This is a genomic window from Petropleomorpha daqingensis (assembly GCF_013408985.1).
Taxonomy (GTDB): Bacteria; Actinomycetota; Actinomycetes; order Mycobacteriales; family Geodermatophilaceae; genus Petropleomorpha; species Petropleomorpha daqingensis.
In genome coordinates this window covers 3,376,419-3,434,089 of record NZ_JACBZT010000001.1, presented here as the reverse complement: position 1 = coordinate 3,434,089, position 57,671 = coordinate 3,376,419, and the positions used below count along the sequence as shown (strand labels likewise).

Genomic DNA, 57,671 nt, shown 5'->3' with positions numbered 1-57,671 from the left:
GCAGCCGGCCGAGCAGCGTGAGGGCGGCGCCGAGGTAACTGTGTGCGCCCCACGTGCGCAGCAGCCGGACCTCCTCCTCGGCGAGCTGCACGGCCTCCTCGGTGCGACCCAGGCCGTGGAGGGCGAGCGCCCCGGTGGCCCGCCACCCGTTCCAGGCCGGGTTGGGGATCGGCACCGGAGCCGGCAGCGCGACCACCGCCCCCAGCGCCTCCTCGAAGCGGCCCTCCGCGACCAGCAGCCGGGCCAGCGCGTGCTGCAGCAGTCGGGCCCCGTCGCCCGCGGCCGGCTCAGCCGCGGCGGCGTCGGCCGCCCGCCGGGCCGCCGCGAGGTCGCCGCGGTCGAGGTGGCAGCCGATCTCGAACGCCCGGCAGTAGGGGTTGCCGAGCGCCGCGTGACCCCAGATCTGGGCCTGGTCGTACGCCATGCGCAGCAGGCCGAGCGCCTCGTCGAGGTCACCGCGCCGCCAGTGCCACATGCCCTGCCACAGGTTGGAGGAGTGCACGGCGAACACCGAGCCGCGGGCGTGGGCGGCCGCGCGGGAGCGGGCCCAGAAGTCGCCGAGGTCGTCGTCGGCGAGCATGCGGACCACCGCGGCGACCACCCAGAACAGCCCGTAGTCGACGGTGAAGAGCCGGTCGCCGGCCAGGGCGAATCGGGCCAGCTCGACCGCCCGCGCCCGGTCGACCCCGGCCATCGTGGTCTCCAGGGCCAGGGCCGCGGCGAGCATCTGGGCTCCGGTGCCGTCGCCGCTGGGCTCGGGCGGCGGCTGGGTGCGCCAGATCGCCGGGTCGAGCCCGTGCATGAACCCGGTCTGCCGCTCCAGCGCGGCCAGCGCCTGCCGGTGGTCGTCCAGCTCGGGAGGCAGCGCCAGGCGGGCCTCGCGGGCGAACGCCGTCGCGACCCCCAGCGGTCCGGCGAACACCTGCGTCCGGCTGATGACGACGGCCAGTTCGGCCCGCACGAGCGGGTCCTCGTGCTGGGCGTAGGCCTGCAGCAGGTGCTCGACCCCTTCGGCGCCCTCGACCAGCGACTCGAGCAGCCCCAGGTCGGTGAGCAGGTCGCGGCGCACGCCGGCGTCGTCCGGCGGCTCGTCCAGCGCCCGGCGCAGCAGGGTGACGGCCGTGTCGGAGGAGCCGCGCTCGGCGGCGGTGGCCGCGGCCCGCCGCAGCAGCGCGACGGTCGCGTCGTCCCCGCGCCGGGGAGCCAGGAGCAGGTGCGCGGCCCGCTGCTCGTCGGGGGCGCCCACCGCCTGCAGCACCGCCGCGGCGCGCTCGTGCAGCAGCGCCCGTTCGGGGGCGGGCAGCTCGCGGTAGACCGCGTCGCGGACCAGGGGGTGGGCGAAGGCGAGCGGCCACTCGTCCTTGACGATCTCGGCGCGGGCGAGGGCGGCCAGCGCGGCGGCGGTGTCGACGTCCGACCGCCCGGCCAGCGCGGCCACGGCGGGCAGCGGCGCACCGTCGCCCAGCACCGCGGCGGCCCGGGCGACCGGCAGCACGTCGGGCAACCGGCGCAGCCGGAGGGTGACCATGCTCGAGACCGCCCGCGAGCCGACGGCCACCACCCGGTCGGCGTGGGCGGCGTCCGGCCGCACGCGGTCGGCCTCGAGCCCGCGCAGCAGCTGGCGCAGCAGCAGCGGGTTGCCCGACGTCGTGCGATGGCAGGCGCGCGCGAACAGCGGCGACACCGGCTCGCCGAGCCGGCGGCCGACCATGTCCGCGGTCGCCGCGGCCGACAGCGGTCCCGGGGTGACGACGACGGCCGCGGGCTCGAGCTCCAGCTCGGCCAGCAGCTCCTCGTCCTCGTGCTGCTCGCCGGTGCGCACGGTGGCCACGAGCAGGACCGGCACGCCGTCGAGGCGCCGGGCGAGGTAGGCCAGCCAGCGCAGCGAGGCGGTGTCGCACCACTGCAGGTCGTCGACGGCGAGCAGCACCGGGCCCTCGGCGCTCACGTTGACCGCCAGCCAGTACAGGCCGTGGAGGATCGCGAACGACCCGTCGCCCTCACCGGCGGTGAGGTCGAAGACGCCGCGCGCGGCGGCCGCGGCGCCGGCCAGCAGCTCGGTGCGGCGGCCGGGGTCGAGCAGCTCGGGCTCGAACAGCTGCCGGACGACGCTGTACCCGAAGGCCTTCTCCAGCTGGCTGCCGCGCGCGCTGAGCACGCGCACCGACCTCTGCGCGGCCATCCGGCGGGATTCGGTGAGCAGCCGGGTCTTGCCGATCCCGGCCGGGCCCTCGACCAGCAGCAGGCCGCCCTCGCCGTCGGCGAGCGCGTCCAGCGCCGTCCGGATGGCGGCCACCTCACGGTCCCGGTCGGTCAGGTCGTCGCGCGGCGGAGCGGCCGGTGCGGGCTGCGGGGCAGGGGCGGCGGCCCGCGACGGCGGGATGCGCAGGGCCGGCGACTGGCTGAGCACCTGCGACTCCAGCTCGCGCAGCGCGGGCCCGGGGTCGACGCCGAGCTCGTCGGCGAGCGTCGTCCTTGCCCGGCGCAGCGCGGCGAGGGCGTCGGCCTGCCGGCCGGCCCGGTACAGCGCCAGGGCGAGCAGCCGCCAGCGCTCCTCGCGCAGGGGTTCCTCGCCGACCATCGACTCGAGGTCCGGCACGAGCATCGCCGCCTCGCCCAGCTCGAGGCGGGCGGCGAGCAGCCGTTCGCGCGCGGCGGCGCGCAGCTCGCTGAGCCGGCCGATCTCGGCCTCGGCCCACGGCTCCTCGGCGTAGTCGGCCAGCGCCGGGCCCCGCCAGAGGTGCAGCGCGTCGGCCAGCAGCTCGGCCACCCGCGCCGGGTGCTCGGCCGCCGCGGCCTGCGCGAGCAGGTCCTCGAACCGCCAGGCGTCCACCGCCTCGCGCGGCAGCCGGACGGCGTAGCCGGGGCCCTCGCGCACGATGACCGCCGAGCGGGTCCGGGCGGCGCTGCCGGGCTCGAGCCGCCGGCGCAGGTGCGACACGTAGGACTGCAGCGCGCCGGTGGTGTCGACAGGCGGCCGCCCGCCCCACACCGACTCGATGATCCGGTCGGCCGGCACGATCTCGCCGCGGGCGAGCAGCAGCACGGCGAGGACGGCGCGCTGCCGCGGACCGCCCAGGTCGAGGGGTTCCCCGGAACAGGTGGCCGCGAGCTCGCCGAGGAGGCTCACCCGCAGCCGAGAGTCGTCCACGCACCCCTCCTCGTCGGCCGAAAGGTAGACGAGAACGCCCCCGACGGGCAGGGGTCAGCCGAATGGGCAGTTGCGGTCGCCGCGCCCGGCGGGTCGGCGCGTGTCGTCGACACCAACTGCTCACTCGGCTCGGCGGGGGCCTTTCAGCAGCACCAGAGCGGCGACCGCGGCCAGCCCCGCGGCGATCGCGGCGCCGGCGAAGACGGTGTGCAGCTGGGTGAGCACCGCGGCGTCGGTGGCCCGGTCGTAGGCGGGGCAGTCGGCCGGGGTCTGCGGGCAGAGCGTGACCGGCGAGCCGATCGCCGCCACCGCCTGGTCGAACCGGCGCAGCGCCACCGCGGTGAGCAGCGACAGCCCGACCAGCATGCCCACGGTGCGCGCGACGACGGCCAGCGCGCTGGCGCTGCCGTGCACCTCGGAGCCGGTGACCGCGAGCAGGACGGCGTTCACCGGCGCGATGGCCAGCCCGAACCCGAGCCCGGCCGCGAGCAGCACGAGGTAGGAGGCGGCGCCGTCCAGCGACCGCTCCCCCCACTGGGTCATCACGGCCAGCGCCAGCGCGGTGAGCGCCATGCCGCCGGCGGCCACCAGCCGCGGCGGGACCCGCCGGCACAGCCAGCCGCCGGCGACCGCGCCCACCGGCACCGCGATGAGCAGCCGGACCAGCACGAGGGCCGCGCCGAACTGGTCGCCGGGGGTGGTCGTGGCGCGGGCGAACAGCGGGACGTCGACCAGCGCGGCGACGAGCGCGACCCCGACCAGCAGGTTGACCAGGAGCGCGCCCCACGCACCGGTGGGCCTCAGCGCGCGCACCGGCAGGACCGGGTCGGCCGTGCGCCGCTCGTGCACCACGAACGCGATCGCCGCGACGGCGGCGATCGGCAGCAGCACGGGGCCGAGGGCGACCACCTGGGTGGCCGGGTCGGCGGCGGCGAACGCCCAGACCAGGCAGCCGAGCGCGACCACGACCAGCAGCGAGCCGAGCACGTCGACCTCGCCGGCCAGCCTCCTCAGCCCGCGCAGCGGCAGCACGGCGCGCTCGGGCGCGGCCAGGCTGCGCAGCACCAGGGCCGCCCCGGCCACGACCACGACGAGGACCAGCGGGGTGCTGGCCGGGACGGCGTCGACCAGCGGGACGTAGAGCAGGCCGAGCGTGACGTCCTCGGCGAGCGCCGCGGGCGCGGCCAGCTGCAGCGCCAGCGCGATCCCGGCGACGGCGAGGAGCACCAGCCCGATCAGGTCCGGCCGGCGGGCGTGGCCGGCGATCAGCGCTCCCACGGCCAGGCCGAGGCCGAGCAGCAGGTTCAGCCAGAAGATGGCCCGCCAGTCGGCGACGGCGAGCACCGCGGCGCCGGCCAGCGGCCCGAGGACGGCGCCGGCCTCCTGCACGGCGCCGACCACGCCGAGCGGCAGCGCCCGTCGCTCGGGCGGCCAGCGGTCGGCGACCAGGGCCAGCGTGGCGGGGACCAGCCCGCCCGCGCCGATGCCCTGCAGGCAGCGGCCGGCCACGGCGGGGCCGAGGCCGACGGCGGTCGCGGTGAGCAGCGAGCCGAGGGCGAACAGCAGCAGGCAGCCGACCAGCACCGGCAGCCGGCCGCGCAGATCGGCCAGCCGGCCGAGCAGCGGCAGCGTGGCGGTGTAGCCGAGCAGGAAGCCGCCGATGATCGGGGTCGCCCGCTGCAGCTGGTCGATGCCGACGCCGATGCCGGTGAGGATGTCCGGCAGGGCCAGGACGACGACGTAGGTGTCGGCGGCGGTGACCAGGACCGCCAGCGTGGCCAGGACGACGGCCGCGAACCCGGGCCGTGCCGTGGCCGCGGCCTCCCGCTCAGCCGGTGGGCGGTGCGGTGATCGAGACATCTGCGCCGAACTCGCTGAGCTCGAGGGTGTAGGTCCCGTCGTCCTCGGCGGTGAAGAACGGGCCGGTCAGCTCGGCGCGCCGCAGCTCGCCGCTGTCGGTGGCGATCAGGAACGAGGCCTTGACGGTCTGGCTCGGGTCCTGGCTGGTGAGCAGGTCGGCGACGAGCTGGCCGGGCAGGTCGGCGGTCACCTCCTGGACGACCTCGCCGTCCACCCGCTTCTCGTCGCCGTTCTTCGCGTTCTCCGCCTTGGCCAGCAGCTGGGAGATGCCGGTGTCGGGGTCGAGCAGCGCGCCCGGGTCACCGAAGCCGAACTGGGCGGGGTCGATGACGCTGTAGGTCGGCAGGAACGGCAGCTGCGCGTAGACGGTGCCGCCGACCGAGACGACCTCGAGGTCGGCGGTCGTGCCGCTGGTCTGCACCTTCAGCGTGCCCTGGAACGACGCGGGGCGTTCGATGTCGCCGGTGCCGCCGACCAGCAGTGTGCCGGTGCTGGGGGCGCCGTCGCTGGTGAGCACGAAGTGCGCGCTCTCGGCCGCGTCGAGGGTCTTCTTGGCCTTGGCGAGCAGATCGGTGGCCGAGGTGCCGGAATCCCCGCCGCCGCTGCACCCGGCGAGGAGGACGACGGCGAGCAGCGACACCACGGCCCGACGCAGCTGCATGGTCCTCCTCCCCGTCCGGGCGGACAGTAGCGCGCCGGGAAGGTCAGGCGCGGGCGCCGGTCCGTGCGGCGATCCGCTGCGCCAGCTTCGGCTGGTCCTTGGCCGGGAGGAGGTGCAGGACCGGCACCAGCTCCGGCAGGCGGGCCTGCTCGGTGGTCACGATCCGGAAGCCCTCCCCCACGGTGAGGCCGTGGTCGGGGCGGGAGACCACCACGACGACGTCGCCGGCGCCGACCGTGCCGGTCTCGAGCACGCGCAGGTACGCGCCGGTCGCCCCGTGCACGGTGAACCGCTTGATCAGCTGCGGCACGGCCCAGAAGCGCTCGAACGTGGCGCACGGGATGCGCCAGGCGGTCACCTCGAACAGCACCGTCCCGACCTGCCAGCGCTCACCGAGGACGGCGTTGACCAGGTCCACACCGCTGGTGCGGAGGTTCTCGCCGAAGGAGCCGGCGGGCAGGTCGCGGCCGAGCTCGCGCTCCCACCAGTCGGCGTCCTCCTGCGCGTAGGCGTAGACGGCCTGGCCCTCGCCGCCGTGGTGCCGCTTCTCGACCTGCACGTCGCCGTCCAGACCCAGAGCGTGGACGGCGACCCGGCCGGGCACCGGCCGCTTGTCGATGCCGCTGCGGCGGCTGGGCAGCCGGAAGGTGGGGTCCCCCGAGACGCAGACCGCGTCGACCCGGCCGGTCACTTCTTGGCGGGCTCGGAGTTGGACAGCGCGGCGACGAAGGCCTCCTGCGGGACCTCGACCCGGCCGACCATCTTCATCCGCTTCTTGCCCTCCTTCTGCTTCTCCAGCAGCTTGCGCTTGCGGGTGATGTCACCGCCGTAGCACTTCGCGAGGACGTCCTTGCGGATCGCGCGGATCGTCTCGCGGGCGATCACCCGGGAGCCGACGGCGGCCTGGATCGGCACCTCGAACTGCTGGCGCGGGATGAGCTCGCGCAGCTTGCCGGCCATCATCACGCCGTAGCTGTAGGCCTTGTCCTTGTGCACGATCGCGCTGAACGCGTCGACCGGCTCGCCCTGCAGCAGGATGTCGACCTTGACCAGCTGGGACTCCTGCTCGCCGGACTCGTGGTAGTCGAGGCTGGCGTAGCCGCGGGTGCGCGACTTCAGGGCGTCGAAGAAGTCGAAGATGATCTCGCCGAGCGGCAGCGTGTAGCGCAGCTCGACGCGGGACTCCGAGAGGTAGTCCATGCCCTTGAGCGAACCGCGGCGGCTCTGGCAGAGCTCCATGATCGTGCCGGTGTAGTCGCTCGGGGCGATGATCGTGGCGTCGACGATCGGCTCGAAGACCTTGTCGATCTTGCCGCTGGGCCAGTCGCTCGGGTTGGTGACGGTGTGCTCGGTGCCGTCCTCCATGATCACCCGGTAGACGACGTTGGGCGCCGTCGAGATCAGGCTCAGCCCGCTCTCGCGCTCCAGTCGTTCGCGGACGATCTCCAGGTGCAGCAGGCCGAGGAAGCCGACGCGGAAGCCGAAGCCGAGGGCGGCGCTCGTCTCCGGCTCGTAGACGAGGGCGGCGTCGTTGAGCAGCAGCTTGTCCAGCGCCTCGCGCAGCAGCGGGTACTCGCTGCCGTCGATCGGGTAGAGGCCGGAGTAGACCATCGGCTTGGGGTCGCTGTACCCGCCGATCGGCTCGGTGGCCGGATGGCTCTGCAGGGTGACGGTGTCGCCGACCCGGGACTGGCGGACGTCCTTCACGCCGGTGATGAAGTAGCCGACCTCGCCGACGCCGAGGCTGTCGACCGGCTTGGGCTCCGGGGAGATGACACCGATCTCGAGCAGCTCGTGGGTGGCGCCGGTGGACATCATCTTGATCCGGTCGCGGGCGGAGATGCGGCCGTCGACGACGCGGACGTAGGTGATGACGCCGCGGTAGATGTCGTAGACCGAGTCGAAGATCATCGCCCGCGCGGGCCCCTGCGCCTCACCGGTCGGGGCCGGGATCTCGGCGACGATCCGGTCGAGCAGCTCGGGCACGCCCTCGCCGGTCTTGCCGCTGACCCGCAGGACGTCGTCGGGGCCGCAGCCGATGATGTGCGCGATCTCCGCGGCGTACTTCTCCGGCTGCGCCGCCGGCAGGTCGATCTTGTTGAGCACCGGGATGATGTGCAGGTCGTTCTCGAGGGCCAGGTAGAGGTTGGCCAGCGTCTGCGCCTCGATGCCCTGGGCGGCGTCGACGAGCAGGACGGCGCCCTCGCAGGCGGCCAGGCTGCGGCTCACCTCGTAGGTGAAGTCGACGTGCCCCGGGGTGTCGATCATGTCGAGGACGTACTCGGTGTCCCCGACCTTCCAGGGCAGCCGCACGTTCTGCGCCTTGATGGTGATGCCGCGCTCGCGCTCGATGTCCATGCGGTCGAGGTACTGGGCGCGCATCTGCCGTGCCTCGATGATCCCGGTGACCTCGAGCATCCGGTCGGCCAGCGTCGACTTGCCGTGGTCGATGTGGGCGATGATGCAGAAGTTCCGGATCCGGGTCGGATCGGTGGCAGCGGGAGTCGTCACAGTGCTGCCATGGTCCCACGCCCACGGGCTCGCCCGTGGGACGGCGTCGACCCGTGGTGCCTGTGACAGCATCCGGTCCGTGGGAGCGGCACGCGCCGCCGGCCGGTGGCTGGTCGGCCACCCCGTTGCGCTGACCTCGCTCTGGGCGCTGGCCTGCGCGCTGGCGGTCGAGGCGGCGCCGGTGGTGGGCGGGGACCTCGCGGCCCAGTCCTGGTGGCGGTCATGGGCGACGTCCGGCGTCCCCCCGGTCGACCTGGGCTGGTACGGCGGGGTGCCGGTCGTGTCGTACAGCTTTGCCGGGCCCTGGATCGCCGGGCTGCTCGGGCTGCCGCTCATGGGCGTGCTGGGGACCGTCCTCGGCGCGGCCGCGACGACCGCGCTGCTCGCGCGGCTGCGACCGTCGCCGGGCCGGCTCGTCGTCGTCGGGCTGGTCGCTGGGCTCACCTGGGCGGCCGACGAGTGGAGCGGGCGGACGACGTTCGGGCTCGGCGCGGCACTGGGCTGCCTGGCGCTCGTGCTCGTCTCCCGCTCCCGCCCGGCCGGTGCTCTGCTGGCCGTGCTCGCGGGGGCGGTGAGCCCGGTGGCGGCGGTGTTCCTGCTGCTGGCCGCGGGGGCATGGATCGCCGGGACGGCGCGTCGGGCCTCGGTGTTCTCAGCCCCGGCCGGGGCGTGGTGGATCGCCGGCGGCGCGCTGGTCCCGGTCGCCGCGGCGCGGCTGCTCGGGGCGGTGAGCGGGCCGCAGCCGTTCAGCGCCCACCAGATGCTCGCCGCGGTGGCGGCGGCCGCCCTGACCGGCCTGCTGATCGCCCCGGTCACCCCGCAGCACCGCGTCCTGCGGGTGGGTGCGGCGCTGACCGTGCTGCTGCTGGTGGGGACGTGGCTGGTGCACGACCCCGTCGGGTCCAACTCCACCCGGCTGGTGCTGCTGTTCGCCGCCCCCGCCCTGGTGGCCGCCGCTCGGACGGTGGCGCCGGTGACCGCGCTGGCCGCGATCGCGGTCGTGGTGCTGCTGCCCCCGGTGGTCGGCACCGATCTCGTGCCGCGCGACCCGGCGCCCGAACAGGTGCGGGCAACGGCCCTGGTGCACGAGCTCACCCGCTACGGACCCGTCGGCCGGATCGAGGTCGTGCCCCTGCACGACCACGAGGAGAGCGTGGCGGTGGCGCGCGCGGTGCCGCTGGCCCGCGGTTGGCTGCGCCAGCTGGACACGTCCCGGGCGGCGCTGTTCTACGGCGGGTCGCCGTCTCGTGCCGCGTACCTGCGATGGCTGCGGGACAGCGGTGTCTCCTACGTCGCCCTGCCGACCGGGCAGGTCGACTGGGAGGCGCACGGGGAGGCGAGGCTGCTGCACCGCGGGGTGCCGGGGCTGCAGCAGGTCTGGTCCGACCGGTGGTGGCGGGTGTTCCGCGTCACGGACGGCGGGCTGGTGCGCGGGGATGCCCGGCTGGTGACCAGCGACCGCTCGCACGTCGTGCTGGACGTGCGCCGGCCGGGGTCCGTGCAGGTGGCGGTCTGGTGGTCGCGCTGGACCTCGGTGTCCGGCCCGGGCGGCTGCGTGGAGCCGGGCTCCCGCCGGGGCTGGACGACCCTGGCCGTCACCCGCCCGGGTCGCTACGTGTTGAGCAGCTCGTGGGAGCCGGCGGGACGCTGCACCTGAGTCCCGCGTTGGGCTGCGGCCGCAGACGCTGGTATCTTTGCAGGCCGGTCCGCGTGCGCACGTGCGCCCGGACGATGGACAGCAAGCATTCCCCTTCCAGACACCGAGGCTCACGCGTGGCGAACATCAAGTCCCAGATCAAGCGGAACAAGACCAACGAGCGGCGGCGGCAGCGCAACGTCGCGGTCAAGTCCGCCCTGAAGACGGCCGTCCGGCGCTTCCGCACCGCTGCCGACGCCGGGGACGCGGAGGCCGCGGCCTCGGCGCTGCAGGTGGCCAGCAAGCAGCTGGACAAGGCCGCCAGCAAGGGCATCATCCACAAGAACCAGGCCGCCAACCGCAAGTCGGGCATGGCCAAGCAGTTCGCCGGCCTGCAGGGCTGACGTTCCTCGCTTCCGAGAGCCCTCGTCCCGCACGGGACGGGGGCTCTCGTGCGTCTCGGCGACCGTGTGCCGCAGCTACCGGCTGCGGCTACCGGCCCCGGACGGCGCGGTCGCGGCGGGTCTCCGTGCGGATCTCGACGATCCGGCGGACGGCGCGCTCCAGGGCGTAGTCGGCGCTGGCCGCGGCGCCCTTGACGTCGGCGTTGAGGTCGGCGGCAACACGGATGGCCTGCTGCAGGCCATCGATGCTCCAGCCGCGTGACTGGGCCTGCGCCTTCTTGACCTTCCACGGCGGCATCTTCAGCGCGCGGGCCAGGTCGCCGGGGTTGCTGCTGGACAGGCTGGCCACCCGCGCCGCGGTACGCACACCGTCGGCGATCGCGTCGGCGATGAGCACGTGCGCGACGCCGCGCTCCAGGGCCCAGCGCAGCATCTCCACCGCGCCCTGACGGTCGCCGACCAGCACCTTCTCGGCCACGGTGAACCCGCTCACCTCGGCCTGGCCGCGGTGGAACCGGGCCACCGCGTCGGCGTCGATGGTGCCGCCGAAGTCGGAGACGAGCTGGCTGGCCGCCGAGGAGAGCTGGCGCAGGTCGTTGCCGACCGCATCGACGAGCGCGGCGAGCGCGTCGGGGGTGATCCGGCCGCCGAAGGTGCGGACCTCGTTGCGCACGAACGCGACCCGGTCGCCGGGCGAGGTGATCTTCGGGCAGTCGTCGACGGCGGCGCCGGCGGCGGTGAAAGCCTTGAGCAGCGCCTCGTTGCGCTTGCCGCCGAAGTGCACGATCACCAGCGTCAGGTCGGGATCGGGGTCCTTGGCGTACCCGACGAGGGCGTCGACCAGGGCGGTGGCGGCCTCGTGCACGCCGCTGACCAGGACCAGCCGGTGACCGCCGAACAGCGAGGGCGCGAGCACGTCGGCCAGCTGACCCACCGGGAGGCCGGCGGCGGCGAGCTCGTGCTCCTCGGCGTCGGGGTGGCGCTCGAGCACCCCGGCGCGGACGGCGGAGACCGCGCGGGCGCGCAGCAGCTCCTCCTCCCCCACCACGACCCGGAGCCGCGAGGTCGGTGCCGGAGGTGCTGCTGCCACGCCTGCATCGTGTCACGCGCCTGCGACGTTCCCGGGCGGCAACGCCCCAGTCCCGGGCACTGCCGACGACGGCGAGGTCGCCGTCCCGGTCGGTGCGCTCGATGCGCATGCCGTCCTGCCCGAGCAGCCGCAACGCGTAGGCGGTCGGGTGGCCGTAGTCGTTGTCGGCACCGACCGAGACCAGCGCCACCCGGGCTCCGGTGGCGGCCAGGAAGTCGGGGTCGACGTCGGCGCTGCCGTGGTGCGGCACCTTGAGCACGTCGGCACGCAGGTCGACCCCGCGATCGAGGATGCGGGCCTCCGCCTCGGCGCCGAGGTCGCCGGTGAACAGCACGCGCACGCCGCGCACGGTCACCCGGGCGACGACGGACAGGTCGTTGGCCGCGGCGCCGGCGGTGGCGATCTCGGGCGGCGGGGCGAGCACCTCGAGGGTCGCCTCGCCGAACTCCTGGACCTGCCCGGGGACGGCGGTGACGCGGCGGGCGCCGGCGGCGGCCGCGAGCCGGTCGACGGCCCGCACCCGGTGATCGGCCGGGGACAGCGTGCCGGTCGCGACCGCGTCGACCCGACGCCCGGCCAGCGCCCCGGCCAGGCCGCCCGCGTGGTCGGCGTCGAGGTGCGAGAGCAGCACCAGCCGCAGCCGGTCGATGCGCAACCGGGTCAGGCAGGAGTCGACGCCGCCGACGTCGGGACCGGTGTCGACCAGCAGTCCCTCCGCCGGCCCGGTCGGGACGACCAGCGCATCGCCCTGACCCACGTCGCAGGCCACGACGACGGTGCCCTCCGGCGGCCAGCCGCGCACCGCCTGGCGCAGCGGCCAGCCGAGCACGACCAGCCCGACCAGGGCGGCGAGCACCAGCGGACGCAGCCTGCGGAACCGCCGGAGCAGCACCCCCAGAGCGACCAGGCCGAGCGTGAGCGCCACCGCAGCGGTGGTGCCGGCCGGCCAGGTGGCGACGGCGTCGGGCACCTCCGCACCGCGTTCCGCGACGAGGATCAGCCAGCGCACCGGCCACCCGGCCAGCCACACCAGGGCCTCGGCCGGTGCGGCGGCCACCGGCGCGACCAGGGCCGCCAGCAGGCCGAGGACGGTGGCCGGGGCGACGGCCGGGGCGGCGAGCAGGTTCGCCGGCAGCGACACCAAGCTGACCTGGCCGCTGAACGCCGCGATGAGCGGCGTCGTCGCGAGGCCGGCCGCGGCGCTCACCGCGACGGCATCGGCGACCAGCGTCGGGATCCCCCGCCGGCGCAGCGCCCGCGACCACGTCGGTGCGAGCAGGACGATCGCGGCCGTCGCCGCCACCGAGAGGGCGAACCCGAGGTCGGCGGCCAGCGCCGGCCGCAGCAGCAGGAGGACGAGCACGCCGGTGCAGAGCGCGGGGACGGCCGCCCGCTGCCGCCCCGAGGCGAGGGCCACCAGCGTCACCAGGCCCATCGCCGCCGCGCGCAGGACGCTCGCTCCCGGGCCGGTCAGCACCACGAACCCGACCAGCGCGAGCGCGCCCACGACCGCCTGCACGCGCCGGTCGACCGCTCGCCGGCGCAGCGGCCACAGCACGCCGGCCACCGCGATCGCCACGTTCGCGCCCGACACGGCCGTGAGATGCGCGAGACCCGTTCGCCGGAAGTCCTCGGTGAGCACCGGATCCATGGCGCTCGTGTCGCCCACGACCAGACCGGGTAGCAGCCCCGCCGGTCCCGGTCCGAGCACCCGCGCCGATGCGTGGGCCAGCCCGATCCGCAGCGACTGCGCGGCGGCCTGCACCCGGCCCGGCGCGCCCGCCGAATGCGGTGGCCCTCGCGCGGTGACGACGGCGACGATCCCGGCGTCCCGCGGCAGCATCGCGGTCGCCCGAACCCGGACCTCCTGACCGGGCGGCACGTCGGCCCAGCGCTCAGCGGGCGCGAACAGCAGCACGGCGTCGTCGAGCCGGCTCGCCGTCCGGCCGTCCCACATGGCGGTCACGGTCGCGGCCGCGACGATCCGCTGCGGGCCCACGCCGGACACGGCACGGGGCAGGTCGTCGAGGGTGAGCTGCACCTCCACCGTCCCCCGCCGCTCGGCGACGGCGTGCAGCGGAGAAGCCTCCCGGGCCAGGCTCCTCAGCCCCGCCGCACCACAGGTGAGCGCGAGCACGGCCAGCACGCCGAGCACGACGAAGCCCGCCCGGCCGGGACGGCGGACCAGCGGCAGCGATACGGCGACCGCCGCGCCGGCGACAGCGAACAGTGCCGCCGTCCCCAGCCGGGGCGCGATCAGCGCGGCCAGCCACGAGATCACCGCCGCGGGCGCGAGCCGCAGGTCGAGCCAGTGCCAGCGGTCGGACGAGGGGTCCTGGTCACCGGCCATGCACCGACGCTACGAAGCGGCTTGGCGGCCTTCGACGGCTCGCGGCGAACTGTGGACAGCGGCCCCCGCTGTGGACGGCTCGGGCGCGCGGTACCGGTCCACGTGCACCGCATCCTCCAGCGGACGGCGCTGCCGCCAGCCGTGCCGCTCGAGGTCCGGGGTCTCCTCGAGGTGGGTGACCGGCCCGAGGCACAGCCAGCCGACCGGGCGGACGTGCTCGGGGATGCCCAGCAGGTCCTGGAGGAAGGGCTCCCGGTAGAACGAGACCCAGCCGACGCCGAGGCCTTCCGCGGTCGTTGCCAGCCACAGGTTCTGGATCGCCAGGCAGGTCGAGTACAGCCCGGTGTCGGCGATGGCGTGGCGGCCCAGCACCGCAGGTGCCCCGCGCTCCGGGTCGTACGTGACGACCACGCCGAGGGACGCCTGGAGCACCCCTTCGACGGAGATGCGAGCGAACGTGGCCGCGCGCTCACCGCTCAGGGCCCGGGCGAAGGTGTCCCGTTCCTCCGCGACGTGCTGCTGGAACCTACGGCGTAGTTCCAGGTTCCGCACCAGCACGAAGTCCCACGGTTGGGTCAGCCCGACGCTGGGCGCCGCGTGGGCGGCGCCGAGGACGCGGAGCAGGATCTCCTCATCGACCGGTTCCCCGGTGAACTGGGTGCGCACGTCGCGGCGGCGGGAGATGACGTCGTAGAGATCGGCCGGCATCCGCGCATCCTGCCGCCTCCGGCCGGGGCGGCCACGGGCGGCCCCGCCTTCAGACGGTCACCAAGGTCTTGAGCTGGTCGTAGATCGACGGGCCGATGCCGGGTACGTCGTCCAGCTGCTCGACCGAGGTGAAGCGGCCCTGCTGCTCCCGGTAGGTCACGATGCGCTGCGCCAGCACGGGACCGATGCCGGGCAGTGCGTCGAGATCGGACGCCGTGGCGGTGTTGAGGTTCACCGGCCCGCCCTGGGCCGTGCCCGGCGCAGCGGACGGGTCCCCCGCCGCACCGGGCACCCCCACGGCGATCTGCTGGCCGTCGGCGACGAGAGCCGCCAGGTTGACCGAGGCCGGATCGGCCCCGGGCAGCAGCCCGCCGGTCGCCTCGATCGCGTCGGCCACCCGGGACCCCGAGGGCAGGGTGACCAGACCGGGCCGGGCGACCAGGCCCACGACCGAGACGACCACGGTGCTCGCCGTGTCCGCGACCTCACCGACCGACGGCGTGGCCGGCGCGGAGGTGTCCGATGCGGTCGGCGCGGCCGGGCCCGGATCGTCGACCGGCTCGACCCGCGGGCGGTCCAGCCACGTCCAGCCCGCCAGCAGCAGCGCGGCGAGCAGGCCGACCATCCAGAGCGAGCGGGCGCCGCGGCGGCCGGGGTCCAGCCGGACCGCCGGCCCCGGGGCGCGGTGCCGGCCCAGACCCGCAGGAAGCACCGCGCGATCCGGGTCGGGATCGGGAGGCTCCGCCTCCGGCGCGTCGACGTCGTCGGTGAACTCGTCGTCCGGGACCCAGCCGTGCGCCCGGTTGCTCTCGTCCAGGAGCGAGCGCAGGCGCGCGCGGATCACGTCGGCGTCGTCGGGGCGGCGGGAGGAGAGGCGCACCGGCGTGACGCTAGGGAGGCGATCAGCCGCCCGGGACGGCTCTGGCGGATCTGTGGATCGAGGCCCCGCCTGTGGACGACGGGCGGCGCGCGGTCAGCCGCGGCAGGCAGGGTCGCCGCATGCCGACCTCACTCCTCCGGTGGCTCCGGGACCTCCAGCAGCGCGCCCTCGTCCGGCGCGGGCACCACGACGACGCCGACGGCGCCGGGGCCCACGTGCGCGCCGATCGCGGCGCCGAGCTCGCTGACGTACAGCTCGCGGAGCTTGGGCAGCTGCTCGCGCAGCTCCTCGGCCAGCCGCTCGGCGCGCTCGGGTGCGGCGAGGTGGTGCACGGCGACGGAGGCCGGGCCGTCGCCGGCGGTCTCCACGGTGCGCTGCACCAGGCGGTGGAACGCCCGCGCCGAGGTGCGGACCTTCTCCAGCGGGACGACCTTGCCCTCGACGACGTGCAGCACCGGCTTGACCGCGAGCGCCGACCCGAGGATGGCCGCGGCGGCGCCGATCCGCCCACCCCGGCGCAGGTGCTCGAGGGTGTCGACGACGAAGAGCGTGCTGGTCGACTCCGCGGTCTTCCGTGCGGCCTCGGCGACCGCCGCGGCGTCCGCGCCCTCTGCGGCGGCCCGGACGGCGGCGAGGACGGCGAACCCGGTCGCCATCGCGGTGGCCCGCGAGTCGATCACCGTGACGATGTGCTCGCCGATCTGCGCGGCGGCCAGCCGGGCGGCGTCCCAGGTGCCGGAGAGCTCCGCGGACAGGTGCACCGAGACGATCCGCTCGGCGCCGCCGGCCAGGCAGCGGCGGTAGGCGGCGACGAAGTCGCCGGTCGTGGGACGCGACGTGGACACCTGAGCACCGCGCGTCGCCAGGGCCGCGGCGACCTCCGCGGGCCCGATGTCTCGACCCTCACGCCCCGAGCGGCCCGGCAGCACGACGTAGAGCGGCACCACCTCGATGCCGTACTGCTCGACCAGCGCTTCGGGCAGATATGCCGTCGAATCGGTGACGACGGCGACGGACACCCGCCGAGGCTAGCCCGCGCGGACCCGATCCCCGTACGCCTGACGGGGGTGGAGACCCCCGATCCGGTTACAGGACGGCGTCGGCGTCCGACTCGGCGGCCGCGCCGCCCTCCTCCGGGCTCGCGCCGGCCGGCACGGCGATCCGCGGCGCCGGACCGCCGCCCTCAACCGGCTGCGGCAGCCACACGTTGTGCCGGACCAGCCGCCAGTGCCCGGACTGGCACACCAGCTCGCTCCACGAGCAGTTGCCGAGCGGACCGAGGACCCGCCGGTGCTCGGCGTCCAGCCCGAGCAGGGCCTCCATCAGCCGTCCGGCCGTGCCGCCGTGCGTCACCACGACGGCCAGCGGGGCCTCCGGCAGCTCGGCGAGAGCGGCCAGGGCCCGCTCGGCCACGTGCGCCGCCTCCTCGCCACCGCGGCCCCGCACCGGGCGACCGGCCCGCCAGTCGGCGAACTGCTCCGGGTAGCGCTCGGCCACCTCGTCGCGGGTCAGCCCCTCCCAGCACCCGAGCCCGTGCTCGCGCAGCCGGGCGTCGGTGCGCAGGTCCACGCCGAGCAGATCGGTCAGCGCACGTGCGGTCTCCACCGCCCGGACCAGGTCGCTGGAGACGACGACGGGGTGGTCGGCGGCCGGCCCGGCGGCGAGCAGCGGCGCCACGAGCGCGGCCTGCCGGCGACCTTCGTCGTCCAGCGGCGGGTCGAGCTGGCCCTGGAAGCGGCCGGCCGCGTTCCACTCGGTCCGCCCGTGCCGCCAGATCACCAGGCGGGACACCGGCAGGTCGGAGGGGACGGCACTCACCGGCTCGTCGGGTCCTGGGGTCGCCCGCCGGTGTCCTCGCCGGCCGCGTGCCGGGCGGCGTCGCGGTCGACGAAGGGGATCGTCGGGCAGTCCTTCCACAGGCGCTCGAGCGCGTAGTAGGCCCGCTCCTCGGCGTGCTGCACGTGCACCACGACGTCGACGAAGTCCAGCAGCACCCAGCGGGCCTCGGCGACGCCCTCGCGGCGCACCGGCTTGATGCCCTGCTGGCGCAGCCGGTCCTCGACCTCGTCGACGATCGCCTGCACCTGGCGCTCGTTCGGCGCAGACGCGAGCACGAACGCGTCGGTGATCGCCAGCCGGTCGCTCACGTCGACGATGGAGACGTCGGTGGCGAGCTTGTCGGCGGCCGCCTGAGCGGCGACCAACGCGGTCTCACGCGCCTCGGTGGAGGCGGTCATCTCGGCACCTCGAAAGCCTGGGGGGACGGTGGTTCAGCAGCCGGTGGTCCAGCCGAAGGTGGGGAGGACGGGTGGCCGTTCCCGGCGCCGTCCTCCTCGGTACCCGGCGGTGGCCGGTCGTACGTCGGGCGGCCGCCGGTGGGCCGGCCGGGGTCCCCGGCGCGGCGGGCGGGGTGGCCCTGGCGGTACAGGCTGCGCTTCTCGATGTACTGCACGACGCCGTCGGGCACGAGGTACCAGACCGGCATCCCCCGGGCGACGCGCTCGCGGCAGTCGGTGGAGCTGATCGACAGCGCCGGCACCTCGACCAGGCTCACCACGCCCTCGGGCAGGTGGGCGTCGGCCAGGGCGAAGCCGGGCCGGGTGACCCCGATGAAGTGCGCCAGCGAGAAGCATCGCTCGCTGTCACGCCAGCTGAGGATCTGCGAGAGGGCGTCGGCGCCGGTGATGAAGAACAGCTCGGCGTCGGGGCGCTGCACCTTGAGGTCGGTGAGCGTGTCGATGGTGTACGTCGGCCCGCCCCGGTCGATGTCGACGCGGCTGACCGAGAAGCGCGGATTGGAGGCCGTCGCGATGACCGTCATGAGGTAGCGGTCCTCGGCGGGGGCCACGTCGCGGTCGGTCTTCTGCCACGGCTGACCGGTCGGCACGAACACGACCTCGTCCAGCCCGAACAGGCCCGCGACCTCGCTGGCGGCGACGAGGTGCCCGTGATGGATGGGATCGAACGTCCCGCCCATCACCCCGATCCGCCCGCCGACCACCGAGCGAGCGTATCCGGTGCCTCGGGGGCCCACCTGCGCCGGACCGGCCGAGGACGCGGAAACGGAACCGCCGCCCCCGGGGGGATCCGGGGGCGGACGGCCCGTCTGCGACCGGCTCCCCCGTGCAGCCGGTCGCGATCTGCCCGGCGAGAACCGGGCCAACCGGAGCCGTGGATGGAGCAACGGCGCCGTCCTGAGCAACGGCGAGGGAGTCGAACGGTTACGACGCGGGCCCGGAATCGGGGCGCAGATCACACCCCGGGCGTGTCGGCGCCGGTCAGAGCGTCGTGACGAAGTCCGCGAGCTGCGCGGCGTTGCGGCACTCGACCATGTCGACGACCTCGCCGTAGGCGTCGGCGGCGGAGTCCCCGCTGCCCCACAGCCGCCGCGGCTCCGGGTTGAGCCAGTGCGCCGACCGGCAGCGCTTGACCATGTCGCCGAGCACCGGCAGCCCCGGACGGCGGTAGTTGGTGCGGCCGTCGCCCAGGATCAGCAGCGACGTCTTCGGGCCGAGCGCCGAGGGCCAGCGATCGGCGAAGACCTCGAACGCGTTGCCGTAGTCGCTGTGCCCGTCGAAGGAGACGACGTCGGCCTCGCGCCCGATCCGCGCCACCGCATCGGCGACGTCGGCGCCCGGGCGGAAGAACCGGGTCACCTCGTCGGTCGAGTCCACGAACGCGAACGCCCGCACGCCGGTGAAGTGCTCCCGGAGCGCCTGGGTGAGCATGAGCGTGAAGTGGCTGAACCCGGCCACCGAGCCGGAGACGTCGCAGAGCACCACGAGCTCGGGCTTGTGCACCTTGCGCGGCCGGTGGTGGGTCACCACGGGCACGCCACCGGTGCCCAGCGACGCGCGCACCGTCTTGCGGAAGTCCAGCCGGCCCTCGCGGCCGTGCCGCCGGCGCGCCGAGAGCCGCACCGCCAGCCGCCGGGCCAGCGGAGCCACCGTCCGGCGCAGCTCGGCCAGGTCGCTCGCCTGCGCCCGCAGGAAGTCCACCTGGTCGGCGAGCGGCCGGACCGCGCTCTTGGCCACCCGCTCACGGCCGCGCTGCTCGGCCGAGCGCCGGCGCACCTCCGCCTCGACCGCCGCGCGGAACGCCGCCAGCCGTTCGCGGATCGTCTGCCGGGCCACCTGCTCGGCCAGCCCGCCCCGCTCGCCGCCGCCCAGCAGCCCGGCCAGCAGCTGGGAGACCAGCGTGTCCGGCGAGAGCGCCCGCATCACCCGGTAGCTGAAGAACGACTGCCCGGACGGCGACGGCTGCCCCTGCCCGAGCAGCTCCACGGCCTGGCGGGCGAACCGGCGCAGCGCCTCGTCGTCGCCGTCGAGCAGCAGCTGCAGCAGCTGCGCCCGCATCAGCTCGGTGAGCTCACCGGGGTCGCCGGGCAGGTCCAGGGTCGAGCCGGGCGTGCCCTCGCCGTCGTCGTCCTCACCCTCGGAGCCCGACGCCGCTGGCCGCTCCCCCAGCGGCCACCACAGGTCGAACAGCACGTCGTAGGCGGGCCGCTGGGCGGCCCGCTGCAGCAGGACCGCGGCCAGCCCGTGCCGCAGCTGCTCGCGGTCGAGCAGGTCGACCACGGTCAGGATCTCGGCCGCGTCGACCGCCTGGCTGATGCCGACCGGGATCCCGGCCTCGCGCACCGCGCGCACGAAGCCGTCGAGGTGCCCGGCCAGCCCGCCGGGCTCAGCGGTCGTGGACGGCGCCGTCATCAGTTCAGCCGCAGCTCGGCCGCGGCACGCTCCTGGTCGCTGGCGTGCTTGAGCACCACGCCCAGCGTCGACTTCACCGCTCCCTCGTCGAGGGTGTCCAGGCCCAGCTCGAGCAGGGTCTGCGCCCAGTCGAGGGTCTCGGAGATCGACGGTGACTTCTTCAGCTCCAGCGCCCGCAGCGCCCGGATGGTGCGCACCAGCTGCTCGGCCAGCCCCGGCGCGAGGTCGGGCACCCGCGAGAGCACGATCTCCCGCTCCCGCTCGGCCGACGGGTAGTCCAGCGCCAGGTACAGGCAGCGCCGCTTGAGCGCCTCGGACAGCTCACGGGTCGCGTTCGAGGTCAGGACGACGGTCGGCCGCCGCGACGCGGTCACCGTCCCCAGCTCCGGGATGGTCACCTGGAAGTCCGAGAGCACCTCGAGCAGCAGGCCCTCCACCTCGACGTCGGCCTTGTCGGTCTCGTCGATCAGCAGCACGGTCGGCTCGCTGCGCCGGATCGCGGTGAGCAGCGGCCGGGAGAGCAGGAACTCCTCGCCGAAGATGTCGTCGTGGACGGTGTCCCAGTCCGTGCCATCGGTGCCCTGGGCGGCCTGGATCCGGAGCAGTTGCTTCTTGTAGTTCCACTCGTAGAGCGCCCGGGCCTCGTCCAGCCCCTCGTAGCACTGCAGCCGGATGAGCTCCGAGCCGGTCGCGGCCGCGAGGGCCTTGGCCAGCTCGGTCTTGCCCGTCCCGGCCGGCCCCTCCACCAGCAGCGGCTTGCCCAGCCGGTCGGCGAGGAACACGGTCGTCGCGATCTGCGCGTCGGGCAGGTAGCCGGCCGCCGACAGCCGCTTGCTGACGTCGGCGACCGAGGAGAACTGCGGGGACTGGGTGGGGGGCAGGGCCAAGAGATCTCCTAGCGCACGTGGCCGTTGCCGGTCACGACGTACGTGGTCGAGGTGAGCTCCGGCAGCCCCAGCGGGCCCCGGGCGTGCAGCTTCTGGGTGGAGATGCCGATCTCGGCGCCGAACCCGAACTCGCCGCCGTCGGTGAACCGGGTCGAGGCGTTCACCATGACCGCGGCCGAGTCCACCCCCGCTGTGAAGGCCGCGATGGCCGAGGCCGAGTCGGCCACGATCGCCTCGGTGTGCCCGGTGCTCCACCGTGCGATGTGGTCCAGCGCGGCCGGCAGGTCGTCGACGACCCGCACCGCCATGTCCATCGACAGGTACTCGGTGGCCCAGTCCTCGTCGGTCGCGGGCAGCACGCCGTCCACAGCGGCCCGGGCGGCCTCGTCGCCGTGCAGGGTGACCCCGGCGTCGGCCAGCGCGGCCAGCAGCCGCGGCAGGAACGGGACGTCGCGGTGCACCAGCAGCGTCTCGGCGGAGTTGCAGACGCTGACCCGGTGGGTCTTGGAGTTGAGCACGACCGCCTCGGCGGTCGCCGGGTCGGCGGAGGCGTCGACGTAGACGTGGCAGTTGCCCTCACCGGTCTCGATGACCGGCACCTTCGCCTCGTTCACCACGCGCTGGATCAGCGAGCCGCCGCCGCGCGGGATGACGACGTCGACGAACCCGCGCGCCCCGAGCAGCTCACCCACCGACGCGCGGTCGGCCGGCAGCAGCTCGATCGAGCCCTCCGGCAGGCCGGCCTTCGACAACGCCTCGGTCATCACCGCGACCAGCACCGTGTTGGTGCGGTGCGCCGACGCCGAGCCGCGGAGCAGCGCGGCGTTGCCGCTCTTCAGGCACAGCCCGGCGGCGTCGACGGTCACGTTCGGCCGCGCCTCGTAGACGATGCCGACCACGCCCAGCGGCACGCGCACCTGCCGCAGCTCCAGCCCGTTGGGCAGCCTCGACCCGCGGACGACGTCGCCCACGGGGTCCGGCAGGGCGATCAGCGTGCGCAGCGCCTCGGCGACGCCCGCCACCCGGCCGGCGTCCAGCCGCAGCCGGTCGACGGTCGACTCGGGCGTCCCGTCGGCGCGGGCCGCGTTGACGTCCAGCGCGTTGGCGGCCAGGATCTCGTCCACCCGCTCCACCAGCGCGTCGGCCATCGCGGCCAGGGCGCCGTCCTTGACGTCGGTGGGCAGGGTCCGCAGCACCCGGGCGGCGGCCCGCGCGCGCAGCGCGGACGCTCCGATCAGCGGCAGGGCGGCGACGTCGGGCACGTCCGCGAGGGTACGCGGCGCGGTTCGGGGACAGAACTCAGCGGTTGCGCAGGGCTCGCAGTGCGTTCTTGCGCGCGTCGCCGGTCAGCCGGTCGAGGAAGACCTTGCCGTCGAGGTGGTCGACCTCGTGCTGCAGGCAGCGGGCCATGAGCCCCTCCCCCTCCAGCCGCAGCGGCTTGCCGTTGACGTCGAAGCCCTCTGCCGCGCACCACATCGCGCGCACCGTGGGCGCCCAGATGCCCGGCACCGACAGGCAGCCCTCGTCGCCGTCCTGGATCTCCTCCGACCGCTCGGTGATCACCGGGTTGACCATGTGCCCGATCACGCCGTCGATGTTGTACGAGAACACCCGGAGGCCCACGCCGATCTGCGGGCCGGCCAGCCCCGCGCGGCCGGGGTGGTCGACGGTCTCCTCGAGATCGCGCACGAGCGCGGCGAGGTCCTTGTCGAACGCCTTGACCTCGTCGGCGGGCGTGCGCAGCACCGGATCGCCGATCTCGCGAATGGGACGGACGGTCACGACCAGCAGTCTCTCAGCCCAGGTCCGGGCGCCGGACCAGCACCATCTCGTCGCGGTGCACGACCTCCCGCCGGAACTCCGGCTCCAGCTCGCCGCTCTTGCGGCCGAGCAGCGCCGGCAGCTCGCGCGAGTCGTAGGCGACCAGGCCGCGGGCGACGACGACGCCGTCCGGCCCGACCAGCTCCACCGGGTCGTCGGCGAGGAACTCCCCCGCCAGCCCGGTGATCCCGGCCGCCAGCAGCGAGGCGTTGCGCTCGCGGACGGCGGCCACCGCACCGGCGTCGAGCAGCAGGCGACCCCGCGGCCGGGTGGCGAAGCGCAGCCAGAACTGCCGCGCGCGCGGCCGCGGCGCCATCACCGCGAAGCAGGTGCCGACCGGTTCGCCGGCCAGCGCGGCGGCCGCCCGCGCGGCCGAGGTGACGACGACGGGCACGCCGGCGTGCGCGGCGATCAGCGCCGCCTCCACCTTGGTCGCCATCCCGCCGGTGCCGACGCCGTTGCGGCGGGCCGTGCCGAGCGTGATCGCGTCCAGCTCAGCGGGGTCGCGCACGGTCTCGATCAGCTGCGCGGGCCCGGTCCGCGGGTCGCCGTCGTAGACGCCCTCGACGTCGGAGAGCAGCAGCAGCGCGTCGGCCCGGACGACGTGCGCGACCAGCGCGGCCAGCCGGTCGTTGTCGCCGAACCGGATCTCGTCGGTGGCCACCGTGTCGTTCTCGTTGACGATCGGCAGCGTGCCCAGCGCCAGCAGCCGGTCGAGGGTGCGCTCGGCGTTGCGGTAGTGGCTGCGCCGGGTGAGGTCGTCGGCGGTGAGCAGCACCTGCCCGACGGTCACGCCGTGGCGGGCGAACGCGTCGGCGTAGGTCTGCACCAGACGCAGCTGCCCGACGCTGGCCGCCGCCTGCGCGGTGGCCAGGTCCCGCGGGCGGCCGGCGATGCCCAGCGGCGCCAGCCCGGCCGCGATCGCGCCCGAGGAGACCAGCACGACCTCCCGCCCGGCGGCCCGCAGCCCGCTGAGGACGTCGACCAGCGCGGTCAGCCGCTCGACGTCCAGCCCGCCCGGCACCGTCGTCAGCGAGGAGGACCCCACCTTGACGACGACGCGACGGGCCTCGGCGAACTCCGGCCTCACTCGTCGGCCTCCTCGAACTCTTCACTGAGCTCGTAGGGCACCCGCCGGGCCTTCTTGGCGGCCAGCCGGTCCGCCGCACCCACGCGCTCGGAGATCTCCAGCCGGTTGTCGGTGCCGCGGCCGCCCAGCCCGGCGCTCTCCTCGGCCGTGAGCGTGCCGGCCGGCAGGGTCGGCTCGAAGTCGAAGGTGACCCCGCCGATGGTGACCTCGTCGCCCTCCTCGGCACCCGCCTTGGCCAGCGCGTCCTCCACGCCGAGCCGGTTGAGCCGGTCGGCGAGGTAGCCGACGGCCTCGTCGTTGGTGAAGTCGGTCTGCCGCACCCACCGCTCCGGCCGGACGCCGCGGACGACGAAGCCCTCGTCGTCGCGCTCGACGGTGAACCCGGAGTCGTCGACGGCCCGGGGGGTGAGGGTGATCCGCACCGGCTCGGGCGCCGGCAGCGAGGCGCGGTGCTCCTCGACCGCCGCTGCCAGGGCGTAGCCGAGCTCGGGCAGCCCCTCGCCGGTGGCGGCGCTGATCGGGAACACCCGCAGGCCGCGCTCCTCGAGCGTGGCGCGCACGAGGTCGACCAGGTCGCGGGCGTCCGGCACGTCGACCTTGTTGAGGACGGCGAACCGCAGCCGGCCGACCAGGTCCAGCTCGTCGCCCTCGTACTCCCGCAGCTCGTGCGTCAGCACGTCGATGTCGGTCTCGGGGTCGCGGCCGGGCTCCATGGTCGCCATGTCGACGACGTGCACGAGCACCGCGCACCGCTCGACGTGCCGCAGGAACTCCAGGCCGAGCCCCTTGCCGGCCGACGCGCCCGGGATGAGCCCCGGCACGTCGGCCATCGTGAACGTGGTGTCGCCGGCGCGGACGACGCCGAGGTTCGGCACGAGCGTGGTGAACGGGTAGTCGGCGATCTTCGGCCGGGCGGCGGACATCGCCGCGACCAGCGAGGACTTGCCCGCCGACGGGTAGCCGACCAGCCCGACATCGGCGATGCTCTTGAGCTCCAGCACGGCGTCGACGGCCTCGCCCGGCTCGCCGAGCAGCGCGAAGCCGGGGGCCTTGCGGCGCGGGTTGGCCAGCGCGGCGTTGCCGAGGCCGCCCTTGCCGCCGGCGGCCAGCACCACGCGGGTGCCGGCCCCCATGAGGTCGGCGACGACCTCGCCGTCGACCCGGACGACCGTGCCCTCGGGCACGCGCAGCACGCGCTCCTCGCCACGGGCGCCGTTGCGGTTGCTGCCGGCGCCGGGGCGGCCGTTGCCGGCCTTCTGGTGCGGGCGGTGGTGGAAGTCGAGCAGCGTGTGCACGCTCGGGTCGACCTCGAGGACGACGTCGCCGCCGTCCCCACCGTTGCCGCCGTCCGGGCCGCCGAGCGGCTTGAACTTCTCGCGGTGGACCGAGGCGACCCCGTGCCCACCGTTGCCGGCGGTGACGTGCACGGTCACCCGGTCGACGAACGCGGCCACGGGAGTGCTCCTACCTGCAAGCAGCGGCACCCCGACGTCGAATCGACGCCGGGGTGCCGCTGAGGACGAACGAAGTGTCTAGACCTCGACCGCGGTGATGGACACGGTCTTGCGACCCCGGCGGGTGCCGAAGGTCACGGCGCCCGGCTCGAGGGCGAACAGCGTGTCGTCGCCGCCGCGGCCGACGCCGAGACCGGGGTGGAAGTGGGTGCCGCGCTGGCGGACGATGATCTCGCCGGCCTTGACGACCTGGCCGCCGAAGCGCTTCACACCGAGCCGCTGCGCGTTGGAGTCGCGGCCGTTGCGGGAGGACGAGGCGCCCTTCTTGTGTGCCATGTCGGCGTCAGCCCTTCGTGATGTCGCGGACCACGACGTCGGTCAGGTGCTGACGGTGCCCCTGCCGCTTGTGGTAGCCGGTCTTGTTCTTGAACTTGTGGATGCGGATCTTCGGGCCCTTGCCGTGGCCGACGATCTCGCCGGTCACGGTCACCTTGGCCAGGGCCGCGGCATCGCTGGTGACGGTGTCCCCGTCGACCAGCAGGATCGCCGGGAGGGTGACGGTGTCGCCTGCCTCACCGGTGAGACGGTTCACGGTGAACCGGTCGCCGACAGCCACCTTGTGCTGGCTGCCGCCGGCCTTCACGACTGCGTACACCACTGACTCCTCGTTCCTCGCAACGCTTTTCCGTCCCGCACGCACACCTCGGGGCGTTCACCGGGGCTGGGCGGGTTTCTGCACGGCCGACCGGGACCGGTGGCCTGCAACCCGACCAGCGTACCCGATCAGTTGGTGGGCGGTCCGGCCGGGCGACTGGCCGCCCGGCGCCGGCGCGGCCGTGGGACCGAGGTCACCTCGGGCTCGTCGGCGTCCACCGGCGGGGCGCTCTGGGCCTGCTCGACGACCGCCTCGTCGGTGACCCCCACGGTCTCGACGGCGGCGATCGCCTCGTCACCGGCCGGCGGCTCCTCCGTGGCGGGAGCCGATTCCTCAGCAGCAGAGGCGCCGATCTCGACCGGCGACTCCTCCTCGCGCACCTCGGTGAGGACGGCGGCGTCCTCCGCGGCGCGCTCCTCCCCCGCCTGACCGCGGCCACGGCGGCCGCGGTTGCGCCGCCCGCCGCTCGAGCGGGTGACCTCGCCGTCCTCGTCGGCCGACGGGCCGGGCTCGGCGGTGGTGTCCTCGGCCTCGGCGGTCTCCTTGGCCTGCGGCTTCTCGCCGCGGCCGGAGTCACGGCCGGAGTCACGGCCGGAGTCGCGCCGGCCGTTGCCGCCGCTGCCGTTCCCGCCGCCACCGCCGCCGCCGCGGCGCTTCTCGTCCACCGGCTCCATGTGCACGAGGACGCCCCGGCCGCGGCAGTGCTCGCACGGCTCGGAGAAGACCTCGAGCAGGCCCTGGCCGACCCGCTTGCGGGTCATCTGCACCAGGCCCAGCGAGGTGACCTCGGCGACCTGGTGCTTGGTGCGGTCGCGGCCCAGGCACTCGGTGAGCCGCCGCAGCACGAGGTCGCGGTTGCTCTCCAGGACCATGTCGATGAAGTCGATGACGATGATCCCGCCGATGTCGCGCAGCCGGAGCTGGCGGACGATCTCCTCGGCCGCCTCCATGTTGTTGCGCGTGACGGTCTGCTCCAGGTTGCCGCCGGAGCCGACGAACTTGCCGGTGTTGACGTCCACGACGGTCATCGCCTCGGTGCGGTCGATGACCAGCGAGCCGCCCGAGGGCAGCCAGACCTTGCGGTCCAGCGCCTTGGCCAGCTGCTCGTCGATGCGCAGGTCGTGGAAGACGTCGCCCTCGCCGGTGTACCGGTTGAGCCGGCCGACCAACTCCGGGGAGACGTGCGCGACGTAGGCCTCGACGGTGTCCCAGGCGTCGTCGCCCTGGACGACGAGCTCCTTGAAGTCCTCGTTGAAGACGTCGCGGATGACCCGGATCGCGAGGTCCGGCTCGCCGTAGAGCAGCGTCGGGGCGTTGGTCGCCGACTGGGACTTGGTCTGGATGACCTCCCACTGCGCCTTCAGCCGGTTGACGTCGCGGGTGAGCTCCTCCTCCGAGGCGCCCTCCGCGGCGGTCCGGATGATCACGCCGGCGTCCTCGGGGACGATCTTCTTGAGGATGTCCTTGAGCCGGGTGCGCTCGGTGTCGGGCAGCTTGCGGCTGATGCCGGTCATCGAGCCGCCGGGCACGTAGACCAGGAACCGGCCGGGCAGGTTGATCTGCTGGGTCAGCCGGGCACCCTTGTGGCCGATCGGGTCCTTGGTGACCTGCACCAGCACCTTGTCGCCGGACTTGAGCGCCTGCTCGATGGAGCGCTGCTTGCCCGACAGGCCCGCGGCGTCCCAGTTGACCTCACCGGCGTACAGGACGGCGTTGCGGCCCTTGCCGATGTCGACGAACGCGGCCTCCATGCTGGGCAGCACGTTCTGCACGCGGCCGAGGTAGACGTTGCCGGCGAAGGACGTCGCCTGCGCCTGGGTCACGTAGTGCTCGACGAGGATGTCGTCCTCGAGGACGGCGATCTGGGTGCGCTCGCCGCGCTGGCGGATGACCATCTTGCGGTCGACGGCCTCGCGGCGGGCGAGGAACTCGGCCTCGGTGAGGATCGGCGCGCGGCGGCGGCCGCTGTCGCGACCGTCGCGGCGGCGCTGGCGCTTGGCCTCGAGCCGCGTGGAGCCGGTGACGCCGCGGACGTCGTCGTCGCTGGTCAGCCGCCCGTCGCGGCCGGCCCGCTCGGGACGCTCTTCGTCGCCGGTCTCGCCGCCCTCGCTGCTGCTGCCGCGGCGACGGCGCCGGCGGCGGCGACGGGTGCTGGAGCCGGTCTCGGCCTCCTCGCCGTCGGAGTCCTCGTCGGTGTCGCCCTCGGCGTCCTCGGTGTCCTCGTCGGCCTGCTCGTCGCGGGCGCCGTCGGTGTCGCTGTCGGTGTCGCCGTCCTCGTCGGAGTCCTCGGCGCTGCGCCCCCGGCCGCGGCCACGGCGACCACGGCGGCGGCGCCGGCTGCCGGTGCTGGCCGTCTCGTCGCGGTCCTCTTCGTCGGAGTCCTCGGCGGCCTCCTCGAGGTCCTCGACGTCCTCGTCCTCGTTCGCCGCGACCTCGACGTCCTCGGTGTCGGGACGACGGCGCGAGCGGCTGCGGCGCGAGCGGGTCGGCGCCGCCTCCTCGTGCCGCTCGTCGACCGGGCCCTCGCCGGCCTCGTCGTCCGGGCTCTCGGCCGGACGGCGGCTGCGCCGGCGCGGGGCCGGGGCGGCCTCGGGCGCCGGGGCCACGAAGCTGACGAAGGCGGGGATCGCCGGCGCCGGCGGGGTCACCGCGGGCACCTCGTCGGGGTCGGCCGCGGCCGCCGGGCGGGTGGCCCGCCGGCGCGGCCGGGCGACCACGGCGGTCGGCTCGGGAGAGCTGAACTGCGCGCCGAACCGCGACAGCGGCTCGTGCTCGGGTTCGTCCTCGGGTTCGGCCACCGCGGCGGGCGCTTCGGCCTCCGGTTCCTCGGCCTCCGGTCCCTCGGCCTCGGGCTCCTCGACCGGGGTCTCCTCGACCTCGGTCGGCTGCTCCGCGGCGACCGGTGTCTCCGGGGTGGCCTCCGGGGTTGCTCCGGTGGTGTCGTTGTCGTCGTTCTGGTTCGCCACGAGGGCTCGCCTCCTGTGTGCGTTCCCGGGCGCCGATCTCTCGGCGGCCGCGCAGGAACGCGGGTTGGGCGGGGCTGGGCGACCGCACGGGGTGCGGCGGGTCGCCCGACCCGCATCAAGTCTGTGGGTGGCTCCCGCGCGGCGGTCGCCGCGGCCGGGGGCCGGTGGTGCAGGTCTTCGGTGGTGCAGGTCTTCGGTGGTGCAGGTCTTCGGTGGTGCAGGTCTGAGGTGCCCGGGGCCGGGTGACTCCGAGCGTGCGGCACGTCTGGCAGCCGTGCCACGCGACGGCGCGGGTCAGACCGTCGCGTGCTCCCCCTGGCAGCGGGTGCGCGCCGCACGGTCAGGACCGAGCGGATCGGCCACGGTCCCGTCGTCGTCGAGCCGGCCTTGCGCCGCACGCACGGCCCTGGCGGGCAACGGCGGGCGCAGGTCGGCGACGGCAGCGAGAGCGGCCAACACGTCGTCGGGTCGTACAGCGGGCGTCACCTGCCGGACGACCGCATTCAGTATGGCACAACCTGCCTCCTCGACCGCCGACGCGCCGAAGACGGCGGCGCGCGCATCGACGTCCTTGAGGCCGGTCTTGGTGCGCCGCGCGACGGTCACCTCGTCGCGCGCGAGGAAGGCGTCCAGGGCCGACTGCAGGTCGGCGAGGGGCAGCCCGGGCAGCTCGATGCGCCAGACCGAGGTGTCGATCCGGTCGGCGAGCGAGCCGGTCCCCTCCCCCGCCTCGACGCACTCCAGGACGACGACGTCCTCCGGCAGCGCGGCGTCCAGGGCGGCGCGCACCTGCTCGGGATCGCGCCGCTCGGCCAGCCCGATCTCGGCGTACTCGGCCTCGCTGGCCGCGCCGGTGGGCGCCGCGCCGAGGTAGGAGATCTTCGGGTGCGGGGTGAAGCCGGCGGAGAACGCCATCGGCACCTGGGCGCGGCGCAGCGCCCGCTCCAGCGCCCGGGCCAGGTCGCGGTGCGAGGCGAAGCGCAGCCGGCCGCGCTTGGCGTAGCGCAGGCGCAGCTTCTGCACGGTCGGGGGCGGCGGCGGCCCCTCAGGCATGCGGGCCACTAGCGGCCGACCACCGTGAGCGGCAGGAGGCTGCGACCGGTCGGGCCGATCTGGATCTCGGTGCCCATGGTCGGGCAGACGCCGCAGTCGTAGCAGCCGGTCCAGCGGCAGTCGCCGACCTCCTCCTCGGAGATCGCCTCCTGCCAGTCCTCCCAGAGCCACTCCTTGTCCAGGCCGGAGTCGAGGTGGTCCCAGGGCAGCACCTCGTGCTCGGTGCGCTCGCGGGTGGTGAACCAGTCCAGGTCGACGCCGAAGGCGCCGAGCTCCTCGGCGGCCGCCGTCGTCCAGCGCTCGTAGGAGAAGTGCTCGCTCCAGCCGTCGAAGTGGCCGCCGTCGCGCCAGACGCGCTCGATCACCCGGCCGACCCGGCGGTCGCCGCGGGAGAGCAGGCCTTCGATGACCCCGGGCTTGCCGTCGTGGTAGCGCAGGCCGATGGAGCGGCCGATCCGGCGGTCGTTGTTGATCGCCTGCCGCAGCAGCTTGAGCCGGGCGTCGATCGTCTCGGCGCTGGCCTGCCCGGCCCACTGGAACGGGGTGTGCGGCTTGGGCACGAAACCGCCGATCGAGACCGTGCAGCGGATGTCCTTGCTGCCGCTGGCCTCCCGGCCGGCCCGGATCACCTCGACGGCGAGCTCGGCGATCTCCAGGACGTCCTCGTCGGTCTCCGTGGGGAGGCCGCACATGAAGTAGAGCTTCACCTGGCGCCAGCCGTTGGCGTAGGCGGTGGTGACCGTGCGGACGAGGTCCTCCTTGGACACCGTCTTGTTGATCACCCGGCGGATCCGCTCGCTGCCGCCCTCGGGGGCGAACGTCAGCCCGCTGCGCCGTCCGTTGCGGGAGAGCTCGTTGGCGAGGGTGACGTTGAATGCATCAACCCTCGTGGAGGGAAGGGAAAGCCCGGTCTTGCTGTCCTCGTAGCGGTCGGCGAGCTCCTTGGCGATCTGCCCGATCTCGGAGTGGTCGGCCGACGACAGCGACAGCAGCCCGACCTCCTCGTAGCCGGTGGCGCGCAGCCCCTGGTCGACCATCGAGCCGATGCCGGTGATCGTCCGCTCGCGGACCGGGCGGGTGATCATCCCGGCCTGGCAGAAGCGGCAGCCACGGGTGCAGCCGCGGAAGATCTCCACGCTCATCCGCTCGTGCACGCTCTCGGCCATCGGCACCAGCGGCGTCTTCGGGTAGGGCCACTCGTCGAGGTCCATCACGGTGCGCTTGCCGACCCGGGCCGGGACGTCGTCCCGGGTCCGGGTGACCGCGGCGATGGTGCCGTCGGGGGCGTAGGAGACGGCGTAGAAGCGCGGCACGTAGACGCCGTCGACCCGGGCCAGCCGGGCGAGCAGCTCCTCGCGGCCGCCGGGACGGCCCTGGTCCTTCCAGATGCGGACGACGTCGGTGATGTCGCCGACCACCTGCTCGCCGTCGCCGAGGACGGCGGCGTCGACGAAGTCGGCGATGGGCTCGGGGTTGAACGCGGCGTGCCCGCCGGCGATCACGACCGGATGGGTCTCGTCGCGGTCGGCGGCGTGCAGCGGGATGCCGGCGAGGTCGAGCGTCTCGAGCAGGTTGGTGTAGCCGAGCTCGGTGGCGAAGCTGACGCCGAGCAGGTCGAAGGCGCGGACCGGCCGGTGGGCGTCGACGGTGAACTGGTCGACCCCGTGCTCGCGCATCAGCGCGGCGAGGTCGGGCCACACGGCGTAGGTGCGCTCGGCGAGGGCGTCGGGGCGCTCGTTGAGCACCTCGTACAGGATCATGAGGCCCTGGTTGGGCAGCCCGACCTCGTAGGCGTCGGGGTACATCAGCGCCCAGTGGACGGCGACGTCGTCCCACTCCTTGACCTGCGAGTTCAGCTCACCGCCCACGTACTGGATCGGCTTGCCGACCTGGGCCAGCAGCGGTTCGAGACGGGGGTACAGGGACGCGACGCTCATGACCGGTCCAGGGTAGACGGCGGTGGAGCGCCCCTCCCCTGCCGAGTGAGCACTACTGGTCGCCCGCCGCGGCGTGTCCACAGATGTCGGCGACTGCAACTGCGCAGTCGGCGGAGGCCCGAGACTGGTCGACGTGCACGGATGCACCGGGAAGCACAGGTTCAGGACGGCGCTCGACGCCAAGCTGGCTCTCGTCCGGATCGGGCGCGCCGGCGACGACCAGGTGCGTGAGAAGGTGCCGATCCGCGTCTACCGCTGCGGGGCCTGCCGGGGGTGGCACCTCACGTCGATGCCGCTCGCCTCGGCCCGCCTTACTTCAGCAGCAGGCCGGACAGGCGGCGGGCGCCGATCGCCAGCCCGATCAGGCCCATGACCAGCAGGTACACGGCGTTGCCGAGCAGCGACCAGCCGACCTCGCCGGTGACGAGGTTCCGGATCAGCTCGATGCCGTGGTAGAGCGGCGTGCACCGCACGACCCACTGCAACGGCTCGGGGTAGGTCGACAGCGGGTAGAAGGTCGTCGAGAACAGGAACATCGGCAGGACGGCGAGCTGCACGAACTCGAAGTCCTGCCAGCTGCGCAGGAACGTGGTGGCCGCCAGCCCGGCCGCGGCGAAGGCGAAGCCGATGAGGATCGCCGCCGGCAGTGCGAGCACCGCCCACCACGACTCGACCAGCCCGAGGATCGCCATGATCACGAGGAAGGCCGCCGAGTAGGACGCGCCGCGCAGCAGCGCCCAGGTCGTCTCCCCCACCGCGGCGTCGGGCGCCGAGAGCGGCGTGGCCAGCACGGCGTCGTAGAGCTTCGAGTACCGCAGCTTGAAGTACAGGTTGTGGACGGCGTCGTAGATCGCGCCGTTCATGGCCGAGCTGGCCAGCAGCGCCGGGGCGACGAACTGCTGGTAGGTCAGCGACGTCCCGGTGTCGGTCACCACGTCGCCCACCAGCCCGCCGATGCCGACGCCGATCGAGAGCAGGTAGAAGAACGGCTCGAAGAAGCCGGAGACGAACAGGACCCAGGTCCGCTTGGCGACCAGGAAGTTGCGCTGCACGAGGTACCCGGCCCGCCGGGCCGACAGCGGGTAGAGCGGGAAGACCCGCAGCAGCAGCGACCCGGGCTGTGGCGGGGAGGCGAGCTCCAGCGTCTCGGCGCTCACGTGAGCAGCCTCCGGCGGTAGGCCCACCGGGCGAGCAGCACGCCGCCGGCGATCCACAGCGCCAGGTAGCCGACGTGCAGCAGGCCGGCGCCGAGATCGATGGTGCCGAGCGCGAGGCCACGGGCCAGGGAGACCCCGTGCCACAGCGGGGTGACGTAGGCGATCCACTCGAAGACCGCCGGCAGCTGGCTGACCGGGAAGAACGTCCCCGAGAACAGGAACATCGGGATGATCAGGAACCGCTGCACCGCGGCGAACCCGCTGTCGTTGTCCAGCGTCGCCGCGTACGCCGTGATCGGGGCGGCGAAGGCCATGCCGGTCAGCAGCGCGGCGGGCACGGCGAGCACCACCAGCCAGCTGTCGGCCGCCCCGAAGAGCACCAGGACGGCGAGGAACAGCGCCGCCGACGTCGTCACCCGGAACGCGACGTACAGCAGCTGGCCGACCAGCAGGTCGGGCACCCGGGTCGGCGTGGCCAGCACGGCGTCGTAGGTCTTGTCCCACTTGATCGCGCCGAGCACCGGGTAGGTCGACTCGAACGACCCGGTCTGCATCGCCGCGGCGGCCAGCAGCCCCGGCGCGAGGAACGACAGGTAGGAGACGCCGCCGGGCAGGCCGGGGCCGCGGTCGACCAGGATGCCCAGCGTCAGCCCCATCGAGGCGAGGAACAGCGCCGGCTCCAGCACGCTGCTGATCAGACTGCTGCGCCAGAAGTGCCGGTAGGCGGTGAGCCGCTGACCTGCGAAGGCCAGGGCGCCCGGTGTGAGCACGGGGACGGTCACGAGCCCTCCTCGCTGACGCTCGTCGGACTCCTGACCGGCGGTGCTGTGCCCCTGGGTGACCTCGCAAGCTCGGTCACCTCAGTCCACCAGCGTCCGGCCGGTGAGCCGAAGGAAGACGTCCTCCAGCGAGCTGCGCCGCACGAGGCTGGACTGCGGGTGCACCCCGTGCGCGGTCACCGCCGCCAGCGCGGCCTCGCCGTCGTGCGCGTAGAGCAGCAGGCGGTCGGGCAGCACCTCGATCCGCTCGGCGGCGCCGGAGTGCACCACCGGCTTGATCGCGTCGACGAACGCCTCGGGGCCGGGCTGGCCCTCGGCGAGCGGGAAGCGCAGCTCGCAGACCTCGCGGGTGGAGTAGGAGCGGATCAGCTCGGTCGGCGACCCCTCGGCCGCGATCCGGCCCTTGTCCATGACGACGAGCCGGTCGCACAGCTGCTCGGCCTCGTCCATGTAGTGCGTGGTCAGCACGAGGGTGACCCCGCGCTGCTTGAGCCGGTACAGCCGCTCCCAGAGCACGTGCCGGGCCTGCGGGTCCAGACCGGTGGTGGGCTCGTCGAGCAGGACGACGTCGGGCTCGTTGATCAGCGAGCGGGCGATGGTCAGCCGCCGCTTCATGCCGCCGGACAGCGGCTCCACCTTGTCGGCGGCGCGGTCGGACAGCTGCACGAACTCCAGCAGCTCGGCGGCCCGCTCGCGGATCGTGCCGCGTGGCAGCCCGAAGTACCGGCCGTAGACCAGCAGGTTCTCCAGCACCGTCAGCTCGAGGTCGAGGTTGTCGGTCTGCGGGACGACGCCGAGCCGGGCCCGGATGCGCGGGCCGTCGACGACCGGGTCGAGGCCGAGGATGCGCAGCTCACCGGCGGTCGGCGGGGACACCGCGCCGATCATGCGCATCGTCGAGCTCTTGCCGGCGCCGTTGGGGCCGAGGAAACCGAAGGCCTCCCCCGGCGCCACGTCGACGTCGATCCCGTCGACGGCGGTGAAGTCGCCGAAGCGCTTGACCAGCCCGCGGGCGCGGATCAGGGACCGGTCGGAGAGCACCGGACGACGGTAACCAGCCCCACCGACACCCGACGACCGGATTGGGTCCAGCGTTGATCAGGTCACCTGATCAACGGCTGGCCTCCTTCGGCAACGCTGGTGCAGTAGGACAGCGTTTGATCAGGTCACCTGATCAAACGCTGCTCCCCTCAGCCCAGGTCGGGGAAGAAGAGCTGCACCTCGCGCGCGGCGGACTCGGGCGAGTCGGAGCCGTGCACGATGTTGGACTGCACCTCGAGGGCGAAGTCGCCGCGGATCGTGCCGGGGCCCGCCTTCACCGGGTCGGTCGCGCCGGCCAGCGCGCGGAACGCCTCGATCGCCCGCGGGCCCTCGACGACCAGCGCCATCAGCGGGCCGCTGGTGATGAACTCGACCAGCGAGGCGAAGAACGGCCGCTCGCGGTGCTCGGCGTAGTGCGTCTCGGCGGTCTCGGCGGTCAGGGTGCGCAGCTCGGCGGCGACCAGCCGCAGGCCCTTGGCCTCCAGCCGGGAGACGACCTCGCCGACCAGGCCGCGGGCGACGCCGTCGGGCTTGACCAGGACCAGGGTGCGCTCAGCAGTGGGTGCGGACACGAGGCGGCAGCGTACGGGACGCCGTTCGTCAACTTTGGTTGACACCTCCGAGATGTCAACCTAGATTGACAGCCATGGCAACACCCACCGATGTCACGACCGCCGCCGCGGCCGACGACCCGGCCACCGGCCTGCGGGCCATCCGCGCCCTGCGCGAGCTCGCCGACCGGCTGGAGGCGCTGCAGGTGGCCAACGCCCGGGACCGCGGCTGGTCCTGGCAGCAGGTCGCCGACGCGCTCGGGGTCTCCCGGCAGGCGGTCCACAAGAAGCACGCCCGGTCGAGAAGGGATCGCTGACGATGTTCGAACGCTTCACCGAGGAGGCCCGGCGGGTGGTCGTCCTCGCCCAGACGGAGGCGCGCGAGGCCCGCGAGCCGTTCATCGACGCCACCCACCTGCTGCTCGGCATCGCCATGGTCGGGGGTCCGGGCGGCCAGGCGCTGCACGCGGCGGGCGTCGACCCGTCCCGGTTGCGGACCGCCGTCCGCGAGGTCGGCGACCCCAGCAGCGCCCTGGACGCCGACGCGCTCGCCGCGCTCGGCATCGACCTCGGCAAGGTGCAGGCGGCAGCGGAGGCCGCGTTCGGATCGGGCGCGCTCGCCGACCGCGCCCGCCAGGGCCGCCGCCGTCCGGGCGGGCACCTCCCGTTCACCGACCACGCCAAGAAGGCGCTCTCGCTCTCCCTGCGGGCCGCGATCCGCCGGGGCGACGGCGAGATCGACACCCGGCACGTCCTGCTCGGTGTCCTCGGCGCCGAGGAGAAGCGCTCGAGCGCCGTCCTCGACCACCTGGACGTCGACCTGACCGACCTGCGCCGGCGGCTCGACGCCCCCGACGCCGCGTAGTGCTCTGGCTGCGCCTGCTGCTGGCCGCGGGCTCAGCCGGTGGTCACCGATCCGGTCCGCAGCGGCACGAGCTCCACCCAGGTGGTGCCGGGAGCGAGTCGCACGACGGCGCCGTCCGGGCCGGTCAGGACGACGGGGTCGCCGAGCGAGGCCTTCGACCAGGTCGCGGTCACCACGGTCCCGCCGATCGCGACCAGCGCGGACCCGGATCCGAGCAGCTGCGTCTCGGGCACCGGGTTGCCGGCGGGGTCACGCGCGGAGGTGTTCACCACGTTCACGGACAGGACGACGACGTTGGTCGCGCGCAGCCGGGCCCCGTCCGCCTCGACCGCGGGCGACGGCCCCTCCGAGCGCAGCCAGGCGCCGTCCGGCGGGCTCCACGTCCAGCTGGGGTGGCTGACCCCCGACATCGTCAGGCGCACGACCCCCGCAGGCGCACCGGCGGAGGGCGGCTGACCCGGCCCGGCGAAGGTGAATTGCGGCGGCGGGCTCGCGACGTGCGCGCCGTCGGCCTGGTCGAGGAGGGTCTGCGGCGTCGCGTAGACGTTGTGCGGCGCGCGCCGGGAGTGCACCCGGTAGAAGCCGCCCGAGCCGGCGTCCATGCTGAGCACCTGCAGGCCGGCCGCGCCGACCGCGTCGACGTACTGCTGCTGCCCCCCGGAGAAGGCGAGCAGCCCGTGCAGCGGCGCGGCGATGGCCGGGTCCATCGGCCGCACCGAGCGCACCGGCCCGATCTCGGCGGGGACGGCGGACTGGTACACCGCGACGTAGCGGGTGATGCCGCCCTCGACGACCTCCTCCCAGACCATGTCGGCCATGTTCAGCCCCGTCTGCGGCCGGGCGTCGATCGAGTTCTCGATCTTCACCGCGAGTGCCGGCCGGTTGACCACACCCGGCGCCTGCACCCCGGTGAGCGGGTAGACCGGCGGCGGGGGCGGAGGGGGCGGCGGCGTCGTGGTCGTCGGGGCCGCGGTCGTGCTGCTGGAGGACGTCCCCGTCGCCCGCGGTTGCTCGTCCGGGCCGCACGCGGGCAGGACGGCGACCAGCACCACGCCGGCCGCCACCAGCCACGGGCGACGGGATCGACGACCGGACGCAACCACGGCGCACGCTCCTGGGAGGTCGAGCAGGGTGCGCCAGAGTAGGGCGGCAGGCGGAACGCGTCGGCCCGTTGCGCCGAGAATCGCCCGGCCGGGCGACTACTGGTGCGGCTGCTCCTCCTGCGACCCGGGAGGCGTGTCGGGCGACGGATCGGGCGCCGGATGGGGCGCCGCCGGGCGCGGCAGGATCGAGCCGAGCATGTCCCGCCGCAGCTGCAGCAGGTACAGCCACAGCAGCGCGAAGATGCCGCCGACCACCCACAGCACGGAGTTGAACAGCCCGGTCAGGACCAGCGGGACCTGCAGGACCGTGCCGATGACCAGCCCGCGCGGGCGCCGCTGCACCCCCGCGGCCAGGATCAGCAGGACGGCGAGGACCAGCAGGTAGGTCAGCCGGAAGCCGGTGAGGCCCGGCCCGCTCTGCGCGATCCCGCGCGGCACGAACAGGACGACGATCGCCTCGAGCACGAGCACCGCGGCGGCGCCGCCGTTGAGCGCCCGCGCGGCGCGGACCGGGTCGGGCGCCGTCACGACGAGCGACCCTGCAGCAGCGTGCGGGCCTCCCCCGCCGTGATCACGCTGCCGGTCACCAGGACGCCGGAGCCGCCGAGGGCGTCGTCCGGGCCGGCCTCGGCGAGCTCGATCGCCGACTCCAGCGCCTCGGGCAGCAGCGGGTGCACGCTCACCCGGTCGGCGCCGAACACGTCGACGGCCAGCGCGCCCAGCTCGTCGGCCGGCAGCGCCCGCTCCGAGCTGTTCTGGGTGACGACGAGCTCGGCGCAGATGCCCTCGAGCTCGCGCAGCATCCCGTCGACGTCCTTGCCGCGCACGCAGCCCACCACCCCGACCAGCCGGGTGAAGTCGAAGGACTCGCGGACCGCGGCGACGGTCACCGCCATGCCGGCCGGGTTGTGCGCGGCGTCGACCAGCACGGTCGGCGACGTGCGCACCCGCTCCAGCCGGCCGGGTGACCGGACGGCGGCGAACGCCGTCCGCACGGTCTCGACGTCGATCGGGCCGGTGGCCGCACCGGCGCCGAGGAACGCCTCGACCGCGGCCAGCGCGGTGGAGGCGTTCTGCGCCTGGTGCGCGCCGAACAGCGGCACGTACACCTCGTCGTACTCCCCGCCGAGGCCCTGCAGCCGCAACTGCTGGCCGCCGAGGGCGACCGTGCGGTCGAGGATGCCGAACTCGGTGCCCTCCCGCGCCAGCGTGGCCTCCACCTCGACCACCCGGCGGACCAGGGCGTCGAGGGCGGCCGGCTCCTGGTGGGCGACGACGGCGATCGCGTCGCGCTTGATGATCCCGGCCTTCTCGCCGGCGATCGTGCCGACGTCGGGGCCGAGGTACTCGGCGTGGTCCAGCGCGACAGGGGTGACGACGGCGACCCGGGCGTCCACGACGTTGGTCGCGTCCCACGTGCCGCCCATGCCGACCTCGATGACGGCGACGTCCACCGGGGCCTCGGCGAACAGCGCGTACGCCATCCCGACCATGACCTCGAAGAAGCTCATCGGGATCTCGCCGCCGGCGTCGACGAGCTCGATGTACGGGGCGATGTCGTTGTAGGTCTCGACGAACCGCTCGGCGCTGACCGGCTCGCCGTCGAGGACGATCCGCTCGCGGATGGACTGCAGGTGCGGGCTGGTGAACCGCCCGACCCGCAGGCCGAAGCCGCGCAGCAGCTCGTCGACCATCCGCGCCGTCGTCGTCTTGCCGTTGGTGCCGGCCACCTGGACGACGGGGTAGGCGCGCTGCGGCGACCCGAGGAGGTCCATCAGCGCGTTGATGCGGGTCAGCGACGGCTCGAGCCGGTTCTCCGGCCAGCGCTCCAGCAGTGCCTTCTCGACGCGGGCCATCTCACCGTGCTCGGTCGTGCTCATCGGTGTCCAGGATGCCAGCCGCGGAGAAACGGATCGCAGGCCTTCCTACGATGGGCCCCATGGAGACCCGCATCGCGACCCCCGGCAGCATCGCCCCGGGAGCCGAGAGCGGCGTACCCGAGAAGCCGTCGCTCGAGGGCCTCGAGGAGAAGTGGGTCCAGCGCTGGGCGGCCGAGGACACCTACGCGTTCGACCGGGCCACCGCGCTGACCTCGCCCCGGGAGCAGACCTACTCGATCGACACCCCGCCCCCGACCGCCAGCGGCTCGCTGCACGTGGGGCACGTCTTCAGCTACACGCACACCGACTTCGTCGCCCGCTACCAGCGGATGCTCGGCAAGCACGTCTTCTACCCGATGGGCTGGGACGACAACGGCCTGCCGACCGAGCGCCGGGTGCAGAACTACTACGGCGTGCGCTGCGACCCCTCGCTGCACTACGACCCGTCGTTCACGCCCCCGGAGAACCCCGGCAAGGACCAGCTGCCGATCTCGCGGCGCAACTTCGTCGAGCTGTGCATGCGGCTGACCGAGGAGGACGAGCTCGCCTTCGAGCAGCTGTGGCGCCGGGTCGGGCTGTCGGTGGACTGGTCGAACGTCTACCGGACGATCTCGGAGAGCTCGCGGGCCATCGCGCAGAAGATGTTCCTGCACAACCTGGCCCGCGGTGAGGCCTACGCGCAGGAGGCGCCCACCCTCTGGGACGTCACGTTCCGCACCGCCGTCGCGCAGGCCGAGCTGGAGGACCGCGAGCGCCCCGGCGCCTACCACCGGATCTCCTTCCACGGCCCGTCCGGCCCGGTCTTCATCGAGACGACGCGGCCCGAGCTGCTGCCCGCCTGCGTCGCGCTGGTGGCCCACCCCGACGACGAGCGCTACCAGCCGCTGTTCGGCAAGACGGTGCGCACGCCGGTGTTCGACGTCGAGGTGCCGGTGGTCGCGCACCGGCTGGCCGAGCCGGACAAGGGCTCGGGCATCGCGATGATCTGCACCTTCGGCGACCTCAACGACGTCACGTGGTGGCGCGAGCTGCAGCTGCCGACCCGGGCGATCGTCGGCTGGGACGGCCGGATCGTGGCCGACCCGCCGGCCGACGTCCCCGCCGGTCCGTACTCCGAGCTGGCCGGCAAGACCGTCTTCAGCGCCCAGCAGCGGATGGTCGAGCTGCTGCGCGAGTCCGGCGACCTCTCCGGCGAGCCGAAGCCGATCACGCACCCGGTGAAGTTCTTCGAGAAGGGCGAGCGCCCGCTGGAGATCGTCACCACGCGGCAGTGGTACATCCGCAACGGCGGCCGCTCCCCCGAGCTGCGCGACGCCCTGCTGGCCCGCGGCCGGGAGATCCAGTGGATCCCCGAGCACATGCGGCACCGCTACGACAACTGGGTCGAGGGCCTCAACGGCGACTGGCTGATCAGCCGGCAGCGGTTCTTCGGCGTCCCGTTCCCGGTCTGGTACCGCCTGGACGACGAGGGCCAGCCGGTCCACGACGAGCCGATCCTGGCGGCCGAGGACGCGCTGCCGGTGGACCCCTCCTCCGACGTCCCGCCGGGCTTCGAGGAGTCCCAGCGCGGCACGCCGGGCGGGTTCATGGCCGACCCCGACGTCATGGACACCTGGGCGACGTCCTCGCTGTCGCCGCAGGTGGCCTCGGGCTGGGAGACCGACCCGCAGCTGTTCGCGCACGTCTTCCCGATGGACCTGCGCCCGCAGGCGCACGACATCATCCGGACCTGGCTGTTCTCCACCGTGGTGCGCTCGCACTTCGAGTTCGACGCCGTGCCGTGGTCGCACGCGGCCATCTCCGGGTTCGTGGTCGACCCCGACCGCAAGAAGATGTCGAAGTCGAAGGGCAACGCGACGACCCCGATCGACGTCCTGGAGCGCTACGGCACCGACGCCGTGCGCTGGCGGGCGGCCGGGGCGCGGCCGGGCGCGGACTCGCCGTTCGACGAGGCGCAGATGAAGGTCGGCCGCCGGCTGGCCATGAAGATCCTCAACGTCGGCAAGTTCGTGCTGGGCCTGGGCGCCTCGGCGGGGCTGTCGGTCGACCAGGTCACCGAGCCGCTGGACCTCGCCGTCCTGGCCCGGCTGGCCGAGGTGGTCGACGACGCCACCGCGGCGATGGACGCCTACAACTACACCCGCGCGCTCGAGGTCTCCGAGTCCTTCTTCTGGACCTTCTGCGACGACTACGTCGAGCTGGTGAAGTCGCGGGCGTACGGGTCCGGCGCCGCCGCGGAGTCGGCGCAGGCGACCCTCGCCGTGGCGCTGTCGGTGCTGCTGCGGCTGTTCGCGCCGGTGCTGCCGTTCGTCACCGAGGAGGTCTGGTCCTGGTGGCAGGCCGGCTCGGTGCACCGGGCGATCTGGCCGCGCGCCACGGAGCTGCCCCGCGGCGGCGACCCGGCCGTGCTGGAGGTCGCGGGGGTGGCGCTGGCCGGGGTCCGCAAGGCGAAGTCCGACGCCAAGGTCTCGATGCGGGCCGATGTGCAGACCGCCACCGTGATCGCCCCGGAGGCGCAGGTGCCGCTGGTCGAGGCGGCGCGCACCGACCTGGTCGACGCCGGGCGGATCGCGCAGCTCGACGTCCTCGCCGGCACCGGTGAGCTGACCGTCGCCGTCGTCCTGGCGCCCACGGAGGACTGACCGGCAGCTCTCCCTCAGCCGGGACCGAGGGATCTCCCAGCCTGTGTGGCCACCGTGAACGGCCGGGAGCTGGGAGGTCCACGGCGTGCACGGCTGGAACTGGCTGCTCGGGTTGTCGCTGGTCCGCGGCCCGTTGCACGTCGGACTGCTCGCGGGGTCCGTGGCCGCCCTCCTCGGGCTGGGATTCCTGCGCCGGGGCCGGCCGTGGTGGATGCGGGCGGTGGCCGCAGCCGTGGTCGCGGCCGGCGTCGTCGTCCTCGGGGTGCGGACGTGGCTCGACGTCACCGAGCCGTGGCCTGACGCGCTGCCGCCCGTGGTCTACGCCTGGGTGGGCACGGGCGTCCTGGCGCTGCTCCTGCTGGGGCTCGGCTGGCGGCGGCAGCGCTGGTGGATCCGATCGCTGGCGGTCGCCGGGGCGCTGCTCGTCGTCCTCGGTGCCGCCGACGGCATCGACACCGTCTTCGGCGCCTATCCGACCGTGGCGACGGCGCTGCAGGTCGCCCCGCGCGATCAGGTGCCGGCGTCCGCCGTCCTGGGCCCGACCCCGACGCCCCCGGCGGCCCTGCCCGCGCACGGGGACGTGACGCAGGTCGTCATCCCGGCCACGCGATCGGGGTTCCCGGCGCGCCCCGCGTGGCTCTACGTGCCCCCGGCCTACCTCGTCGCCCACCACCCGCTGCTGCCCGTGCTCGTGCTGATCAACGGCCAGCCCGGCGGACCGCGAGACTGGCTCGACGGCGGCCGGCTGGCCCAGCGCATGGACGCCTTCGCCGCCGCGCACCACGGGCTCGCCCCGGTCGTCGTGATGCCCGACGGCACCGGCGGGCAGCTCGCCAACCCCCTCTGCACCGACTCCGCGCTCGGCCGGGCCGACACCTACCTCTCCCAGGACGTCGTGAGCTGGGTGAGCACGCACCTGCAGGTCACCCCCGACCACGCCGGATGGGCGGTCGGCGGGCTGTCCTACGGCGGCACGTGCGCCTTGCAGCTCGCCGTCGCGCACCCCGACCTGTTCCCCACCTTCTTCGACGCCTCGGGCCAGGAGGCACCCACCCTCGGCAGCCACGCCCGGACCGTGGAGGTGGCCTTCGGCGGCAACGCGCAGGCCTTCGCCGCGATCAACCCGCTGCAGGAGCTCGCGCGCCGCTCGTACGCGGGGTCGGCCGGCTTCCTGGCCGTGGGCGCCCAGGACTCCCGGTACCTGCCGCAGCAGCGGGCCGTCGCGGCGGCGGCGCGCAACGCCGGCATGGCGATCACCACCGAGGAGGTCCCGGGCACGCACGAGTGGCGCGTCTGGGGCCAGGCGCTCCAGGACGCGCTGCCCTGGCTGGCGGCCCGGCAGGGGCTGACGGCGTGAGGGCCCTGGGCGCGCTGCGCCGCTTCCCGCTCACGGCGAGCGTCCTGCTCGTGCTGATCGGCACCGCGGTGCTCACCGGGACGACGGGTGCCGATCCGGCCCTGCGCCGCGAGATCGGCGCCGCGGTCCGCGGTCCGGTGTCGGGCTGGCTCACCTCGGCCGCGTGGTGCGCCGACACGTCGTCCCTGGTGGTGGCGGTGCTGGCCACCGTCGTCCTGCTCGGCCCGGCCGAGCGGCGGCTGGGCAGCCGGCCGGCGCTCGGCGCGCTCGCGGCCGGGCAGGTCCTGGGGACGGCGATCGGGCTGGCCGTCGTCGGCGCCCTGGCCGCCGCCGGGGACACTTGGGCGCGGGAGATCAGCGGGATCGTGGTGCTCGGGCCGTTCGCGGGGGTCCTCGCCGCCGCCGGGCTGGCCACCGCCCGCTCCCCCGCGCTGTGGCGGCGGCGGGTGCGGCTGCTGCTCACGCTGACGCTCACCGCCCTGGTCCTCTACTCCGGCACGACCGGCGACGTCGTCCGGCTCTGCGGCTGGCTGCTGGGCCTCGGCGCGGGCCTCCTGCTGGGCCCGGTGCAGGAGGTGACGGCGCCGCACCCCAGCCGGCGGGAAGGCCGCGCGCTGGTCGCGATCGTGCTGACGGTGACGGCGCTCGGCCCGCTGCTCGCGGCGCTGTCGCGCACGCCGGACGGGCCCTGGGCCGTGGTCTCCCACCTGTTCGTCTCGGCCCCGCCGGACCACGCGCTGCTGCACGCGGTCTGCGGCCCCGGCGGCGACCGCGCGGACTGCCGGGTGCTCGAGGCGCGGGCGCGGCTCACCGGGCACGGCCCCGCGCTGCTGTCGGTGCTGCCGGTCGTGCTGCAGCTCGTGCTCGCCGAGGGCCTGCGGCGGGGACGGCGGGCGGCCTGGGGCGGGGCGGTCCTGCTCAGCAGCGCGCTCAGCGTGGTCGGCGCGCTCGTCGTCCTGACCGTCGTCGCCACCCCGGCCGAGGAGCTGCCGATGCTCGGGGTGCGGCCCGGCAGCCTGCCGGCGGCGTCCGTCGTCGCCCCGCTGGTGGCACCGCTGGCGGTGCTGGTGCTGCTCGTGGTGACCCGCAGCCGCTTCGACGTCCGCGCCCGGCCGGGATCGGGACGGCGCTGGCTGCTCGCCGCCGGACTGGGCATCACGGTCGTCGCGGTCGCGTACGTGTCCGCCGGATCGATGGTGAGCGGCGCGCTGGTCCGGCCGCCGTCGGCCGGGGCGCTGCTGCTGGACCTGCCCTCGCGCATGCTGCCGCCGGGGTACCTGGGCGAGATCGTCCCGCGCCTGGTCTCGCTGCACGGCAGTGCCCGGCTGCTCGCGGACTGGACCGGGGTCGCGATGTGGACGGTCCTGCTCGCGACCGCGATCTTCGTCGTCCGCCCGGCGCCGCCCACCGGGGACGCGGTCCGGGCGCGGGCGCTGGTCGACCGCCACGGCGAGGGCCCGCTCTCGTTCATGACCACGTGGGTGGGCAACCGCTACTGGTTCGCCGACGACGGCGCCGCGGTGGTCGCCTACCGGGTGGTGGGCGGGGTCGCGCTCACCACCGGCGACCCGGTCGGCCCGCCCGCCGCCCGCCGCGCCGCCGTCCTGCGCTTCACCGACTGGTGCGAGGAGCACGGGTGGACGCCGTGCTGGTACGCCGTGACCGACGAGGTGGCCGACGCGCTGGTCGGGACGGGCGCGCGGCGGCTGCAGGTGGCGGCGGAGACGTGGCTGCCGCTGGCCGGCCTGTCGTTCACCGGGCGCCGGTGGCAGGACGTGCGGACCGCGCTCAACCGCGCCCGGCGCGAAGGCGTCGAGGCGCGATGGACCTCCTGGTCGGAGGCTCCGCTGGCCCTCCGGGAGCAGCTGGCCCGGCTGTCGGAGGAGTGGCTGGCCGACAAGGGCCTGCCGGAGATGGGCTTCACGCTCGGCGGCCTGGACGAGCTCGCCGACGACGCCGTCCGGTGCCTGGTCGCGGTCGGTCGGGACGGCGAGGTCCTGGGCCTGACCAGCTGGCTGCCCGCGCGCCGGGCCGGCCGGCCGGTGGGGTGGACGCTCGACGTCATGCGCCGGGCGCGCACCGCCCCGCCGGGCGTCGTCGAGTTCCTGATCGCCACGGCGCTGCTGACCTTCCAGGAGGAAGGCGCCGAGTTCACCAGCCTGTCGGGCGCTCCCCTGGCCCTGCCGCCGGGCAGCGGGGACGGCAGCGGGCTGACCCGCCTGCTGACCGCCGCCGGCCGGCTCATGGAACCGGTCTACGGCTTCCGGTCGCTGCTCGCCTTCAAGGCCAAGTTCCAGCCGCGCTACCGCCCGCTGTGGCTGGTCTACCCCGGCACCGCCGACCTCCCGCGGATCGCCCAGGCGGTGTCGCGGGCCTACCTGCCGGACCTGTCCCTGCCGCAGGCCGCGCGGCTGACCGAGGCACTGGTGCGGGGGCATCGGCGTCCCGTGCGCAGTCCCGAGCAGCCGGCGCCGGTTCGCGCGTGAGGCGGGCCGCCTGGGCGCTCCTCCTGGTCCTGGCCTGCCTGACCGGCTGCCGGCCGGTCGATTCGGCGAGCACCAACGCCACGCTGTCGGTGTTCGCGGTGGGCGACTCGATCACCGAGGCGGACTCCCCCGACTTCGACGACGGCGATCTCGGGAGCGGGTCGTGGGCCTGGTACACCGATCAGGCGCCCGTCCTGATGCTCGGCGGCTGGGCGCACGCCGGCGCGACGACCGCCGACATGCTGCTCGGGGTGAGCGAGCTGGTGGCGGAGTCGACGATGCGCCACGCCGACGTCCTCGTGCTGATGGCCGGCAGCAACGACGTGGACGCCGGCGTGCCGTTCGCCGAGGCCGCCGACCACCTGCGCGCGATCGCCCGGGACGCCGGCATCTCCCGGGTCGTGCTCTCGACCATCCCGCCCGAGGACGCCGTCGCCGCCGACGTGCAGGCCTTCAACGCGCAGCTGCCCGCCCTGGCCCGCAGCGAGGGCTGGCAGCTGGTCGACCCGATGACGCAGATCCGGGACGGCGGCGGGCACTACGCGCCCGGGATGACCGACGACGGCGTCCACCCCACCGTGCGCGCGGCCCGGCTGATCGGCCAGGCCCTGCACCGGGACCTCGTGCGCTGAGCCCCCGGCTCTTGCGGTCTTCCGCGTGCTCTTGCGGCGCTGCAGGACCGCAGGAGCACGAGGACGACCGCAAGAGCGGCGGCCTCAGGCGTTCAGAGCTCAGGCGGGGTCGGCGGCGAAGGTGACGGTGACGCGCTGGACGCCGAGGGAGCGCGCCAGGCCGGTGAGCATCTGGCGGGTGTTGTCCTCGGCGCGGTGCAGCAGGTCGCTGGCCGCGGCCGCGCTCGACAGCCGGCGCTCCGCCGACCGGTAGAGCGCCGTGTCGTCGGTGGTGTCGTTCTCCACCGCGTCGCCGATGCGCTGCACGATCCCGCGGTCGCGGTCCAGCACCCGGCTCTGCGCGGGGTCCACGGACGCGTCGCCGAGCTCCGGCGCCGGAAGCGTGATCGTCGCGGTCTTCCCGTCGGCGGACAGCTGCACGCCGTCGGTGTCCAGCGAGCCGAAGTCGACGTAGGCGTCGACCGTGCCGGTGGCCAGCAGCTGCGTCCGCTCGCCGCTGATCGCGGCCGGCACCCACGGGGTGTCCCGCTCCTGGTCGACCACGACCTGGAACGTGCCGGTCGCCGCGTGGTACTCGTGCAGGTCGTCGAGCGCCAGCAGCAACGGGGTCGTGCTGCGGTCGATCACCTTCTCCTCCAGCGGGTTGCTGACGCTGTTCAGCGCGTAGAACCCGAGGCCGGCGACGGCCAGGCCGAGGACGGTGGGCAGGACGAGGCGGCGGGAACGGGGCACGGGCGGTCTCCCTGGGGTCGGCGGGGGGATCGCGTGGTGCAGCGCCGGGTTGTGCACGACCATTCCCGTTCCCGCAGCGTGTTGCCGGGTAAACGCACGACGGCCCGTACCCCACAGGGGGTACGGGCCGCCGGGAAGCGAGAACTAGGCCGACTTCTCGCGCGGGGCGCGGGCCGGCTTGCGCGGCACGATCGTCGGGTTGACGTGCTCGAGCACGACCTCCTTGGAGATGACCACGGTGGCGACGTCGTCCCGGCTGGGGACGTCGTACATCACCGACTGGAGCACCTCCTCCATGATCGCGCGCAGCCCGCGGGCGCCGGTGCCGCGGAGGATGGCCTGGTCGGCGATCGCCTCGAGGGCGTCGTCGGTGAACTCCAGGTCGACCCCGTCGAGCTCGAAGAGCTTGCGGTACTGGCGGACCAGGGCGTTCTTGGGCTCGGTGAGGATCTGGATCAGCGCCTCGCGGTCCAGCTTCTGCACGCTGGTGATCACGGGGAGCCGGCCGATGAACTCGGGGATCATGCCGAACTTGAGCAGGTCCTCCGGCATGACCTCGGCGAAGGCGTTGGCCTCCTCGAGCTCCTTCTTGCCGCGGATCTCGGCGCCGAAGCCGATGCCCTGCTTGCCGATCCGCTGCTCGATCACCTTCTCCAGCCCGGCGAAGGCACCGCCCACGATGAACAGCACGTTCGTCGTGTCGATCTGGATGAACTCCTGGTGCGGGTGCTTGCGACCACCCTGCGGGGGAACCGAGGCGGTGGTGCCCTCGAGGATCTTCAACAGCGCCTGCTGGACGCCCTCGCCGGAGACGTCGCGGGTGATCGACGGGTTCTCGCTCTTGCGGGCGATCTTGTCGACCTCGTCGATGTAGATGATCCCCGTCTCGGCGCGCTTGACGTCGTAGTCGGCGGCCTGGATCAGCTTGAGCAGGATGTTCTCGACGTCCTCACCGACGTAGCCGGCCTCGGTGAGGGCGGTGGCGTCGGCGATCGCGAACGGCACGTTCAGCATCCGGGCCAGGGTCTGCGCGAGGTGCGTCTTGCCGCAGCCGGTGGGGCCCATGAGCAGGATGTTCGACTTGGCCAGCTCGACCGACTCGTCACGGCTGGCCCGCTCACCGCCGGCCTGGATCCGCTTGTAGTGGTTGTAGACGGCGACCGACAGCGCGCGCTTGGCCTTGTCCTGGCCGATGACGTACTGCTCGAGGAAGTCGTGGATCTCCTTCGGCTTCGGCAGCTCGTCGAACTTCAGGTCCGAGGACTCGGAGAGCTCTTCCTCGATGATCTCGTTGCAGAGGTCGATGCACTCGTCGCAGATGTAGACCCCGGGGCCCGCGATGAGCTTCTTGACCTGCTTCTGGCTCTTGCCGCAGAAAGAGCACTTGAGCAGGTCGCCGCTCTCACCGATTCGTGCCACCAGCTGACCTCCACCTCGGTTCAGGGCCTCGTGGGAAGTGCCCCATATGTGCTTGCCGTGCTCGTGTTCGCCCCGTGCGACCCCGCTCTGGCGATCCGCTCCGCGAGGCTCCCCTCCCGGCGCGTCCGGCCGGGTATCGGGCGCCCGCCGAACGTACCGGCTCCTTCCGGCCCTCCGGGGTAGTGACGCACCCCGTCCGGCCGTCGAACCACATCTGTCGCCTGTGCTTCCTGGGCCCCTTGACGGTACGGGCCGGAACCCCGATTCGCGTAGTCCCGGCCCGTCCCGTTTCGCCGATCAGGCGCTCGCGGGCAGCGCGTTCAGCTTCCGGCTCTGGATGACCTCGTCGACGATGCCGTAGGCCTTCGCCTCCTCGGCCGTCAGGATCTTGTCCCGGTCGATGTCGGCCCGGATCTGGTCCTGGGAGCGGCCGGTGTGCCGCGCCAGGATCTCCTCCATCTGCGTGCGCACCCGCTCGATCTCGGCGGCGTGGATCTCCAGGTCGGTGACCTGACCGCCGGCCTCGCCGGAGGGCTGGTGGATGAGCACCCGGGAGTAGGGCAGCGCCAGGCGCTTGCCCGGCGTGCCGGCCGACAGCAGGACGGCGGCGGCCGAGGCGGCCTGGCCCATGCAGACGGTCTGGATGTCGGGCCGGATGAACATCATCGTGTCGTAGATCGCCATGAGCGACGTGAACGAGCCGCCGGGCGAGTTGATGTAGATCGTGATGTCGCGGTCGGGGTCGGTGGACTCCAGCGTCAGCAGCTGGGCCATCACGTCGTTGGCCGAGGCGTCGTCGATCTGCACCCCGAGGAAGATGATCCGCTCCTCGAAGAGCTTGTTGTACGGGTTGGACTCCTTCATGCCGTAGCTCGTGCGCTCCACGAAGGAGGGCAGGATGTAGCGGCTGGAGGGCATCTGGAAGCTCATGTCGGTGTCCTCCGGACTCAGTTGTCGGTGACCGGGTTGGCGCTGTCGGTCATGGCCGCCCTGCTCACGACGTGATCGACGAAGCCGTACTCGAGGGCCTCGGCCGCGGTGAACCAGCGGTCGCGGTCGGAGTCCTTGTTGATCTGCTCGACCGACTGGCCGGTGTGGAAGGCCTGGAGCTCGTTGAGCTCGCGCTTCGTCCGGCGGAACAGGTCGGCCTGGATCGCGATGTCCGAGGCCGTGCCGCCGACGCCGGCGGAGGGCTGGTGCATCATGATCCGCGCGTGCGGCAGGGCGTAGCGCTTGCCCTTGGTGCCGGCGGTGAGCAGGAACTGGCCCATCGAGGCGGCCAGGCCCATGCCGTAGGTGGCGACGTCGCAGTCGATGAACTGCATGGTGTCGTAGATCGCCATGCCTGCGGTCACCGAGCCGCCGGGCGAGTTGATGTAGAGGTGGATGTCGCGCTTCGGGTCCTCCGCCGACAGCAGCAGCATCTGCGCGGCGAGCTGGTTGGCGATCACGTCGTCGACCTGGCTGCCGAGGAAGATGATCCGTTCGCGCAGGAGACGCTCGTAGACCGAGTCGTTGAGATTCATCCCTCCGGCCGCGGCGCGCAGCATGGGCGCGCCCGCCGTGTTCGGGTCGGTGCTCACGGGTGGAATGACCTCCGTTGGACTGGTGCGCGGTCGGACCGGCTATGAGTTCGCCTGGGTCCTGTCGACCCTAACGCGCGCCCGGACGGCGGCAGTCCTCCGAAGGGCGGTGTTCGCCGTGGGCGCAGCGCCCGGCGGAGGATGGCGGTCCGTGGAGACCGCCCGCGCCAGCCGCACCGCCGTCCTCGTCTGCCAGGGACGGGCCGTCGCCGACGGCCGGGCGGCCGTCGGCAGGTTCGCCGACCCCGTGGCGGTACGCCTGCTGGAGGACGACGAGCGGCGCGAGGTCGCCCTGGCCCGGGCCGCGGACGACCCGGCCGACGTGCGGGAACGCCTGATCGTGGAGAGGCTGCGCGCCGTCGCGGAGGGCATGGTCGCGCGCACCGTCGCCATCGACGACGCGATCGCCGACGCCGGGCACCGGCAGGTCGTGATCCTCGGCGCGGGGCTGGACACCCGGCCCTGGCGGCTGGCCGCGCTGCGCGACGCCGTGACCTTCGCCGTCGACCACCCGGCGTCGCAGGCCGAGGCCCGGGAACGCGCCGCCGACCTGACGCCGCTGGGCCGGCTCGAGTTCGTGCCCGTCGACCTGAGCACCGACGACCTCGGCCCGGCGCTCACGCGGGCCGGCCACGACCCGGCCGCGCCGACGACGTGGGTGTGGGAGGGCGTCGTCCCCTACCTGACGGCCGGCGACGTGCGGGCCACGGTCGCCGCGCTCGCGGAGCGCTCGGCGCCGGGCAGCGTCGCCGTCGTCCAGTACCAGACCCGGTCGTGGACGGCGACCGCCGGCCGGCGGCTCTCCGGGCTGGTGATGCGGCTGACCCGGACCCCCGACCCGCTGGCCGCCGAGCCGTGGCGCTCGCTCTGGAGCCCGACGGCCATGGCCCGGCTGCTGGCCGAGCACGGCTTCGCCGTCGTCACGGACGACGACCTGCTGGCGATCGCCGGGCGCCTGGGCTCACCGGCGGCGCACCGCCGCTCCCTGACCAACGGCCGGGTCGCGGTGGCGCGCCACCGGTAGGAGGCGTCAGCGCTCCGCGTCGTCCTGGGACTCCGCCTCGGCCGGCTCGGCGTCGGCGTCGGCGTCGGCGTCCTCGGCCTGCACCGTCTGCGGGCGCAGCGACTCGAGGTCGACCACGTTGCCGGAGGCGTCGGTGATCGTCGTCTTCTCGAGCAGCTGGGCCAGCGCCTTGGTGCGGCGCACGTCGGCGACGAACTCGGCGATGTTGCCCGACTGCTGCAGCTGCCCGGCGTACTGCTCGGGGCTCATCCGGTTGCGCTGCGCCGCGGCGATGATCTGCGCGGAGAGGTCGTCGTTGTCGACGGTGACCTCACGGGCGTCGGCGATCGCGTCGAGGATGAACTGCGTCTTGACCGCCTGGGTCACGTTGGTGCGCAGGTCGGCGTCGTAGGCCTCGCGGTTCTCGACGCCGGCCGCGGAGAAGTAGTCGTCCCAGTTCATGCCGGCCTGGGCGAGCTCCTGCTGCAGGGTCTGGCCGCGCCACTGGACCTCGCGCTCGACGAGGTTCTCGGGGATCGGCACCTCGATGGTCTCGATGAGGTGCTCGACCAGCTTGTCGCGGGCCTCGGCGCCCTGCTGCAGGGTCTTCACCCGCTGCAGCCGCTGGCGGACGTCGTCCTTGAGCTCGTCGAGGGTGTCGAACTCGCTGGCGGTCGAGGCGAACTCGTCGTCGAGCTCGGGCAGCTCCTTGGCCTTGACCGAGCGGACGGTCACCGTGACCTCGGCGTCCTGACCGGCGTTCGGGCCGGACAGCAGCGGGGTGGTGAAGGTCTTCGACTCGTCGGCGGACAGCCCGCGGATGGCGTCGTCCAGGCCGTCCATGAGGTTGCCGGAGCCGACCTCGTAGGACATGCCGGTGGTGGTGCCGTCCTCCAGCACCTCGCCGTCCAGCTTCGCCTCGAGGTCGATGGAGACGTAGTCGCCGTCCTCGGCCGCGCGCTCGACGCCGGTGAGCATGGCGAACCGCTCGCGCATGACGTCGACCTGCTGGTCGATCTCCTCGTCGGTGACCGCGACGTCGTCGACGGTGACCGCCAGGTCGTCGAGGTCGGGCAGCTCGAGCTGCGGGGCGACGTCGACCTCGGCGGTGAAGGCGAGGGTGTCGTTGTCGTCGAGGCGGGTCACCTCGATGTCGGGCTGGCCGAGCACGCGCACCTGGTTCTCGCGGACGACCTCGGAGTAGACCTCGGGGATCGCGTGCTGGACGACCTGCTCCAGGACGACGGGACGGCCGAGCCGCTGGTCGAGGATCCGGTTGGGCACCTTGCCGGGACGGAAGCCGGGGATGCGGACCTGGCGGCCGAGCTCCTTGTAGACCTCACCGAAGGCGTGGTCCAGGTCCCCCCACGGCACCTCGATCGCCATCTTGACCCGCGTGGGGCCGAGTTCCTCGATGGTGCTCTTCACAGCGGCAGTGCTCCTCGATCGCAGTGTGGGGACGGCGTCGTCCGGGACATGGACGCGCGGAATCGGCTCTGAGTCTACGGAGCCGGGACTGATGTCGGGGTGGCGGGATTTGAACCCACGGCCCCCCGCTCCCAAAGCGGGTGCGCTACCAAACTGCGCCACACCCCGTGGCGGCCCGAGTCTAGGCGGCGGCGGCGCGCGACAGCCGTGACGGGCGGGGACGGCGAACCTATCGTGGCCGCGTGGCGCGCCTCGAGGTGGGCGACCGGGTCCTCGACGAGGCCCGGGAGCTGTTCGCCGCCTTCCGCTGGCGGGACTGCGTCGCACTGCTGGCCGAGGCCGACGCGCAGACCCCGCTGGACGGCACCGGGCTCGCGCTGCTCGGCGAGGCCGCGTACCTGATCGGGGCCGACGAGCAGGCCGTGAACGCGATCAGCCGGGCCTACCAGTCGTTCCTCCGGGCAGGCGACTTCGCCGCGGCCGCCCGGGCCGCCGTCTCGAACTGCTTCGCCCTGGAGAACGCCGGCGAGCTGGTGCGCTCCCGCGCCTGGGGCGCCCGGGCCGAGCGGCTCCTCGAGGAGCACGACCTGGGCGGCAGCGCGGCCGGTGCCTGGCTGCTGTCCCGGCGCAGCCACGAACTGCTCGACGAGCAGCGGGTCGAGGAGGCTCTGGCCGTCGCCCGTGAGGGCGAACGGCTCTCGCTGGCGACCGGCGAGCCCGACGCGGCGGCGCTCTCCCGGCTGACGATCGGCTTCGCGCTGCTGTTCCGCGGCGAGCGCGCCGCGTCGATCCGCGTGTTCGACGAGGTCATGCTCTCGGTGTCCTCGGACGAGACCTCACCCGCCGTGGTCGGCATCTGCTACTGCGTCTCGGTGGCCGCGTGCGTGCAGCAGCGGGACGTCGTCCGGGCCCGGTCGTGGACGGCGACGCTGGACCGCTGGGTCGCGGCGCGCCCCGACCTCGTCGCCTACCGCGGCGCGTGCCTCGTGCACCGGGCGCAGCTGTCGAGCCTCGGTGGGGACTGGCCGGCGGCTCTCGCGGACGCGAGCAGTGCGCTGGACCTGCTGGCCGGGACGCCCGCGGCCGGTTCGGCTGCCTACCAGCTCGGCGAGGTGCACCGGCTCATGGGGCACGACCACGAGGCCGAGGACGCCTACCGCCGGGCCAACGCGCTCGGGGTGCAACCGGAGCCCGGCCTGTCCCGGCTGCGGGTCGCCCAAGGCCGGGCGGAGGCGGCGTGCCGGACGCTGCGGCGGCTGTGTGACGAACCGCGGCCCCCCGAGGACCGGGCCGAGCTGCTCGCCGCCCGGGTCGAGGCCGAGCTCGCCCTGGACGACGTCGCGGCCGCGACCGCGACCGCCGGCGAGCTCCGCGCGATCACCGACGGGCTGGCCGCTCCCCTGCTCTCCGCGCTCGCCGTCCAGTCGGAGGGGGCGGTGCTGCTCGCCGCCGGCCGTCCCGGCGACGCCCTGGGCGTCCTGCGCGAGGCCCAGCAGCGGTGGACCGAGCTCGACCTGCCGCACGCCTGCGCACAGGCCCGGGTGCTCGCCGGCCGGTGCCTGCGGGAACTCGGCGACCCCGAGTCGGCCGACCTGGAGTTCGAGGCCGCCCGCGAGTGCTTCGAGCGGCTCGGCGCGGCGCGAGACCTCGCCGCCGTCGACGGCCCGTCCCCCGCACCGTCGAGCGCCCTCACCGCCCGGGAGGTGGAGGTCGTCCGGCTGGTCGCCGCCGGCCACACCAACCGCGCGATCGCGAACGAGCTGAGCCTCAGCGAGAAGACGGTGGCGAGGCACCTGGCCAACATCTACGCCAAGCTCGACATCCCCTCACGGGCCGCGGCGACCGCCTACGCCTACGACCACGGGCTGATGTGAACGAATTCCTTTGAGCACCTCGGCCCCGTCCCGAGGCTCGCCCCGAGCTTGCGAGGGGTGAGGAGGACGGGGTCCTTACATGCACAGTTCTACCCATGCCCTGACCTGCACAGATGCACGGTTCGGCCGACGCGGCAGGCACGGTTCCCGCTCCAGGCTCTCCGGCATGACCACCACCCAGCACTCCCCCGTCCAGCCGGCCGAGCTCTCCCCCGAGCGGCTCGGCACCGTGATCGTCGGCGCCGGTCAGACCGGGCTCGCCACCGCGTACTTCCTCGGCAAGGCCGGGGTCCCGTGCGTCGTCCTCGACGAGCACGCCCGCATCGGCGACCAGTGGCGGCAGCGCTACGACTCGCTGCTGCTCAACTCGCCCGCCCAGTACGACGGGCTGCCCGGCCTGCCCTCCCCCGCGCCCAAGTGGAGCTACCCGACCGGCGCCGACATGGGCGACCACCTCGAGCGGTACGCGCAGGTCATGGACATCGACGTCCGCAGCGGCGTCGCCGTCCGCTCCGTCGACCAGCAGGCCGACGGCACCTGGCTGCTGACCACCTCCGAGGGCGAGCTCACCGCGGAGAACGTCGTCGTCGCCGGCGGCGCGGAGCAGCTCCCCAACGTGCCCGAGGTCGCGGCGGACCTCGACCCGGGCATCCGCCAGCTGCACATGTCGGGCTACCGCAACCCCGGCCAGCTGCTGCCCGGACCGGTGCTGGTGGTCGGGGCCGGCCAGTCCGGCGCCGACCTCGCCCTGGAGATCCGGCGGGCCGGCCACGAGGTCTGGCTGTCGGGCCGGCCGCTGCCGGAGGTGCCGGTGCCGTTCGGCTCCCGCCGCATGCGTCTCGCGCTGCCGGTGCTGTTCTTCCTGGCCAGGCACGTGATGACGGTGCGCACCCCGCTGGGCCGGAAGATGCAGCCGGAGGTCCGCAAGGGCGGCGCGCCACTGCTGCGGGTCCGCCGGGCCGACCTCGCCGAGGCCGGCGTCCACCTCAGCGAGGCCCGCACGACCGGTGCGGACGACGGCCGCCCGGTGCTCGACGACGGCACGGTCCTCGACGTGACCAACGTCGTCTGGTGCACCGGCTTCCGGCAGGAGTTCGGCCTGGTCTCCCCCGACCCCACCGGGGACGACGGCTACCCGCGCGGCGACGGCGGGATCGTCGACGACCTGCCCGGCCTCTACTACGTCGGGCTGCTGTTCCAGACGGCGTTCGCGTCGATGCTCATCGGCGGGGCGGGCACGGACGCGAAGCGGATCGCCGCGCACATCGCGGCCCGCGCCCGCCGCCGGTGAGTTATGCGCTGACCTGGGGCCGGCGGCCCGCCCACGGGGCCGCCTGCTCCAGGGCGGCCGCGACCCGCACGAGCACGTCCTCCCGGCCGTACGCGGCGACCAGCTGCACGCCGACCGGCAGGCCGTCGTCGGTCCAGTGCAGCGGCAGGCTGATCGCCGGCTGGCCCGTGACGTTGAACTGCGCGGTGTACGGGATGAAGCTGTTGATCCGCCGCCCCTCGCCCTCGGGGCCGTCCGCGGTGAACCAGCCCAGCTCGGGTGGGGGCGCGCCGACGGTGGGCGTGACCAGCAGGTCGACGCCGCGGCCGCCGAGCTCCGGCGGCGCCCAGAACGCGGCCATCCGGCGCACCCACTGCCCCAGCCAGCCGCGCGCGCCGAGGTAGTCGGTGGCCAGCATGTCCTTGCCGACCGACCGGTAGACCTGGTTGCGCGGCTCGAGCTCGTCGTCGGCGATCGGCCGGCCGAGCACGAACTTCTCGAAGGTGCCGATCGTCAGCGCGGTGTCGCCGGCGATCGTGGCGACGAAGAACGGCGAGAACTGCTCGTCGAACATGCCGTCCGGCGTGCCGGGCTCGACGGCGCAGCCGAGCTCCTCGAGCAGCCGGCCGGCGGCCTGGACGGCGGCCCGGCAGTGCGGGGAGTTCTCGTAGGTGTCCGGCGGCTCGGTGTCGAGGAGCGCGACCTTGAGGCGGCCGAGCGGGGCCCCGAGCTCCTCGGTGAGCGGGCGCGGCAGCGGCGGGGCCCAGTAGGGGTCGCCGGGCATCGGCCGGCCGATCCAGTCCAGCGCCGCGGCGGAGTCGCGGACCGACCTGGTGACGACGCCGTCGATGGTCGCGCCGGCCCAGCCCTCGCCGATGTCGGGGCCCTGGCTGACGCGGGCGCGGGTCGGCTTCAGGCCCACGAGCCCGCACTCCGAGGCCGGGATGCGGATCGAGCCGCCGCCGTCGTTGGCGTGCGCGATCGGCACCAGCCCGGCGGCGACCGCGGCGGCCGAGCCGCCGCTGGACCCGCCGGTGGAGTGCGCCGGGTTCCAGGGGTTGCGGGCCGGCGGGTTGCAGGCCGGCTCGGTGGTCACGGTGGTGCCGAACTCCGGGACGTTGGTGCGCCCGAGGAAGACGAACCCGGCCTCGCGGAAGCGCGCGCCCAGGAAGCTGTCGGTCGGCCAGCGGACGCCGGCCAGGAAGGAGGTGCCGTATCGGGTCTCGTCACCGGCGACGTGGCAGCCGATGTCCTTGAGCAGCATCGGCACGCCGCGGAACGGGCCGTCGGGCAGCTCGCCCGCGGCGTCCTGCCGCGCCGCGTCGAACCGGTCGCGGAGCACCGCGTCGAGCTGCGGGTTCACCTTCTCGATGCGGGCGATCGCCTCGTCGACCAGCTCGGCCGGGCTCACCTCCCCGCGCCGCACGAGGTCCGCCTGCTCCGTCGCGTCCAGCCACGTGGTCTCCGTCACGATCCCGGAACGTAGCCGGTCAGGGCATGCGGCTTCCGAGCCACCTCAGCACGGGGCCGATCACGGGCTTGTGCTGCCAGCCGTGCTGGATCACCTGGCGGCGGATCGCCCGCCCGACGTCGCGGACCCGGGCCCCCGGTGACGGGCGCAGCGCGTCCTCGCGACCGCGGGCCTGCTGGTGCAGGTAGTGCGCGCAGGACAGGCAGACGGCGACCTCGGGATGGCTGCCGAGCCGGACGACGCCCGACTCGGGGCGGCTGCGTCCGCAGCACCAGCACGCGACCTCTGCCGTCACACCCCGATTGTCACCCGAGACCGCAGGAGATGATCACCCGGTGATCGAAGGGCTCGCCATCGCCGCCTGCGTTCTGCTGCTGCTCGCCGCCGCCTTCCAGCTCGCGCTGGGCGCGGGGGCGCCGTGGGCGGCCGCCGCGTACGGCGGTCGTGCGGCGCAGCCCGACGGCCGGCTGCCGAGCAGGCACCGGGCCGCGAGCCTGGCCACCGCGGTGGTGCTGGTCGCGATCGGCTGGCTGCTCCTGCTGCGCGGCGGGGTGGTCGGCACCGCGTCGGAGAAC

General features: G+C 74.2%; 49 protein-coding genes, 1 tRNA gene and 1 pseudogene (2 of these 51 cut by a window edge). 12 read left to right on the top strand and 39 right to left on the bottom strand.

Annotated features, from left to right (window positions below; translation table 11 throughout):
* The 5 genes from GGQ55_RS17050 to lepA all read right to left on the bottom strand — a co-directional run.
* On the bottom strand, window positions 1-3,151 hold the 5' portion of the coding sequence (locus GGQ55_RS17050) for an ATP-binding protein (protein ID WP_179718722.1). 428 nt of this gene lie to the left of the window's left edge; 3,151 of the gene's 3,579 nt are visible here — the first part of the coding sequence; it begins with the start codon at window positions 3,149-3,151; its stop codon lies off the left edge, out of view.
* 120 nt (window positions 3,152-3,271) lie between these two features.
* Window positions 3,272-5,011, bottom strand: coding sequence for an MFS transporter (locus GGQ55_RS17045; protein ID WP_179718720.1), 1,740 nt, complete (start codon window positions 5,009-5,011; stop codon window positions 3,272-3,274).
* Entirely contained in the window at window positions 4,980-5,672 is a 693-nt protein-coding gene (locus GGQ55_RS17040) for an LppX_LprAFG lipoprotein (RefSeq protein WP_179718718.1), read from the bottom strand. Before GGQ55_RS17040 ends, GGQ55_RS17045 begins: the two co-directional genes overlap by 32 nt.
* Before the next feature lie 43 nt (window positions 5,673-5,715).
* Window positions 5,716-6,363, bottom strand: a complete 648-nt coding sequence (locus GGQ55_RS17035; protein ID WP_179718716.1) for an MOSC domain-containing protein — start codon at window positions 6,361-6,363, stop codon at window positions 5,716-5,718.
* Window positions 6,360-8,183, bottom strand: coding sequence for a translation elongation factor 4 (gene lepA, locus GGQ55_RS17030; RefSeq protein ID WP_179718714.1), 1,824 nt, complete (start codon window positions 8,181-8,183; stop codon window positions 6,360-6,362). The genes GGQ55_RS17035 and lepA overlap by 4 nt, the downstream gene beginning before the upstream one ends.
* 79 nt (window positions 8,184-8,262) lie before the next feature.
* On the opposite strand from lepA, the gene GGQ55_RS17025 reads away from it, so the two are divergent.
* The gene (locus GGQ55_RS17025; protein ID WP_179718712.1) at window positions 8,263-9,840 is read left to right on the top strand and encodes a hypothetical protein; all 1,578 of its coding nucleotides are present in this window, start codon (window positions 8,263-8,265) and stop codon (window positions 9,838-9,840) included.
* A 116-nt stretch (window positions 9,841-9,956) separates the two neighbouring features.
* A complete protein-coding gene (rpsT, locus tag GGQ55_RS17020; protein ID WP_179718710.1) occupies window positions 9,957-10,223 on the top strand; it encodes a 30S ribosomal protein S20 in 267 nt (88 codons plus the stop codon).
* 88 nt (window positions 10,224-10,311) lie between these two features.
* Here rpsT and holA read toward each other — a convergent pair whose 3' ends face one another.
* From holA to ndk, 23 genes and pseudogenes are all read right to left on the bottom strand, one after another.
* On the bottom strand, window positions 10,312-11,313 hold the full coding sequence (gene holA / locus GGQ55_RS27135) for a DNA polymerase III subunit delta (protein ID WP_366489549.1): 1,002 nt from the start codon (window positions 11,311-11,313) through the stop codon (window positions 10,312-10,314).
* 286 nt (window positions 11,314-11,599) lie between these two features.
* A pseudogene (locus GGQ55_RS27130) lies at window positions 11,600-12,964 on the bottom strand (ComEC/Rec2 family competence protein); the annotation flags it as partial.
* A 708-nt stretch (window positions 12,965-13,672) separates the two neighbouring features.
* The gene (bluB, locus tag GGQ55_RS17010; RefSeq protein WP_179718708.1) at window positions 13,673-14,371 is read right to left on the bottom strand and encodes a 5,6-dimethylbenzimidazole synthase; all 699 of its coding nucleotides are present in this window, start codon (window positions 14,369-14,371) and stop codon (window positions 13,673-13,675) included.
* Window positions 14,372-14,420: 49 nt separating this feature from the next.
* The gene (locus GGQ55_RS17005; RefSeq protein ID WP_179718706.1) at window positions 14,421-15,251 is read right to left on the bottom strand and encodes a helix-hairpin-helix domain-containing protein; all 831 of its coding nucleotides are present in this window, start codon (window positions 15,249-15,251) and stop codon (window positions 14,421-14,423) included.
* Window positions 15,252-15,379: 128 nt separating this feature from the next.
* Window positions 15,380-16,270, bottom strand: coding sequence for a DegV family protein (locus GGQ55_RS17000; protein ID WP_179718704.1), 891 nt, complete (start codon window positions 16,268-16,270; stop codon window positions 15,380-15,382).
* 67 nt (window positions 16,271-16,337) lie between these two features.
* Complete coding sequence (locus tag GGQ55_RS16995) at window positions 16,338-17,069, bottom strand: histidine phosphatase family protein (RefSeq protein ID WP_179718702.1); 732 nt, start codon at window positions 17,067-17,069, stop codon at window positions 16,338-16,340.
* Complete coding sequence (gene rsfS, locus GGQ55_RS16990) at window positions 17,066-17,488, bottom strand: ribosome silencing factor (protein ID WP_179718700.1); 423 nt, start codon at window positions 17,486-17,488, stop codon at window positions 17,066-17,068. The genes GGQ55_RS16995 and rsfS overlap by 4 nt, the downstream gene beginning before the upstream one ends.
* A complete protein-coding gene (gene nadD, locus GGQ55_RS16985; protein ID WP_366489546.1) occupies window positions 17,485-18,252 on the bottom strand; it encodes a nicotinate-nucleotide adenylyltransferase in 768 nt (255 codons plus the stop codon). Before nadD ends, rsfS begins: the two co-directional genes overlap by 4 nt.
* A 277-nt stretch (window positions 18,253-18,529) precedes the next feature.
* Window positions 18,530-19,960, bottom strand: coding sequence for a vWA domain-containing protein (locus tag GGQ55_RS16980; protein WP_179718698.1), 1,431 nt, complete (start codon window positions 19,958-19,960; stop codon window positions 18,530-18,532).
* Complete coding sequence (locus tag GGQ55_RS16975) at window positions 19,960-20,847, bottom strand: AAA family ATPase (RefSeq protein ID WP_179718696.1); 888 nt, start codon at window positions 20,845-20,847, stop codon at window positions 19,960-19,962. The genes GGQ55_RS16980 and GGQ55_RS16975 overlap by 1 nt, the downstream gene beginning before the upstream one ends.
* An 8-nt stretch (window positions 20,848-20,855) precedes the next feature.
* Window positions 20,856-22,109, bottom strand: coding sequence for a glutamate-5-semialdehyde dehydrogenase (locus GGQ55_RS16970; RefSeq protein ID WP_179718694.1), 1,254 nt, complete (start codon window positions 22,107-22,109; stop codon window positions 20,856-20,858).
* A gap of 37 nt (window positions 22,110-22,146) precedes the next feature.
* Window positions 22,147-22,629, bottom strand: coding sequence for a peptide deformylase (def, locus tag GGQ55_RS16965; protein ID WP_179718692.1), 483 nt, complete (start codon window positions 22,627-22,629; stop codon window positions 22,147-22,149).
* Between the two features lie 13 nt (window positions 22,630-22,642).
* Complete coding sequence (gene proB, locus GGQ55_RS16960; protein ID WP_179718690.1) at window positions 22,643-23,758, bottom strand: glutamate 5-kinase; 1,116 nt, start codon at window positions 23,756-23,758, stop codon at window positions 22,643-22,645.
* Window positions 23,755-25,212 carry a GTPase ObgE gene (gene obgE / locus GGQ55_RS16955; protein WP_179718688.1) on the bottom strand — a complete coding sequence of 486 codons (1,458 nt, stop codon included), beginning with the start codon at window positions 25,210-25,212 and terminating at the stop codon, window positions 23,755-23,757. Before obgE ends, proB begins: the two co-directional genes overlap by 4 nt.
* A gap of 78 nt (window positions 25,213-25,290) precedes the next feature.
* Window positions 25,291-25,548, bottom strand: a complete 258-nt coding sequence (rpmA, locus tag GGQ55_RS16950) for a 50S ribosomal protein L27 (RefSeq protein ID WP_179718686.1) — start codon at window positions 25,546-25,548, stop codon at window positions 25,291-25,293.
* A 7-nt stretch (window positions 25,549-25,555) separates the two neighbouring features.
* On the bottom strand, window positions 25,556-25,867 hold the full coding sequence (rplU, locus tag GGQ55_RS16945) for a 50S ribosomal protein L21 (protein WP_179718684.1): 312 nt from the start codon (window positions 25,865-25,867) through the stop codon (window positions 25,556-25,558).
* 128 nt (window positions 25,868-25,995) lie between these two features.
* Entirely contained in the window at window positions 25,996-28,833 is a 2,838-nt protein-coding gene (locus GGQ55_RS28500) for an Rne/Rng family ribonuclease (RefSeq protein ID WP_179718682.1), read from the bottom strand.
* Between the two features lie 294 nt (window positions 28,834-29,127).
* On the bottom strand, window positions 29,128-29,886 hold the full coding sequence (locus tag GGQ55_RS16935; RefSeq protein ID WP_218859314.1) for a TIGR03936 family radical SAM-associated protein: 759 nt from the start codon (window positions 29,884-29,886) through the stop codon (window positions 29,128-29,130).
* An 8-nt stretch (window positions 29,887-29,894) separates the two neighbouring features.
* Window positions 29,895-31,823, bottom strand: a complete 1,929-nt coding sequence (locus tag GGQ55_RS16930) for a TIGR03960 family B12-binding radical SAM protein (protein ID WP_179718678.1) — start codon at window positions 31,821-31,823, stop codon at window positions 29,895-29,897.
* 311 nt (window positions 31,824-32,134) lie between these two features.
* Window positions 32,135-32,980, bottom strand: coding sequence for an ABC transporter permease (locus GGQ55_RS16925; protein ID WP_179718676.1), 846 nt, complete (start codon window positions 32,978-32,980; stop codon window positions 32,135-32,137).
* On the bottom strand, window positions 32,977-33,762 hold the full coding sequence (locus tag GGQ55_RS16920) for an ABC transporter permease (protein WP_366489541.1): 786 nt from the start codon (window positions 33,760-33,762) through the stop codon (window positions 32,977-32,979). Before GGQ55_RS16920 ends, GGQ55_RS16925 begins: the two co-directional genes overlap by 4 nt.
* A gap of 78 nt (window positions 33,763-33,840) precedes the next feature.
* The gene (locus GGQ55_RS16915; RefSeq protein WP_179718674.1) at window positions 33,841-34,800 is read right to left on the bottom strand and encodes an ABC transporter ATP-binding protein; all 960 of its coding nucleotides are present in this window, start codon (window positions 34,798-34,800) and stop codon (window positions 33,841-33,843) included.
* Between the two features lie 149 nt (window positions 34,801-34,949).
* Window positions 34,950-35,372, bottom strand: a complete 423-nt coding sequence (ndk, locus tag GGQ55_RS16910; protein ID WP_179718666.1) for a nucleoside-diphosphate kinase — start codon at window positions 35,370-35,372, stop codon at window positions 34,950-34,952.
* Window positions 35,373-35,446: 74 nt separating this feature from the next.
* Here ndk and GGQ55_RS16905 point away from each other — a divergent pair, with 74 nt between their 5' ends.
* Window positions 35,447-35,668 carry a helix-turn-helix domain-containing protein gene (locus GGQ55_RS16905; RefSeq protein WP_179718664.1) on the top strand — a complete coding sequence of 74 codons (222 nt, stop codon included), beginning with the start codon at window positions 35,447-35,449 and terminating at the stop codon, window positions 35,666-35,668.
* Window positions 35,669-35,670: 2 nt separating this feature from the next.
* The gene (locus tag GGQ55_RS16900) at window positions 35,671-36,216 is read left to right on the top strand and encodes a Clp protease N-terminal domain-containing protein (protein ID WP_179718662.1); all 546 of its coding nucleotides are present in this window, start codon (window positions 35,671-35,673) and stop codon (window positions 36,214-36,216) included.
* Between the two features lie 32 nt (window positions 36,217-36,248).
* Here the strand turns inward: GGQ55_RS16900 and GGQ55_RS16895 are convergent, their stop codons facing one another.
* The 3 genes from GGQ55_RS16895 to GGQ55_RS16885 all read right to left on the bottom strand — a co-directional run bounded on the left by GGQ55_RS16895 (window position 36,249) and on the right by GGQ55_RS16885 (window position 39,199).
* Entirely contained in the window at window positions 36,249-37,319 is a 1,071-nt protein-coding gene (locus GGQ55_RS16895; protein ID WP_179718660.1) for a DUF3048 domain-containing protein, read from the bottom strand.
* Window positions 37,320-37,415: 96 nt separating this feature from the next.
* Window positions 37,416-37,847, bottom strand: coding sequence for a DUF4233 domain-containing protein (locus GGQ55_RS16890; protein ID WP_179718658.1), 432 nt, complete (start codon window positions 37,845-37,847; stop codon window positions 37,416-37,418).
* The gene (locus GGQ55_RS16885; protein ID WP_179718656.1) at window positions 37,844-39,199 is read right to left on the bottom strand and encodes a bifunctional folylpolyglutamate synthase/dihydrofolate synthase; all 1,356 of its coding nucleotides are present in this window, start codon (window positions 39,197-39,199) and stop codon (window positions 37,844-37,846) included. Before GGQ55_RS16885 ends, GGQ55_RS16890 begins: the two co-directional genes overlap by 4 nt.
* 59 nt (window positions 39,200-39,258) lie before the next feature.
* On the opposite strand from GGQ55_RS16885, the gene valS reads away from it, so the two are divergent.
* The 4 genes from valS to GGQ55_RS16865 all read left to right on the top strand — a co-directional run bounded on the left by valS (window position 39,259) and on the right by GGQ55_RS16865 (window position 46,316).
* Entirely contained in the window at window positions 39,259-41,841 is a 2,583-nt protein-coding gene (valS, locus tag GGQ55_RS16880) for a valine--tRNA ligase (RefSeq protein ID WP_179718653.1), read from the top strand.
* A gap of 85 nt (window positions 41,842-41,926) precedes the next feature.
* Window positions 41,927-43,198, top strand: coding sequence for an alpha/beta hydrolase (locus GGQ55_RS16875; protein ID WP_179718651.1), 1,272 nt, complete (start codon window positions 41,927-41,929; stop codon window positions 43,196-43,198).
* Window positions 43,195-45,684: a bifunctional lysylphosphatidylglycerol flippase/synthetase MprF gene (locus GGQ55_RS16870; RefSeq protein ID WP_179718649.1), complete on the top strand. Its 2,490-nt coding sequence runs from the start codon at window positions 43,195-43,197 to the stop codon at window positions 45,682-45,684. Before GGQ55_RS16875 ends, GGQ55_RS16870 begins: the two co-directional genes overlap by 4 nt.
* Window positions 45,681-46,316 (top strand): SGNH/GDSL hydrolase family protein, encoded by a 636-nt coding sequence (locus tag GGQ55_RS16865; RefSeq protein ID WP_179718647.1) that lies wholly within the window; start codon window positions 45,681-45,683, stop codon window positions 46,314-46,316. The genes GGQ55_RS16870 and GGQ55_RS16865 overlap by 4 nt, the downstream gene beginning before the upstream one ends.
* A 99-nt stretch (window positions 46,317-46,415) precedes the next feature.
* Here GGQ55_RS16865 and GGQ55_RS16860 read toward each other — a convergent pair whose 3' ends face one another.
* From GGQ55_RS16860 to GGQ55_RS16845, 4 genes are all read right to left on the bottom strand, one after another.
* The gene (locus tag GGQ55_RS16860; RefSeq protein WP_366489537.1) at window positions 46,416-47,048 is read right to left on the bottom strand and encodes a DUF4230 domain-containing protein; all 633 of its coding nucleotides are present in this window, start codon (window positions 47,046-47,048) and stop codon (window positions 46,416-46,418) included.
* 144 nt (window positions 47,049-47,192) lie between these two features.
* Window positions 47,193-48,467: an ATP-dependent Clp protease ATP-binding subunit ClpX gene (gene clpX, locus GGQ55_RS16855; protein WP_179718643.1), complete on the bottom strand. Its 1,275-nt coding sequence runs from the start codon at window positions 48,465-48,467 to the stop codon at window positions 47,193-47,195.
* A 297-nt stretch (window positions 48,468-48,764) separates the two neighbouring features.
* Window positions 48,765-49,397, bottom strand: a complete 633-nt coding sequence (locus tag GGQ55_RS16850; RefSeq protein ID WP_179718641.1) for an ATP-dependent Clp protease proteolytic subunit — start codon at window positions 49,395-49,397, stop codon at window positions 48,765-48,767.
* A gap of 17 nt (window positions 49,398-49,414) precedes the next feature.
* A complete protein-coding gene (locus tag GGQ55_RS16845) occupies window positions 49,415-50,050 on the bottom strand; it encodes an ATP-dependent Clp protease proteolytic subunit (RefSeq protein WP_436277833.1) in 636 nt (211 codons plus the stop codon).
* A gap of 151 nt (window positions 50,051-50,201) precedes the next feature.
* Between GGQ55_RS16845 and GGQ55_RS16840 the strand changes: the two genes are divergently transcribed.
* Window positions 50,202-51,074 (top strand): class I SAM-dependent methyltransferase, encoded by an 873-nt coding sequence (locus GGQ55_RS16840; RefSeq protein ID WP_218859313.1) that lies wholly within the window; start codon window positions 50,202-50,204, stop codon window positions 51,072-51,074.
* A gap of 6 nt (window positions 51,075-51,080) precedes the next feature.
* Here the strand turns inward: GGQ55_RS16840 and tig are convergent, their stop codons facing one another.
* Window positions 51,081-52,481, bottom strand: a complete 1,401-nt coding sequence (tig, locus tag GGQ55_RS16835) for a trigger factor (RefSeq protein ID WP_179718637.1) — start codon at window positions 52,479-52,481, stop codon at window positions 51,081-51,083.
* Between the two features lie 94 nt (window positions 52,482-52,575).
* Window positions 52,576-52,649, bottom strand: a tRNA-Pro gene (locus GGQ55_RS16830).
* 74 nt (window positions 52,650-52,723) lie between these two features.
* Here GGQ55_RS16830 and GGQ55_RS28495 point away from each other — a divergent pair.
* Both GGQ55_RS28495 and GGQ55_RS16820 read left to right on the top strand, forming a co-directional pair.
* On the top strand, window positions 52,724-54,355 hold the full coding sequence (locus tag GGQ55_RS28495; protein WP_179718622.1) for a LuxR C-terminal-related transcriptional regulator: 1,632 nt from the start codon (window positions 52,724-52,726) through the stop codon (window positions 54,353-54,355).
* Window positions 54,356-54,521: 166 nt separating this feature from the next.
* Window positions 54,522-55,646 (top strand): flavin-containing monooxygenase, encoded by a 1,125-nt coding sequence (locus GGQ55_RS16820; RefSeq protein WP_179718620.1) that lies wholly within the window; start codon window positions 54,522-54,524, stop codon window positions 55,644-55,646.
* Window position 55,647: 1 nt separating this feature from the next.
* Here the strand turns inward: GGQ55_RS16820 and GGQ55_RS16815 are convergent, their stop codons facing one another.
* Together GGQ55_RS16815 and GGQ55_RS16810 are read right to left on the bottom strand one after the other, a co-directional pair.
* Window positions 55,648-57,096 carry an amidase gene (locus tag GGQ55_RS16815; RefSeq protein WP_218859312.1) on the bottom strand — a complete coding sequence of 483 codons (1,449 nt, stop codon included), beginning with the start codon at window positions 57,094-57,096 and terminating at the stop codon, window positions 55,648-55,650.
* A 19-nt stretch (window positions 57,097-57,115) separates the two neighbouring features.
* Window positions 57,116-57,391 (bottom strand): hypothetical protein, encoded by a 276-nt coding sequence (locus GGQ55_RS16810; RefSeq protein WP_179718618.1) that lies wholly within the window; start codon window positions 57,389-57,391, stop codon window positions 57,116-57,118.
* 40 nt (window positions 57,392-57,431) lie between these two features.
* Between GGQ55_RS16810 and GGQ55_RS16805 the strand changes: the two genes are divergently transcribed.
* Window positions 57,432-57,671, top strand: partial view of a hypothetical protein gene (locus GGQ55_RS16805; RefSeq protein ID WP_179718616.1) — the 5' portion only. Its footprint extends 153 nt past the window's final position; 240 of the gene's 393 nt are visible here — the first part of the coding sequence; the start codon lies at window positions 57,432-57,434; its stop codon lies off the right edge, out of view.

What these genes read in the sequence shown, in the direction of transcription:
- valS (WP_179718653.1), top strand. Translation starts at nt 39,259, where the DNA reads ATGGAGACCCGCATCGCGACCCCCGGCAGCATCGCCCCGGGAGCCGAG.
- GGQ55_RS16820 (WP_179718620.1), top strand. Translation starts at nt 54,522, where the DNA reads ATGACCACCACCCAGCACTCCCCCGTCCAGCCGGCCGAGCTCTCCCCC.
- rsfS (WP_179718700.1), bottom strand. Translation starts at nt 17,488, where the DNA reads ATGACCGCCTCCACCGAGGCGCGTGAGACCGCGTTGGTCGCCGCTCAG.
- rpmA (WP_179718686.1), bottom strand. Translation starts at nt 25,548, where the DNA reads ATGGCACACAAGAAGGGCGCCTCGTCCTCCCGCAACGGCCGCGACTCC.
- GGQ55_RS16935 (WP_218859314.1), bottom strand. Translation starts at nt 29,886, where the DNA reads ATGCCTGAGGGGCCGCCGCCGCCCCCGACCGTGCAGAAGCTGCGCCTG.
- bluB (WP_179718708.1), bottom strand. Translation starts at nt 14,371, where the DNA reads ATGCCGGCCGATCTCTACGACGTCATCTCCCGCCGCCGCGACGTGCGC.
- GGQ55_RS17040 (WP_179718718.1), bottom strand. Translation starts at nt 5,672, where the DNA reads ATGCAGCTGCGTCGGGCCGTGGTGTCGCTGCTCGCCGTCGTCCTCCTC.
- GGQ55_RS17045 (WP_179718720.1), bottom strand. Translation starts at nt 5,011, where the DNA reads ATGTCTCGATCACCGCACCGCCCACCGGCTGAGCGGGAGGCCGCGGCC.
- GGQ55_RS16900 (WP_179718662.1), top strand. Translation starts at nt 35,671, where the DNA reads ATGTTCGAACGCTTCACCGAGGAGGCCCGGCGGGTGGTCGTCCTCGCC.
- GGQ55_RS16850 (WP_179718641.1), bottom strand. Translation starts at nt 49,397, where the DNA reads ATGAGCTTCCAGATGCCCTCCAGCCGCTACATCCTGCCCTCCTTCGTG.
- GGQ55_RS16905 (WP_179718664.1), top strand. Translation starts at nt 35,447, where the DNA reads ATGGCAACACCCACCGATGTCACGACCGCCGCCGCGGCCGACGACCCG.
- GGQ55_RS16930 (WP_179718678.1), bottom strand. Translation starts at nt 31,823, where the DNA reads ATGAGCGTCGCGTCCCTGTACCCCCGTCTCGAACCGCTGCTGGCCCAG.
- GGQ55_RS16980 (WP_179718698.1), bottom strand. Translation starts at nt 19,960, where the DNA reads ATGACGGCGCCGTCCACGACCGCTGAGCCCGGCGGGCTGGCCGGGCAC.
- GGQ55_RS16885 (WP_179718656.1), bottom strand. Translation starts at nt 39,199, where the DNA reads ATGAGCACGACCGAGCACGGTGAGATGGCCCGCGTCGAGAAGGCACTG.